This is a genomic window from Castellaniella sp. FW104-7C03 (genome assembly GCF_040276085.1).
In the GTDB taxonomy this organism is placed as follows: Bacteria; Pseudomonadota; Gammaproteobacteria; order Burkholderiales; family Burkholderiaceae_B; genus Castellaniella.
The window spans coordinates 229,195-286,313 of record NZ_JBELOK010000001.1 but is presented as its reverse complement, the minus strand read 5'-3'; the positions used below and the strand labels follow the sequence as shown (position 1 = coordinate 286,313).

The window sequence follows — 57,119 nt, the reverse complement described above, 5'->3', positions numbered from 1 at the left end:
TGAACAGTTCGCCATCGGGCGCCTGTTCCACGATGTCTCCGGTCCTCAGATAGCCATCGTCGGTCATAGCCGCGGCTGATTGTTTGGGCTTGCCATAATACCCAAGCATGACGTTGGGTCCTTTCACCATAAGCTCGCCCGTGGCCGGAATCGTCTGGTGGCCGTCATCGCCCTCAATTCGGACCTCGACTCCGGGGATGGGAAATCCGATGCCGGTCTTGCCATCGCCGCGTCGATTGCGGGTGCGGCTGATGGTGGGCGAGGTTTCGGTGAGCCCATAGCCGTTTTGCAAGACGGTGTCGAAAAGGGTTTCCACGTCATTTCGCAGGGTCAGGCTCAGCGGCGCCGTACCGGTGTAGACATACCGCAGGCGGTTGGGGCTCAGGGAAATGCCGGCCGTCGATGCGTAATGCACCATCTTGGAAAGCATGGCGGGCACCGCGAAGAAAATCGTCAGGACTCCCGCCTGGATCAGCTCCGTTGATTCCTTCAAAGAGAAGCGTGGCCTGACGTGGATGTGGGCGCCCGCGCACAGCAGGCTTTGCATCAGCGTGAGGCCGTACGAATGGGACATGGGCAGCACGCAGAGCACGACGTCTTCGGGCCGGTGCGGATTGCTCCTGACCTGGGGCGAGGCCACGTAGCCCAGGTTCTGGTGGCTGAGCATGACGCCCTTGGGGTGGCCGGTGGAGCCGGTGGTGTAGATGACGACCGCGACTTGCCTGGCGGGGTCCTCGTACACGGCCTCGGCCTGGGCCTGGGGGTTGGCGCCCGAGACCTTGATGGGGCCAATGCTGGAGAACTCGTAGAGCGCCGCCTGGGCCCTCTCGGCGTGCGCATCGGCTTGCGTGGACACGCGATGGACGTAGAGCGTCCTGCCAGGTTGGCAATCGTGGTGGATCTGGTCCAGCTCTCGTTCCCCGAGCCTGGCGTTGGCAAGCACGGCCCAGGCATCAAGCGCGCTCAGTGCATATAGCAGCACGATGGCGGCAATCGAGTTTTCGCAGACCAGCAGGACCTTGTCCCCAGCGCCGATACCCAGCGCCTTCAACCGGGGAGCGGTGGTTTGCACGGCCTGTATCAGCTCGGCATAGGTCCAGGTCCGGCCGTTTTCATCGGTGATTGCGGGGCGGTCGGGACCGTGCCGTGCGCCCTCGTCCAGAATCCTGTGTATTCTTCTTGGAATGCCAGACAGCGAATTCATGAAGCAGCCTCAGCGGGTGGGAAAGGGGATGAACGTTTGTCGTGTTTGCATGACGTGCCTTGGTGCATTCATCCCTTCACCGCGCCGGAAGACAGCCCGGCAATGAAGTAGCGGTAGCAGAAGGCAAGGATGACGAACAGGGGTAGGGCGATGAGAGAGGCGCCCGCCAATATGGGTCCCCAGCGCAGGTCTTGTGCCGCCAGCATCGAGGCCAGCGCAACCGGCAGCGTTTTATTGGCGTCGCTCGTAATCAATATCAGCGCGAACACGTAGTCCGACCACGACAGCAGGAAGGAAAATATTCCCACGGTGATCAGACCAGGCGCGGTGAGCGGCAAAATGATGCGGGTGAAGGCGCCAAATTGCGAGCAGCCGTCCACCATGGCGGCTTCTTCCAGATCGAAGGGCATGGATCGGAAAAAGCCCCAAAGCAGCCACACGCCCAGCGGCAGCACCATGCCCAGGTGGGCGCACAAAAGGCCCCACAGGCTGTCGGACAGCCCGATGGATTGAAAGAACACCGACATGGGAATGGCCAGCATGAGCGGCGGAAACATGTACGCGAACAGCATGGAGGCAATCAGCGTCGTCTTTCCACGGAATCGCAGCCGCGTGGCGCCGTAGGCGATGAATACGGACAGCAGCATGGAGATTGCGATCGTCGCCACGGCCACGATCACACTATTCAGGAAATTGACGGGGTAATCCGTGACTTCCAGCAGGTTCTGGTACGAATGCAGGTCGGGCGGCCAGAAGACGAGCGAAGCACTCCTGAACAGATCCGTTCCCGATCGGAGGCTGGAGAGGATCATCCAGTAGATGGGAAAGAAAGAGTAGATGACGACGAGGGCCACGAGCAGATAGAGAAAATATCTTCTGGGCGGCGTCTTGCTGACGTAGGAAGCCATCTCTATCCCCTTGGGTTCGTTGCGAATCTGGCGTGTGGTGCGAAAAGCATCTGGATGTCCTGCTCCGAGGTGAGTGTGCTGGTGGCCTTGCTAGACGGGATTCTTGGCATCGTCGATGGGAAACAGCTTCAGGTACAGCAGGACGACGACGGCAAGCAGGAGGAAGGACACGGTGGCCACGGTTGCGCCGCTGCCAAGATTGAATTCCACGAAGGCGCGCCGATACGCCAAGATGGGCAGCGTCTCCGTCTGGTCCAGCGGCCCGCCCTTGGTCAGCAGCCAGATGACGTCAAACTTGTTGAACATCCATATGCTGCGCAGCAAGATGACGATGATCAGGATGGACTTGAGGCCCGGAAACGTGATGTGCCAGAACTGTTGCCACGCGGTGGCGCCGTCGACGCGCGCGGCCTCGTACAGGTGCTCGGGAATGTTTTGCAGTGCGGCCAGCACGCAGGTGGTGACGAACGGGGTCCAGAGCCATAGGCTCACCAGCACGATCATGCCCTTGGCGGACCAGGCGTCGGCCCCCCAGTCGAACATGCGCAGCCCCACGGCGCTGGTCGCGTATTTGATCAGCCCATAGTTCGGGTCGAAGATCCATTTACCCACCAGGACGGCGACCACGGGCGGGAGGAAATACGGCAGCACGGCCAGGGCGCGCACCACGCCCTGGCCATGAAATTTCTGGTTCAGGACCAGGGCAATGGCCACGCCAATCACGGTTTGCAGCAGAATCGCGCTCAGCGAAATCTCCAGTCCGTTGACCAGAGCGGCCCAGAATGCGGGGTCTTGCACCAGCTGCACGTAGTTGGCCAGGCCCACCCACTTGGGGGTTTCGTTGAATGCCTGCGATGCGTAAAAGCTGAGCTTGATGGAATAGACGAGACCACCCCCGGTGATGGCAACGATCACCAGGATGCTGGCGATGAATAGTGCGATGATTCTTCCATCTTGCCTCATGGTGGTGGCCCCTTTTCTCTTTTTCGTTGGCGCGTCAGCTCGGTTTTCGCAGTCAGCTCAGCTTTCTCATCTTGTCCGCGGCGGTGCTCACGCATTCCGCGGAGCTCTTCTGCTTCAGCACCTTGTCTTGCAGCATTTCGGGCATGACGTTGGCCAGGAACACTTTGCAAGGCGGCAATCCCAGCGTGGGCCCGCTGGTATCCACGGAGGTGATCAGCGTCTTGTTATCGGGTTCGATGTAGGACTTCATCTGCGCCATGATGTCCCAGTATTTCTTGATGGGCGGGAAGTCTTTCCAGCGCTTGTCCTCGTAGATGTCCAGGCGCACGGGCTGGAAATTCATCCAGGCGGAATGCAGCCAATCAATGTAATAGTTGTCGATGAACCATTTCAGGAACTTGGTGGCTTCCTCGCTTTGCTTGGTCTTGAACACCAGGAAACCGTCGGCGGAATAGGGCAGCGCCTGCCGCTCGCCCTTGATGTCGGGCAGCGCAAAGATGCCGAATCGGCCCGCCAAAGAGGGGTTGTTGCGCTCGATGGATTCCACCAGACGCCCCGAGTAGACCGAGTGGGCCGTCCGCTCGGTGACGAACAGGTTCATCAGCTCGCCGTAGCCCGCGGTATTCATGCCCGCCGGCATGACCTTGAACAGTTCCGCGTACAGGTCCAGGAACGCCGCGGCGCTCTTGCCATCGTCGCCCTGGTCCAGCGTGACTTCCCACTTGTCGTTGTAGAACTTGGGCACTTGTGCCAGCAGGCAGCCCAGGCTGGCCCAGTTGGTCACCGTGTCGCTTTGCAGGGGGAGGACGCAGCCGCCACGGTCGATTTGACCGTCTTTGTAGGTCGCCAGGGTCTTGCAGTTCTCGAGCAGCTGGTTCCAGGTGTTGGGCACACTCAAATGGTGCTGCTCGTACAGGTCCTTGCGGTAATACATGGTGACCAGGTTGTAGTCGTAGGGGTAGAACCAGTTTTCCCCCTTGTATTGCCAGGGGCCGAATCGGCCCCAGCTGTGGGTCTTGATCATGTCCGTCAGGGGAACCAGCATGCCGGCATCGACGTAGGACAGCAGGTCCGCCACGTAGCTCTGCGTCGAGATGTCGTACATATTTCCCGATTTGGCGGCGGCCAGCACCTTCGGGTAGGCCGAGCTGATGGAAGCCGAATCTATGGTTGTTTTTATTCCGAACTTCTTTTCATATTCCGCCGAGGCTTCTTTCCAGACCTTTTGGCTGGCGGCCGAGGTCTCGTTATTCAATATGCGCAAAGTGGTCTTGGACTTGGCGCTGACGAAGGGGGCGGCCAGCGATCCCGAGGCGCCCAGTAGAATGCTGGTGGTCGAGGCTTTGAGGAATCCGCGCCGGCTCGTTCCCGACTGCGGTTTGTTGGCGTGCTGTGCTGACATGGCTCAGTCTCCTGAAAAATGGATCAATTGATTTTTCGTTCTGTGCGTTTCAACGTCTTGCCCGTCTTGCCCGAGAAGAGGTGGATCTTGTGGCCGGGGATCTCTATGCGGACCTTGTCGCCTGGCCTGATCGTGTCGTCTCGGGGAAATACCGCCCGTATTCGAGCGTTGTGCAGGTCTCCTAAGAGGTAGGTTTGCGAGCCCAGTTGTTCTACTAAAGAAACGGCCAATTCCGCGGCGTCGGGCCGCTCGGAGCGGACGATGTGCTCGGGGCGTATGCCCAGAGTCGCTTCCGGTTCGATGTGCGCGAATGAATCCGCCGGGACCTCGATGGACAGCGCACCGCCTTGCGCGGTCAGCCTGCCGTCCTTTTCCGAGAGCGTGCAGGGGATCAAATTCATCTCGGGTGACCCGATGAAGGTGGCCACGAACAGGCTGGCGGGTTCGTCGTACAGGGTCAGGGGCTTGCCGATTTGCTGCACGATGCCGCCCCTCATGACGACGATTCTGTCGCCCAGGGTCATGGCCTCGACCTGGTCGTGGGTGACATAGATCATGGTGGCCTTGAGGCGGGCATGCAGGGCGCTGATTTCCTCGCGCATCTTGACGCGCAGCTTGGCGTCCAGGTTCGACAAGGGTTCGTCGAGCAGGAAGCACGCCGGATTGCGGATCAGCGCGCGCCCCAGCGCCACGCGTTGCCGCTGGCCGCCCGATAGCTGGCGCGGGCGCCGCTTCAGCAGTTCCTGTAGATCCAGGCTTTTGGCGACTTCCAGCACCCGCTTTTCTATCTCCGCCGCCTTCTCGCCCCGGATGTAGAGACCGAAGGCCAGGTTTTCATAAACGGTTTTTTGCGGGTAGAGCGCGTAGTTTTGAAAGACCATGGCAATGTTGCGGTCCTTGGGCGGCAGGTGCGTGACGTCCTGGTCGCCAATGGTGATCGTGCCGGAGGTCACGCTTTCCAGGCCCGCCAGCATCCTCAGGCTGGTGGATTTGCCGCAGCCCGAGGGCCCGACGAGCACGATCAATTCGCCGTCTTGGATCTCTATCGAAAAATCCTGCACGGCGGAGGCGGCGCTGCCCGACCCGTCGTAAGACTTGCAGAGTTTGTCGACGGTTACTTTTGCCATGTCTGTCCTCGAATGCTCGAAGGGGATGGAAGTTTGCCGTGGAGGACCGACGGGCTGCCGGCCACCGAAGCGTGTTCATGCTGCGCGTGCGTTGAGCAGCGGAACGCCTGCCCGAATCATGCTACCAAATTGGATCTACCAAAATGGTACTACAATTGTTCGGGGGTATTTTGAGCGACTGGATTTGCGCTGTCAATACTAGGGTCTTCCTGTACGGCGCCGGCGGCGGCCGTCTCCGGGAATGGGGGAAATGACGGGGGATGTGATGGGAGCGATGGCGCGGGGCGGCGGGCGCCGCGCGTCATGCGGGAAACGGCGAGGTGTTCCCCTGGTTCAGGCCGCGTCGGCCTGGGCCTCGGGCTGTGCCGCCTGGAAGGCGGGCAGCGTGTTGCAGTGGTCGGCAATGCGCTGGATGCGCGGGAAGGGGGCCATGTCCACCGCCAGGCGGTGGGCGTTGTACACCTGGGGGATGAGGCAGCAATCGGCCAGGCCGGGCGTGTCGCCGTGGCAGCACAGGCCCGTGGCGGGAGACTGCAGCTGGGCTTCCAGCGCCTCGAAACCCAGGATCACCCAGTGTCGGTACCAGGCGTCGCGGGCGGTTTGATCGACCTGCAGCTGGTGCGCCAGCCAGCGCAACACGCGCAGATTGTTCAGCGGGTGGATGTCACAGGCCACCTGCAGGGCGATCGAGCGCACGCGGGCGCGCTCGACAGGCGCGCTGGGCAGCAGGATGGCCGGCGCGTAGACCTCGTCCAGGTACTCCATGATGGCCAGCGACTGGCTGAGTATGGCGCCCTGGTCCACCAGGGTGGGTACGAGCTGCGTGGGATTCAGGTGGCGGTAGGCGGGCAGGTGCTGCTCGCCGCCGTGCTTGAGCAGGTGCACGGGCATGAGGGCGTAGTCCAGGCCCTTGAGGCCCAGGGCAATGCGCACGCGGTAGGCGGCGGAGCTGCGAAAATAGGAATAGAGCTCAAGCATGGTCAGGCTTCCTGGCAGAGGCAAGGTGAAGAGGCGCGTGGGTCCGGCGGCTTGCGGTCATGAGTCATTGTCCTCCAAATCCCGGCGGTCTTGCACGGATGGGCGCGGGGGTGCGCCGTAGCCTTGGCTGCCGTGCGTTCTATCGCGCGCGTGGCCGGCGCCGTGCGCAAGCGGCCGGGCGCGCCCGGAATCCGGCCTGTGCATCCCATGCGGCCCGGCTTCGTATACAGTGGGAGTGTGGTCTTTTGGATAGGCGTGGCCTAGGAGGGTTTGCCATGACGGTGCTCGATGGACGGAAAGAGTCGGGGGCGGCCAGTTCTGCGCCGGCGCCCGCGCGTGCCAAGTCCACGCGCCGGGGTGCGCAGTCCCCTCCTGGCGCTGCGCGTGCCAGGGCCGCCACTGGCGCGTTCCTGCTGGGGCTGGCCGTGCACGGCTTTGGCCTGTTTCCGCTGGCGCGCTGGATCGTGCTGGGCTTCGATGGCGGGCTCACCGCCAATCCGCAGGAATTTCTGACCTGGTCTTCAGGCACCTGGGCGCTGGTGATGTTGTGGGCGGTGCTGCTGGTGACCCCCATTCGCCGCCTCAGCGGCTGGGGCGGCCTGCTGCGCCACCGCCGCAAGCTGGGCCTGTATGCCTTTTTCTATACCGTGCTGCACGTGATTGCCTGGGGCCTCTGGGATCGCGGCGGCGTGTGGTCCTCGATGTGGCACGATCTCTGGCAGCGCGACTTCATCGGCATCGGCGCCCTGGCCGTCGTGTGCCTGGTGCCGCTGGCCGTGACCTCGACCCATGGCTGGATGCGCCGGCTGGGGCGCTGGTGGACGCGCCTGCATTGGCTGGTCTATCCCGCGGCGATTCTGTCGGTCTGGCATTTCGACTGGATGCGGGCGGGGAAGAACAACTTCTTCGAGCCGCATCTCTATGCCTGGGTGCTGGCCCTGCTGCTGGGGGTGCGCCTGCTGTGGGTCTTGAAAGCCCGCTACGTCCGCCCCCGCTCAGGCTAGCCGCCGGGGCTAGCTGCGAAACCAGCCCTTGCGAATGGGGCCGGCAAACAGCGCACGGTACAACGGCTCGAGGGTGCGGCGCACCTCCGGCACGACGTGGTGGCGCAGCGGCAGGCTGATCAGCCCGGCGGCGATGGCCGTGATGGCCGCGGCAACCATGTCCAGCGGAAAGTGCACGCCCATGTAGATGCGCGCCCAGGCCACGGGCAGGCCGATCAGCGCCAGAATCAGCGCCGTGCGCCGGCGCACGCGGTGCAGGGCCAGGCCCATGCAGAGCGCCCAGATGAAGCTCAGGTGGTTGCTGGGCAGCGAGGCCGTGGGCTTGTGGCTCAGGTAGGTGTGGCCGATGCCCACGACGAAGGGCCGGGGGTGAAACCAGACCTTCGAGATGGCCCAGGACAGGATGAGCGCGATGATGGCGGCCGCCACGGCTTGCAGCAGGGCGTTGCGCCCGTCTTCGTCGGCCCGCAGCCAGCTCAGGACCAGGTAGAGGGGAAACAGGTAGACCAGCGCGTTGGCGCACAGCCGGCCGATCCACAGCGCGCCGGCCGTCGGGTGGCTGGCGTTGATCCAGAGAAACAGGGCGTCGTTCAGATGTTCCATGGCGGGCGAATTCGCTCTCGAACAGGGCGAACGCAGCATAGCACCTTGGACGCCGCGCCGGGCGCCGGCCCGGCCCGCCGACTCAGGCGGTGACGCCCGTCGACGTCGCCTCCAGGGTGATGAGGCCGGGCTGCTCGTGGGCTTCGAGGATGCGGCGCACCCGGTCTTGCCAGAGCTGGGTGAATTCCTGGCGCTGGGCCGTGCTGGCCCGCCCCGAGAGCACCATTTGCAGCAGCGGCATCGTCTTGACCGACGAGGCGATGGCGCGCGCGCTATAGGTCAGCGTGACGCCGGCCCCCGTGTCGGCGCGCTGGAAGCCCACTTCCCCGCTCATGTCGCAGTTGAAGTGCATCAGGTTGCGGCGGTCGTATTCGCCGGCCAGTCCCTTGAAGCCGGTATCGGCCGTCGCACCGGTCACCAGGCTGAACACGTTGGCCATGACGCCGGTGACGCCTTGGTCGGCCGCCTCGGGAAACGAGACGTGAATGGCGCCGCGTTCGGGGTGGCGATCGGGGTAGAGCGCACGCAGCGCGTGCACGGCCATGAGCCAGGCGCCCGCCACGGTCGGGCAGGAGTGCCCGGCCAGGCGCACGGCGTCTTCGTAGCCATATTCGAGCAGGCCATCGTCCGAGGCGCCAAGCAGTTCCGCCAGCGGGTCGTACATCACGATCCGGGGCGCTTGTAGAAAGAATGCGGGAAATGCCATGATGAGTATCCGTCACAGGGAGACAGCTCAGTGTAGGGGGCCGGCGCGCGCAAACCGGCCTTAACCCTATGCCGCGTCCGGTCGTTGCCGACCTGGCACGGCGGGGCGCCGCACCCGCCTCGGGCGCCGGACGACCCCCTTGCCGGGACGGGTAAGCCTGCAGCAGAGGGGCGCTTTGCGTGTAATATTGGCTCAATGGCGTCCGCGGACGCCCGTGTCTTGTCCACTCCGCCTCCGGCGCGGGGCATGCGATGAGCACGCAGCACGAATTTCTCGGAGGCTTGCAATGGATCATCCCAATAGTTTTGGCGCGCGCGCGAATCTGGATGTGGGAGGGAAGTCCTACCGCATCTATCGGCTGGACGCTTTGAAGAAGCAGGGCCTGGACCCCAGCCGTTTGCCGTATGGCCTGAAGGTGCTGCTCGAGAACCTGCTGCGTACCGAGGGCAGCGGCTCGGTGAGCGCCGATGACGTGCGCGCGCTGGCTTCCTGGGACCCCAATGCCCAACCCAGCCGGGAAATTGCGTTCACGCCGGCACGGGTGGTGCTGCAAGACTTCACGGGCGTGCCTGCCCTGGTGGACCTGGCCGCCATGCGCGATGCCATGAAGGCGCTGGGCGGCGAGCCTGAACGCATCAACCCGCAAGCCCCCGTGGAACTGGTGATCGACCACTCGGTCATCGTGGAGGATTTTGGCCACAACGCCTCGTTCAAGCGCAATCAGGAAATCGAATATCGCCGCAACCTCGAGCGCTACAAGTTCCTGCGCTGGGGCCAGACCGCGTTCGACAACTTCCGCGTCGTGCCCCCCGACACCGGCATCGTGCACCAGGTCAACCTCGAGCATCTGGCGCGGGGCGTGTTCACGCGTACGGTCGACGGGGTGACCGAGGCCTATCCGGACACCTGTGTGGGCACCGATTCCCACACCCCCATGGTCAATGGCCTGGGCGTGGTGGCCTGGGGGGTGGGCGGCATCGAGGCCGAGGCCGCCATGCTGGGCCAGCCTATCTCCATGCTGATTCCCCGCGTCGTGGGCTTCAAGCTGAAAGGCAGCCTGCCCGAAGGCACGACGGCCACCGACCTGGTACTGACCATCACCGAGATGCTGCGCAAGCATGGAGTGGTGGGCAAGTTCGTGGAATTCTACGGCCCTGGCGTGGCGGCCGTGCCCCTGGCCAATCGCGCCACCATCGGCAACATGAGCCCCGAATATGGCTCCACCATTTCCATTTTCCCGGTGGATGAGGAAACGCTCAGCTACATGCGCCTGACCGGGCGCCCGGAAGAGCAGGTCCGGCTGGTCGAGACGTATGCCAAGGCGCAGGGCCTGTGGCATGACCCCCAGCATGAGCCGCAGTATTCAGAGCGCCTGGAGCTGGACCTGGGTACGGTCGAGCCCTCGATTGCCGGGCCCAAGCGCCCCCAGGACCGGATTGCGCTGTCCGCCGCCAAGCCGGCGTTTGCCAAGTCGCTGGCCGCGCTGCCGGGTTCGCCCAAGTCCAACCCGGCCAAGGTGCGCCTGGCCGATGGCACCGAGTGCACGCTCGATCATGGGGCCGTGGTCATCGCGGCCATCACGTCTTGCACCAACACGTCCAACCCGGCGGTGATGATTGCCGCCGGCCTGCTGGCCAAGAAGGCGGTCGAGCGGGGCTTGCGCAGCAAGCCCTGGGTGAAGACCAGCCTGGCTCCGGGATCGCGCGTGGTCACCGATTACTACGCCAAGGCCGGCCTGAACCCCTACATGGACCAGCTGGGCTTCAACCTGGTGGGGTATGGCTGTACCACGTGCATCGGCAACTCGGGCCCGCTCATTCCTGAAGTCAGCGCGGCCGTGCGGGCCAACGACCTGGCGGTGGCGTCCGTGCTCTCGGGCAACCGCAACTTCGAGGGCCGCATTCACGCCGAAGTGAAGATGAATTACCTCATGTCGCCGCCGCTGGTGGTGGCGTATGCGCTGGCCGGCTCCATGGACCTTGACCTGCTGCACACGCCGCTGGGGCAAGACCCGCAGGGCAAGGACGTGTTCCTGCACGACATCTGGCCCAGCTCGGCCGAGGTCCAGGCCGTCATCCAGTCCTCGATCTCGCCCGACATGTTCAAGAAGGGCTATTCGAACGTGTTCGACGGCGGCGCCAACTGGAAAAACCTGCCCACGCCGGAAGGCAGCCTCTACGGCTGGGAAGAGGCTTCCACCTACGTGCGCAACCCGCCGTACTTCGACGGCATGCGCCGCGATCCGGACCCGGTCAAGGACATCCACGGCGCCCGCGTGCTGGCCTTGCTGGGCGATTCCGTGACCACGGACCACATCAGTCCGGCGGGCACGATCGCCAAGGGCTCGCCGGCGGCGCTGTACCTCGATGCCAAGGGCGTCGAGCCGCGCGATTACAACTCTTATGGGTCGCGCCGCGGCAACCACGAGGTCATGATCCGGGGGACCTTTGCCAATGTGCGGCTGCGCAACCAGATTGCCCCGGGAACGGAGGGCGGCTGGACGCGCGACTTCACGCGCGATGGCGCGCCCGTCGAGACCATGTTTGCCGCCTCCGAGAACTACCTGAAGGCGGGCACGCCGCTGGTGATTCTGGCCGGCAAGGAATACGGTTCAGGCTCGTCCCGGGACTGGGCGGCCAAGGGCACGATCTTGCTGGGGGTGCAGGCGGTGATTGCGCAATCCTACGAACGCATCCACCGCTCGAACCTGATCGGCATGGGGGTGTTGCCGCTGCAGTTTCCGCAGGGGCAAAACGCCGAAACCCTGGGCTTTCGCGGCAAGGAGACCTTCGAGATCACGGGGGTGGAAGCCCTGAATCAGGGCCGCATTCCCAAGACCGTGCACGTCAAGGCCGGCGCGGTGGAGTTCGACGCGGTGGTGCGCATTGATACCGACACCGAAGCCGACTACTACCGCCATGGCGGCATTTTGCAGTACGCCATCCGCAACTTGCTGGGCTAGGGGGCCGGGCCTCACCCCGTGATCATGTTGAACGTATCGGGGTTGGGGCCCAGACGCCCGTCGGCACGGTCCAGCTGGGCGATTTTCTCCATGGCTTCGTCGTCCAGGAACACGTTCCATACATTGAAGTTTTCCTCGATCCGGGCGGTGTGCGCCGATTTTGGAATGACCATGTGGCCCATTTGAATGTGCCAGCGCAAGACGACCTGGGCCGGCGTGGCCTGATGGGTGTGGGCAATTTCGCGGATGACGGGGTCCTGCAGCGCCTGGCCGCGTCCCAGCGGGCTCCAGGCTTCGGTCTGGATGCCGTGCAAGGCGTGGTAGGCGCGCAGCTCGGCCTGCTGGAAGTGGGGATGCAGCTCGATCTGGTTGACCGTGGGCAGCACGCCCGTGGCATCCAGCAGGCGCTGCAGGTGGCGAGTCTGGAAGTTGCATACGCCGATTGACTTGGCGCGGCCCTCGTCGTGCAGCTGGATGAGGGCTTCCCAGGCCTCGACGTAGCGTTGCTGCTTGGGGGTGGGCCAGTGGATCAGGTACAGGTCAACGTAGTCGAGCCGCAGGCGATCCAGGCTTTCCTCGCAGGCGGCCTTGGTGAGGTCGTGCCCGTGGCGGTTGTTCCAGACCTTGGTGGCGACGAATAGCTCTTCACGGGCAATACCGCTTTTGGCAATGCCCAGGCCCACTTCAACCTCGTTGCCGTAGGCCGCCGCCGTGTCGATGGAGCGATAGCCCGCGGCGATGGCCGCCTCCACGGCGGGCGCGGCCTCGGCGCGGCTGAGCTGCCAGGTGCCAAAGCCCAGCTGCGGGGTGCGCCGTCCATCGTGCAGGCTGAGGTAGGGTTGAGTGCTGACCATTGCGGACTCCTGTTCTTTTCTCAAGCTGCCATTATGGCGGCTCTTGTCCCGAATGGTTGTCCGGATGGGCGCGGCAAAGCCGTTGGTAGACGCAACAAGAAGTATCATCGGTATGGCTTGGAACACGGAACTCTCATGGAAATTCGACAGCTGGAAGCGTTGAACGCGGTGGTGACCAGTGGCAGCGTGACGGCGGCGGGGCGCTTGTTGCGCCGCTCGCAGCCCGTGGTCAGCCGCCAGATCAGCGATCTGGAAGAGGAGCTGGGCTTCGTGTTGTTCGAACGCACCCGTCCGGCCATTACCCTGACGCAGCAGGGGGCGACTTTTTATCAGGATGCCCGCGTCATTCTGGCCGAGCTGCAGCAGCTCGAAGCACGGGTCAGCGACATGCATGGCGGCCAGCTGCGCCCGCTGAGAATCCTGGCTGCCGCCGATCTGGCGCAGGGGCTGCTGCCTGAGGCCCTAGCTGAAATCGACCGCATCACGCCGGTGTTCCATCGCCGTTTCATCGTGGAAGAGGTCGTGCACGAGGCCACGGCCGCTGCCATCGTAGAAAGCCAGGCCGACTTTGCCCTGCTCAACCTGCCCATAGACGACGAGGCCTTTCACGTCCACTGGTGCGGGCGGGCCACCTGCCAGCTGGCCTTGCCGGTGACGCACCCCCTGGTCGCCCAGGAGGCCGTGGCTCTGGCGGACCTGGGGGATACCGACATCGTTACCTTGCTGGGGCGCTATCGCATGCGCTATCACCTCACGCACAGCTTGTCGCGCTCGGCCGATGACCCGGCCCGCCGCCACATCGAGGTGGGCAGCCAGCGCACGGCGCTGGCCATGGTGCGGGCGGGCCTGGGGGTGGCCCTGCTCGATTCCTTCTCGCTGCGCGGGGCGGTGCTCGACGGCATTGCGCTGCGCCCGCTGCTGGTCGACATCCCGTATCGCATTGGCGTAGTCTCGCCCATTGCCCACGACCCTCCCGAGGGGGCCTTGCGCCTCATTCGGGAGCTGCATCGCTATGTGCGCGAGCACGTGCCCGACTACCAGGACACCGACCCCAGCGGGCTGCCGCTGGTGGAGCCGCGCCGGCGCCGGGGCGGCACGGTCTAGGCCGGGATTCGCGGCAAACGCCCGCTTGCCGGGCCGTCGGGGTCGCGGGCGGCGCAGCGGATCGGGCCGCGCAGGTGTTATCGTGGCGGCAGATACACGGCCCTCGGGTTTGTCCGGTCCCGTTCCTCACCAGGCTTCGCATGCTTGCTCTCTTCACGCCTCCCGCCCGGAAGGGACCGGTTCCACGCCTGAAAGTCTTTGCCATCATCAGCGTGGCCCTGCTCATGATGTCGATCGACTCGACCATCGTCGCCACCGTGCTGCATGCCCTGCAAAGCGGCCTGGACACGTCGATCAACTGGGCGGGCTGGACCTTGACGGCCTACTCCTTTGGTTTCGTCCTGATGCTGCCGGTCACCGGCAAGCTCAGCGAACGCTACGGGCACCGGCGCGTCTTCCTGGTGGCCGTGTGCGTCTTCACCACGACCTCGCTGCTGTGCGCCCTGGCGCAGAACATCTATGTGCTGATCGTCTTGCGCGCCCTGCAGGCAGCGGGCGGCGCGGGGCTGACGCCCTCGGCCACGGGCATCGTGGTCAACCACTTTGGCAGCTCCCGCGACCGCGCCGTCAGCCTCTTTGGCAGCATCTTTCCGGTTGGCGCCATGATCGGCCCCATTTTTGGCGGCCTTTTCGTGAAGTACTGGACCTGGCGCGGGGTCTTTTTCGTCAACGTGCCTCTGGGGCTTCTGGTGCTGCTGTTTGCGTTTCACCACATTCCCTTCGATCGCGATGGGGCCGCCACCCGGCACGTGCACATGGATGTGCTGGGCATGGTGCTGATGGGCGTGGGCCTGCTGGCCGGCATGCTGACCGCCAGCAGCCTGGGCGAGGACGGCGTGCCCGTCTTCTCGGTGCAGGTGTGGCTGCCGCTGCTGGTTTGCCTGGCCTCCCTGGTCGGGTTCGTCCGCCATGTGGGGCGCGTGGCGGTGCCCTTCATCGCGCCCAAGCTCATCTACGGCGAGGGGTTTGGCGCCGTGAACCTGGCCAACAGCCTGTTCGGCGGCATTTCGATCGGTATTGTGGCGCTGATCCCCCTCTATGCGACCAATCGCTACGGCATCGACGCCTTGTCCTCGGGCACCTTGCTCGTGGCGCAGGGCGCCGCGGCCATCTTGTTTTCCGTACTGGCCGCGTTTGCGCTGCGCCGCACGGGGTTCCGGCGGCCGATCCGTTTCGGCAGCGTGGTCATTGCCCTGGGCATGGGCATGCTGGCGCTGCCGCCTCCCTGGAGCCTGTCGCCGTATTTCTGGCTTGCGCTTTCCGCCTTCCTGGTGGGCGCGGGCGGGGGCATCATCAACCCGGCCAGCCGCAATGCCGGCCTGCAGCTGGCCACCGAGCACTCGGCAACGCTGGCGGCCCTGCGCTCGGCCTCGCTGCAAACCGGCTCCATCTTGACGATTTCCGTGGCAACGGCCCTGCTGTCGGCAGCCGCCAATCCGGGATACGTGCAGGCCGTGTTTTGCGCCGCCTCGGGGCTCGTGCTGCTGCTTTCCCTGCCCCTGATCAACCACGTGCCGGAACACCATGGGGTCTGGTGACCGGGCCGCCTTGGCCACGGGGGCGTGCGCGCTTGGGCGGCCCGGTGCGGCCGGCCCTGGTTTCAATTGGCTACAGCTGACAGGAACCTTTGGGGGCGGGCGCAGTCACAACAACCGTGATTTCGCCGCCTTGCGAGTCGTGGCAGGCCATGAGGCCGAGGCGCTCTGAGCGAAACCGCGCTGGGTAAAGAATGAATAAGGGGATTGTCATGAGGCCTTGCACGATGGCTGCGCTCGTTCTCTCGAGCGCATTGGGAGTTTCGGCAGTGAGCGTGCCGCTGGTGGCCAGCGCCCAGATCAGCCTGGGCGTGAATATTTCCATAGGAACGCCGCCGCCGCCCTTGCCCGTCTACGATCAGCCGGCGGCCCCAGGGCCGGACTACCTGTGGACGCCGGGGTATTGGAGCTGGTCACCGCAGGCGTTTTTCTACTGGGTGCCGGGCGCCTGGGTGCTGCCGCCCGCCGTGGGGATGTTGTGGACGCCGGGCTACTGGGGCTGGGAAGCAAACCAGTATCACTGGCACCCCGGCTACTGGGGCCATGATGTCGGCTTCTATGGCGGCATCAACTACGGCTATGGCTACTTTGGCACGGGCTATAGCGGCGGGCGCTGGCGCGACAACCACTTCTACTACAACACGGCCGTCACCCGCGTGAACACGGGCAGCGTGCACAACGTGTACGTGGACAAGACGGTGATACACAACAGCAATAACCGCGTGAGCTACAACGGCGGCACGGGCGGCGTGGCCATGCGCCAGACCGCCGCGCAGCAGCGCGCCTTTGCTTCGCAGCAGCACATGGCGGCCACGCAAGTGCAGCGCAACGCGCAAGACGCGGCTCAGCGTGACCCCGCGCGCCGCTACGATGCCGGCCATCCGACGGCGGGGCCCGCCGCAGGCAGCCACGCGCCCGCCGAGAATCGCACGCCGGTCAGCAACCGTACGCCGACGCAGAGCCGTGCACCGGACCTGGGCCGCACGCCTGCTGTCGTCGGATAATAAAGTTGGTAACTTGAGAATAAAGTTGGTAATTTACGAATAAAGTTGGTAAATTCCAGGCATGACTTTGATACGAGAATGACGCTGACCATGGCCGGTTCCAACCTTGATGCCCGTACCGAGAAATGGATTAAGCAAGGGCGAGGCGCGGGTGTTGGCAAAGATTATCGGCCGTGGCTGACGGTGAGGGATCTGCCTTCTTCGGGAAGATCCCACCGCGTGTGGGGATTTCAGGCGCAGCGAACGCACCATCTGCTTTCAGACCTGGAGTTGGCGGCTTTTTTTCTGTTCGACTGGCACCCCGCCGTAACCGACATTCGAGAACAGTACCCGCTCAGGATGACCGATACGGTTGAGCTTGCCGCCAAGGCGGGTATCCGTCACCCGGAGGTGGGTGGCAAGCTTCGGGTCATGTCGACGGACTTCCTCGTGGATACCAGCATGCCGAGCCTGCCTAGAATGGCGGTTCAAGTTAAGCCCTCGTCAGACCTTCTCAAGCATAGAGTCGTTGAAAAGCTGGAGATCGAGCGTCGCTATTGGGAGATGAAAGGCGTGCCGTGGTATTTACTCACGGAAAAACAGATACCCAAGGCGGTGGCCAAGAATATCGAATGGCTGTACCCCGCTCAAACGCCGTTGGGGGACATCGAAGGCCTCCTTGATGTGGCACCCCTGTATCTGAACTATTTTTCGCAGAATCCGGCACTACGGTTATCCGAGGCCGCAATGAGGCTGGATCAGGCCTATTCGCTGGAATTGGGCGAGTCGCTGCAAAAGACCCGCACGCTTCTGGCAATGAGAATGGTGCTCTTTGATATCAGAAGGCCCTGGGCGGATCTTGTGGTGGGTGACCTGCATGCCTCGTCGGATATTCACGCGTTGAGGGATCGCTGTGCTGCGAATCAATGATGTGGTGGCGCATGGAAAAGCCCGATATCGTGTTCTCCTGATCTCCGAGGGCAGGTATACGTGGATCGATATCGACTCGGGCAGCACCCTGCCTGAGCGCATACCCGTCTCGCAAGTCGAGGCGGAGATTCTCTCAGAAACCCTGAGAAAGGTCGATGATCCGTTTGCTGACTTGGCGTCGCAATTGCCCGTGCAGGGCTCGGTTTCTCAGCAGATTCGAGACCAGCGCTTCGCAGTGATTGAAGCCCTGATCAAGCATCCCGACATCGTGCGTCGACGAGGCCGGGGTGCATTGATCAAGGAGGCTGCGGACAGATCAGGCGCGGCACCGAAAACGATTTATGCTCTTTTACGCCAATACTGGCAGCGTGGCGGCACACCAAACGCGCTGTTGCCAGACTACAAGCATTGCGGCGCCAAAGGGAAAAAGCGTAAGAGTTCCAGAAAGAAGCTGGGCCGCCCCAGAAGCGTGTCGCCGGGCACGGGCGCCACGATCAACGCCGATATTGAACGGATGTTCCGGATTGTGCTCGACCGCCACTATCTGACGGATAAGGGTCGCTCTTTGCCCTATACCCACCGCCGTTTTGAGGACATGTACGAGGCGTCTTACCCCGACGTTGAGAAAACGGACTTTCCGACCGTGGCGCAGCTTCGCTTTTTTTATGAACGCGAGTACCTTCGCGCCGAGCGCATCCGGTTGAAAGCCAACAAAATTGAGTATCAGAAGGACATCCGGCCGATACATGGCACGGCCACTGCAGGCGCTCATGGACCGGGTGCCCGCTATGAGATTGATGCGACAATCGCCGACATATACCTGTTGTCCGCTGACAGGCGGAAAATCATCGGACGCCCGACACTGTATGTCGTGGTGGATGTCTACAGCAGGTTGATCGCCGGGTTTTATGTGGGGCTTGAAAACCCGTCCTACGCGACCGCCGTGTTGGCTTTGGCCAATGCCATGACCGACAAGGCGCAGTTGTGCCGCGCGTATGGGTACGAGATAGCCTCCGAGGACTGGCCCTCGGTCGGGCTGCCCGATGCGATTCTTGCCGATCGTGGCGAGCTGCTGGGCCACCAGATCGAATATCTGGAGCAAGCCTTTGGCGTCAGGATCGAAAATACGCCACCCTATCGGGGCGACGCCAAAGGCATTGTGGAGCGCCACTTTCATACGATCCAGGCAGACTTCAAGCCGTTTGCGCCGGGCGTCGTCACGGGCACCATCGTCAAAAAGCGAGGCGGCAAGGATTATCGGCTGGATGCCACCCTGACATTGAATGACTTTACGCAAATCATACTGGGATCAATTCTGCATCGAAATTTGCATGCCGTGTTGGTCAAATATGACCGCGAGCCGGATATGCCCGATACGCTTTCTAGTGTTCCCATCAACCTCTGGCGCTGGGGCATTGCGCACCGAAGCGGACGCTTGAGAACGGTTGCCGACGAGGCGTTGAAATTAGCGCTGTTGCCTCGCGTCAAGGTGACGGTATCGGACTATGGTATCCGGTGTTTTGGCGCCTTTTACTCGTGCAGGGAACTGATGGTCTCTGGCTGGCTGCACAGAACAAGACAAGAGCGGCCCAACACGATGATGGCCGCCTATGATCCGGCAAGTGCGAATACGATCTATGTTTACCCTGACTCAGCTCAGTCGGACTACTGGCGTTGCACCTTGACGGATCGCTCCAGACAGTACCGTGATCAATCCATGTGGGAGCTATGGGCAAGTCAGAAGGCACAACGGAGAACAACCGCATCGGCCCAGTTGCAGGAGCGGGAAAGCAAAAGAAATCTGGATCGCCGCATTCAGGCGACCATCGATCAGGCACAGAGGCTTCGCCCCGCGAGCTTGGGCGACTCAAAGGCGCAGGCCCTGGCGGGCATGAGCAAGAATCGGGAGCGGGCTCGTGAGATGGAGCGTAAGCATCATCGATCATCGGCGCAACCTGAGGGCGGCAAAGAGAGCAAGCCCACATCGCAGGTCATCTATTTGCAGCCCGAGCCCGAAGATGGGGCCTTTCCCGATTTCCTGGATGTTTTGTTTGAGGACGACACGTGACGCTGCCCCAAGGCATGGTTCAGGCCATGTATAGCGATACCGGCGTGAGCCAATATCAGGGAAACCCCCTGATCGAGGCCTTGCCGCCCATACTGGATAAGCGCCAGCTGCGCGACGGGCTATCGGGCCAGATTGCTTTTCGCCCCACCGATGCCTATCTGGATGGCCAGACGAGAATCCACGTCATCGCCCAGTTGCTGGATCGCTTTTTTCAGCCGTTATCGCGCCACATCGAACTGGAGTCAAAGCTTTCCATCCTGCTCAGGCAGGGCTATGTGGGCAGAAACCTGGCCACCGGAGCGCTCAACGCCCACATCCAGAATGGCTATGAGCGCATCATGCTGGGCGATCTGGGTGTTTTTCGGTTTGAACACGTGCAATCGACTGCCAAGAGCCTGGCCTTTATTGGCTGCTCGGGCTCGGGCAAGACCAGTTCGATCAACCGCATATTGGCGACCTACCCGCAGCTCATCTACCACAAGCAGCACAACTTCACCCAGATTGTATTTCTTAAAATTGACTGCCCCCATGACGGTTCGCTGAAAAGTCTATGCCACAATTTTTTCCGGGAAATTGATGCGGTGCTGGCCACGAACTACGTGCGTCGTTATGTCGAGAAGCGCCATAGCGTGGAAACGCTGATCGCCGTGATGGCGCATATTGCCAACACGCACGCCATAGGCCTGTTGGTGATCGATGAGATTCAGCATCTGAGCGTGCGAAACTCGGGCGGCGCTGAACGTATGCTCAACTTTTTCGTCACCTTGGTCAATGAGATTTCGGTGCCCGTGGTGATGGTGGGTACGCCCAAAGCCAGGCCGATCTTTGAGCTGGATCTGCGCTCGGCGCGTCGCGGCGCCGGGTTTGGCTCGATATTGTGGGAGCCAATCAGCAAGCCCGCCGCCGATGAGGATGCCTTGCGTACCGAGTGGGGCGCGTTCACTGGCCGGTTGTGGAGGTATCAATGGCTCACCAAAGCGGCCCCCGAGATGCCCGATGACATCCGCGATGTCTGGTATGACCTCTCTCAAGGCATCATGGATGTGGTCATCAAGCTGTTTGTCCTGTCTCAAATCAGAGCGGTCGTCACAGGCATTGAACGCATTACGCCGGCCCTGATGGAAAAAGTCTATCAGGATGAGCTAAAGCCGATTCATCCCATGATCGATGCGATCCGCTCGGGTGATGTGATGCGGATTGCCCGCTACTCGGATTTGACGATTCCCGATGTGGACAAGAAGATTCTGGAGTTGGGTAGTCTGTTGCACAGCAAGCAGGAGCGTCTGGATGCCACCGCCTTGTACCCGGGCAATGAGCAGGCGATTCGTTTGCACAACTTGCTGGTTGATTTGGGGTGCGCGTCGAGCTTGCTCGAACCGCTGATCAATCGGGTGTTTGAGCGTTTTCCCGGGCTGGCCATGAAGGACATGATGCCCTTGATCCTTAACTGGTATCAGGATGCTGAAAAATCCAAGCCCGCGCGGTTGGCAGCCAAACCACCGCGGGTGAAACAGACGGCTTGGCATACGCTCGCATCGAATGACTTGCGCTTTGTGCACTCCCAGTCCACTGATGAGAATGCGTTTCTGGAAGGGGTCGGTCGTGAAGAGTGCCTATTCGATACGCAAGGCTGGACGGATGCCTTCGCGTAGCAACGCTTGCTCAATTTCCCGGTTCCGTACCCAGACGAATTGCTCTACAGCGTGGTGGCAAGAGCAGGGGTGCGCCATGGACTGATCAGCCCCAAGCAGTTGCTGGGCGAGGTCTTTGGAAGTCGTGGTGTTATCGCAACGCTAGACCTGCCCAATCAGCTGTCTGCGCTATTGCGATGGTTGCCCGACGGATTCACCCTGGAGAAATTGATCTACGAGCATACGTTGTTTCCGATTTATGCCCCGTTTGTCCCCGAGGATCGGCGCAAACGCTGCATGATGCAAATGGCTGGCCGTGCACACGGCGCGGTGCATCTGGCGTTAGGGGTGGCGGCCTCTCGCATCAAGATACCGTCTTACATCCGCTATTGCCCTGGATGCCTGGCTGGCCAGCAGGCCCAACGAGGAGAATACTTTTGGCAAAGAGCGTGGCAGGTGGCTGGAGTGGATATGTGCCCGGACCACGGGATGCTGGTTGAAGCGCACATTGCCAGACCCGCCGTGCAGCGCCACCGGTTCATCGCGGCATCACCCGACTATTGTCCGGCGGTCGAGCAACCAGCGGGTGAATCCGCCTCGCTCTGGGTCGAGCGCCAAGTGCGCCAACTGCTTCGCCTGCCTGCTCGACCGTCCCCCTCACCGGATCAATGGACGGCCTACTACCGACACCTTGCTGGCCAGCTTGGCCTCTGTCGGGGCCAATCGCAAATCGATCATCGGCAGGTGAGAGCGCGGGTGATGCAGATTTGGCCGGTGGCATGGTTGGCGCGATTTCATTTTATTGGTGAGGCGTCAATAGGAAGCGAATCCGATTGGCTGGTAGCCTTATTTTGTAAGCACCGAAAGAGCTTTAGCTACCTGCAGCATATCGTCGTCAATCATGCGCTTCTTGACGGTAGCTGGCAGATCCGCGAGGTCATTGAGCGTGCGCGCCGGTATCCGGCCAACAGCGTTTCGCGGCATACCCCAAGTTGCGCCGATGACCGACAGGAAATCGATGGCGATCAGTCGCGCTGGATAAGCCTGCTCACGCAAAGCACTCCCAAACAGGCCAGGAGGCTTGATCCTGCATTGTACGCAAGGTTGTATCGAAAGCGCCATGGCTGGCTGCTTGAGGTGAATCGCCAGTATGTCGGCGCACCGCCCGCTCGGCGCACCCCGCGGGTGGATTGGCATCAGCGCGATACGCAATATTGTCTTGCACTGCAACACCTTGCCGCTGCGCTCCAGGCTGATAACCATGGGCCGCGCCGCTCCAAGTCCTACTATCTGAAGCAGCTTGGAGGTCGATCTACGATCGAGAAAAACCTGTATAAAATGCCCCTTCTGGCCACCTTCTTGTCCGACCGTGCGGAAAGCATCGCGCAGTACCAGCTCAGGCGACTGCACACTACCTATGAAGCGCTACGGAAGGAATTTTTGACACCACCCCGATGGCGACTGCTTCGTGGCGCGGGGCTTAACGAGCAGCGGCTGAAAGAACCCGCCCGGGGTTACCTGGAAAAACTGTCCATCGCGCATGAAATTCAAAGGCATTGAAAATAACAGTACTGTCAAAGAAATAGGCGCTTTGTTTCGCCGACTCGATAGCGCGGATTGGCGGATCAACGTCAAGCTGATGCCCAGCCAGGAAAGACAGTACCTCGGCATCTCGCAACTGCCTGCTCTGGCAAGGCGCCGGGTATTAAACCCTACCGCTGAGGCGCGCCCCGCAGGGTTTGAGCTGAAAGTGAGTATCGAAAGTACAAGGCAGTGGCGCGTGGCGCCCATCAAAAGTTGTCCTATCGCTGCGGTCGCCAGACAGGGCGATGCTCAAGCGCTTTGCTTCGTATTTGAGCAGCATGGCATCACCCATTATCTGCCCCAACTGGAATTGGCACGGGTGTTATTTTTTCCTCACGCTTATCTTGCCCGGCTCGCTCTGATTCATCAGGGGCTTGCCCAGGAGTTTGGCATCCAGTGGATCCAGACCGAAGAGCGCGCCAGTATCGATATCCTGCCCAATTGTACGTTGCCTCTTTTTGTTAGAAGGGAGCATGCGCTGCGGCGTGTGCTGGGCTGGATATTGCTCGACGCTGATGCCCGCCGCTCATTTGAGAGCATTGCCGTCCATCAGCTGCAAAATGGCCATGACGCCAATGGCTATCGTGTGTGGCGCTTCCAGTTTGATCCGCCCTTGTTGGAAGGTGTGAGGCTGACCTGTCGTGGCCATTTCGATCAAAAGGAAAAAGCGTTCTTTGTCTATGAAGTGCACGGCATCACCAATCTCACCTGTCACTGTCCGGCGCAGGTGGATTTTCTTGATCCGAAGTACGTCACCGCTCAAGCAGGCACAGGCCCTGTGGCACCGTCCGCATCCGCACCAGAGTCGGAGATTGAGATCGATGATGAGCAAGTGCCTGATGCGGATCGCGCTGAGGTTCGGCTCGACCCCAAAGCCGTTTCATTGATGTTTGCGAACCCGTTTCAAACGACCCGCATCGGCAAGGGGAAAGGTGCGCGAGGACACAAAGGTGAAGGCGAGAAAGCCAAGTCGCCGGAACTTGGTGGTTTGGTGGTCGTTAGTACCGATGAGGCGAGCGTTCAGGGCGTGATCCCTTCGGCAGACTATGCCGGGTTGGACGACGAGAGCGACGATGCCCACTTATACGCCGAAAGGTTTACCCTTTTTGACACCATGGTCAGGCATTTGGTGAGCATGCCGGGATGCCGCCACTTGCACCGAATGATGTATAAACTGCCCGCCGTAAAAGGCCACTCCAAGCACCTGCTGGCTGACGGTAACCCCCGTTGTATTGTCTGCCACGTTGCCCGCAAAGATTCGACGGCCTTTGTCTTGCTCGAAGTGGATACGTCGGATAGCGCCAAGGCGCTCTCCACATTGCTCCTCACACAGCATGAGCCGTTTGCTACCTGGGAGCATCTTTCGGAAGTCCAAACACAACTGATCAAGGGGTCATTGGCCTGGCCCACATCGTTTCTGGACAGTGTGTTTGAAGGTCGTTATCGACGCATTTCCCATCCTAGCGTTTCTTCGATGACAAGCGAAACGCCAGGTCATGGATATGGACGCCACTGGGCGCAGCGGGTGTATGCGAGCATCCTTGTGCAGTAGCAGTGATACCGGCGGTGAATGTCGAGTCGGCCCGGGGAGGCTCCCCGGGCCGACTCGACACAGGGCGGCCGACGAATGTGGGTATCAGCTGTGCCAGGGAGCGCCCATGTACGCTTAGGGAAACAACTGGTCGGCCAGCGCCTGCACAGTCATCCGGTTGCGGATCGCCCGCGTGGCCGTCTGGATCAGTTCGCCTGCTTCTGGGGCCACATTACAGGTCCCTGTTGACCTTTCCATTGTGAAAAGGTTTAAAGTAACAAAGTTGAGGTTAAGCTGGTTTGCCTGCAAGAACCCGGCCCCAAAGGGCTTGCCCACATGCTCATGAGAACAAGTCGTACGAAACGCCTCCTTATTGCCCTTGCGGCAATGCTGAGCCTGCTGTTCATGCAGCTGGCTTCGGCGGCGTACGGGTGTTCGCCGACGTTCATGGGTGACGCTGGGTCAACGACCAGTGTGCAGACGGCGTACGCGGACTGCACACAGATCGATGCAGCACTGCCAACCCTGTGCGCAGTACAGGTGAGCGCCAGCAGCAACGTGCCGCTTGTTCACAAACTCAAGGCCTTCCCGCACGCCGCAGGCTTGCGGAGCATTGGCCTTCTTCCTGCCTCTTCTGGCGCCTTCGCTGCAACGCTATCCGTTCAGCCTCCCCCCGGCCTGCTCAGAGCCATCTCGCCGCCGCTGTCTATCCGCGACTGTCGTTTTCTGATCTGACAATCCGCCGCAACACCTAATCGGCAAGCGGTCACCCATAGTCTGCCCCCTGCTGCACGCGTGCCGGCCTAACTGGCTGCGCCCGTCCATGCGTGGGCCGCAACCAGGGAATAGATCCCGAGGGCCTGTTTCAGCTGGCACTCCCGGACATCCAGATCACAAGAGGAACACATGATGAAAACATCTTCGACAACTATCTTCGGCACACCACAACGGTTTGCTCTCAATCACTGGGCAGTTCGCCAAAAATTCTGGCTGGGTGCCGCATCTGGCGCATTTGTCGCAGTGGGCCTGACGGCTGGCTGGGACCGGCTGGCAACCCTTGGAGCGCTCTCCACACTTCTCGCGGTGTTGCCCTGCGCACTCATGATGGGCCTGTGCATGAAGATGATGAAGCACACGGACTCGAACGGCGCATCCTGCTCTGGCGTGCCAGCACAGCGGACAGCTGAGCCTGCCAGCCCTGATCAAGCCGCTCTCCAGGCACCGCAAATAGGACTTTCGGTCCCCCTTATTTTGGAGAAGGACCATGCGTAAGCCAACGAAAGCTCCAGCTGCCCTGGATGAACCCGGAGCGAATCGATGATGGGAAGCAGCGTGACGTGCGGCGGCATGATGGGGTTCATGGGTATCGGCGGGTTACTGGTGCTCGTCCTCCTCGTCCTGTTGATCGCGGTACTCATCAAATATCTGTTCAAGAAATAGAGGGGTGCGGACGGCTGGCATACCCAGATTCTCTGCATCGTTTGATAGCAATAGGCATTGATATAGAGGTCATCATGACAACACATCACTTCATCACCCGCCGCACCTTCCTGGGCTATGCCGGCACGAGCGCTGCAGCGCTTCTCGCTGGCGTGCCATCGGCCGGAGCAGCCGCTACAGCAAACGAAGGGGGCAATGCCTTTGAACCCGATGTCGCCCTGGAACTCACCGCCAAACCGCAAGACGTTGTACTGCGTCCAGGACCCGCAACGCCGGTGTGGACCTACCAGGCTCGCGTGGTGAAAGGCGACCCGGCGAGCGTGCACGCATCCCCCGGTGGGTACCTCGGGCCCACCCTGCGCGTGCGCCGCGGCCAGAAGCTGCGCGTTGACTTCATGAACCACACCGACCAGCCCAGCATCGTCAACTGGCATGGCTTGCATGTGCCGGCCGACATGATGGGGCTGCCGCGCTACGAGGTGGGGCCTGGCGAGCACTACCGCTACGAATTCGAGGTGCGTGACCGCGCTGGCACTTACTGGTATCACGCAATGGCCGTCGGCCACACGCCCGAGCAGGTGTACTTCGGGCTTGCCGGGCTCCTGCTCGTGAGCGACGATGAAGAACAGGCTCTGGCATTGCCCCGTGGCGACTACGATGTGCCGCTCGTCATCCAGGACCGGACCTTCGGAGACAACAACCACCTGCACTACCTGCCCGGCACCGGCCCCGAGGCTGCGCCCGCGCGCGACTCCTCACCCCAAGCGCCCGGAATGGGGGGCGGCATGATGGGCGGCCAGGGCATGATGTCCGGTGGGATGAGCGCCATGATGACCCGCATGATGGGTTTTTTTGGGGACACTATCCTGGTGAACGGCCAGCCCGATGCCCAGCTCAAAGTCGCCACGCACGCCTACCGCCTGCGCGTGCTCAACGCCTCGAACGCCCGTACCTACAAACTTGGCTGGGAAGATGGTCGGCCGCTTACGGTGATAGCAACCGGCGGTGGCCTGCTGGAGCGCCCCGTACAAAAAGATTACGTGATGCTCACCCCCGGCCAGCGCATTGAGCTGTGGGCGGACTTCGGCAAGGACGCAGTGGGCACGCAACTCACGCTCATGAGCCTCGCCTTTGACGGCATGGCGGGCATGATGGAAAGCACGATGGGCGAGGACATGATGGGTGGCGGCATGATGGGTGGCGGCATGATGGGGAACATGATGAGCCGCATGATGAGTGGTTCATCCCTGGCCGACGGCGCACGCTTTCCGATTCTCAAAGTGGCCGTGACACAAAAAGCAGGCGAAGTACTTGAGCTGCCGCAGCACCTTTCCACGCTCACGCGGTTGCGGGCCGAAGATGCCGTGAATCGCGACAACCCCCGGACCTTCCGGGTCACCATGGGGCACATGCAGTGGGGCTTCAATGGCCGCAGCTTCCAGATGAACGAGGTCGCGCCCGACGAAATCGTGAAGCTCGGCACGACCGAAGTCTGGGAGTTCGTCAACAACATGATGATGGCGCACGCCATTCACCTGCACGGCCTGCAGTTCCAGGTGCTGGAACGGCGCAATAGTCCGCAGGGTGCGGGCGTGGTCGAGGGCTGTGTCGACGACGGCTGGGAAGATACCGTGCTCCTGATGCCCAACGAGCGCGTGAGGCTCCTCATGCGTTTTGCAGACTTCACCGGAAGCTATGCCTACCAGTGCCACATGCTGGAGCACGCGGCGATGGGCCTTATGCGTGATTACGAGGTCCAGCCAGCGCAAACGCCAGCGTGAGGCTCCGAAATGTCTTCCTGGCTATTCACCCAGATTCTGCTTGCCGCAGGCGCAGGGCTGCTTTTGAATCTAACGCCCTGCGTGCTACCCGCCGTCCCGCTCAAGGTTCGCGCGGTGCTGAACGCCACAGGCGACCACCTGAAGGTGCGCATCGCATCCGCCGCGCTTTTCACAGCAGGGTCGGTGCTGTTCTTTGCCGCACTGGGCACCGCCACCGCCCTGTTGCAGTGGCAATGGGGGGTGCTGTTTCAATCGCAGGCCGTACTGATTGTTCTTGGTACCGTGTTGACGGCGTTTGCTGCGATGAACTTTCTTGGACGCGGCCTACCTGTCCCAAACGCCGTCGCCACTTTACGCGGGGGAAAATTCCTTGAACCTTTTTTCTCCGGCCTCATTTCGGCGCTACTTTCGACGCCCTGCACGGGTCCCCTCTTGGGCGGCGTCCTGGTATTTGCGCTTGCTCAACCAACGGCCAATATCGTCGCCCTCTTCGTGTCGATCGGCCTCGGGCTTGCACTCCCCTATGTCGTGCTGCTCCTTCGCCCCGGCCTTCTGAAACGCCTGCCGCGTGCGGGAGCCTGGACAGAAGTCATCCGCCAGAGCTTCGGGTGGCTGCTGCTTGCTGCAGCCCTTTTCTACCTTCAAAGCGTCCTCCCGGCTTCGTGGGTGGCACCTCTCTGGACCGCCTTGTTCGCAGGGGTGCTCGCCTGGGCGGCATACCGCTTCTGGCGCGCGGCAGATCGCGGCTCACGCGCGGTGGCGCTATTCGTGAGCGTCATTGCCCTGGCCTCCGCCTACGCCGGGGCAGGCCCGGAGCGGTCCCCCGGCCACACGATCGCCTGGCAACCGCTACGGGCGGCCGATGTTTCCGCACTGCCCACGCTCGGGCGTCCCGCCATCGTGGAATTTACGGCGCAATGGTGCATCAATTGCAAGGTGCTCGAGAAAACCACCTACGAGGACAGCACCGTGGTTCAGGCCGTTGCCCGTTCAGGTGTCGTTGCATTCCAGGCAGACCTGACGCACCCCGACCTGGTGCTCGAGCACCTGCTCGCTTCCTATGGCGGCGTGGGCCTGCCATTTCTCGCTGTTCTTGATCGTGAGGGGCACAAAGTGCAGGATTTTTCCGGCCTGTTCACGAGCGCAAGCCTGGTGAAGGCATTGAAAACGGTAGGACCTCAGGAGAATACGGAATGAAACGCAGCAGCAAACGCAGGGCGGCAACTCTGGGGGTGCTCCTCATCCTTGCAACAGTGGCTGTCCTCTTCGGTTGGCGTCAGTTCTTTGCACCACCTCTCGGGTCTGCTGCTGACAATGCAATAGCAGCCAGCAGCGGTTTGATGGATTCATCGACGCATGTGACCGCCTCTCTCGCCAGGACTGGAGAAGATGGCACCGTCACCCTGCATATCGGCAAGGACTGGCACGTCAACGCCAACCCCGCCTCGCTTGAGAACCTGATCGCCTCGACGGTCATGATCGAACATAACGGCTCGCAACGTGCGGCGCAGGCAACCTACCCGCCCGGAAAGAGCAGCGGCATCACGATCGATGGTACGGATATCCTGGTCTACGAAGACGGCACGGTTATCCCCACAAAAAACCTGGGCAGTGCGCCAGGCGATCGTGTGCTGGTGCGCGTCCAGGCCTGCAACACGCAAGGCATCTGCCTCGCGCCTGCGACGATTGCCGTTTCAGGCGATCAAATTTGAAGCGCCTGGGCCACCCGATCCAACCGCAACGGGGGTTGTTCCCATGACACGCCCCTCTTTGCATCTTTACAACAACCTCTCTACAGGAGCATCACCATGCGTCACTTCAAAACATTGGCTCTCGCACTCGCCCTGGGCTTCCCGCTCTCAGCAGTGGCTGCCGGCATTCCAGTCAAAATGTACAAAAGTCCCAATTGTGGTTGCTGTGACCGATGGGCCCAACATCTTGAAGCCAACGGTTTTACGGTGGAGACCATCAATACGCCAGCCCTTGCCTCAATCAAGGAGAAGTACCACATACCGACCAACCTGGCGGGTTGTCACACCGCGCTGGTAGAGGGCTACGTGGTAGAAGGTCTCGTACCCGCCACGTACATCAAGCAGATACTGGCTGATCACCTCCCCGTAAAGGGTCTCTCCATACCGGGAATGCCTGTGGGCGCCCCTGGCATGGCGGGCACCGCTGCCGGGCCGCTGAATGTCTACGTTCTGGGCACCGGCTCGGCACCCAAGGTCTTTGCTACCTTTTGAAATCGGCGGGCAATGTACACAAACGAGTTATCGTGCAGACTGCACACACTCAGTGGAGTCACCATGAACCCCAAAAAATATGCAGCCGTCGCGTCACTTGGTCTCGCTATCACGCATTGCTGAGCATTGGCATGTCTGATGGCGTGACCATTAACCGCATTGCTGGACTGGTCGGCGAAGCCCTGATTATGACGGGCGTAGGGCTTGCCGTCGCAATTCCGGCGGTGCTGGCCTACAAGGGGTCGTCTCAGAAAATGGAAAATAAAGCACGCTAAGGCTTAGCCGAACCCGTCAGGTTTGCTCCGCCCTGTAGCGACGCGACCAGCGGACAGGAAACATTCCCCTGCCGCGCGTGGCAGGCGCATACCAGATCAGACAGTACGGCCTCCATGCGCGCCAAGTCGACCATCTTCTCGCGCACGTCCTTGAGCTTGTGCTCGGCCAGACTGCTGGCTTCCTCGCAGTGGGTGCCATCGTCGAGCCGCAGCAAATCGGCGATTTCATCCAGGCTGAAGCCCAGCCGCTGGGCCGATTTCACGAATCGCACTCGCGTCACATCCGCTGCGCCATAGCGGCGAATGCTGCCGTATGGCTTATCCGGTTCCGGCAACAGACCCTTGCGCTGATAGAACCGGATGGTCTCCACGTTGACCCCGGCCGCCTTGGCAAAGACGCCAATGGTCAGGTTCTCCAAATTGTTTTCCATATCGCTTGACTCCGTACATGAGTACGGAAGTAAGGTTACGCTATCCAATTCAAATTCGAAAGGACAAGCGCATGTCTGAACCACAAACCGGGCGCGGCGCGCTCTTCGCTGGCGGGCTGGCCGCCATCCTCGCCTCGACCTGCTGCCTCGGGCCGCTTGTCCTGGTCGCCTTGGGATTCAGCGGGGCATGGATCGGCAACCTGACCGTGCTGGAGCCGTATCGCCCGCTTTTCATCGGCGCAGCGCTTGTGGCGTTGTTCTTCGCCTGGCGGCACATCTACCGCCCTGCGCAAGCCTGTAGGCCGGGTGAGGTCTGCGCGATTCCCCAAGTGCGAGCGACCTACAAGCTCATTTTCTGGGTCGTGGCCGTGCTGGTTCTGGTCGCGCTCGGATTTCCCTATGTCATACCATTTTTCTACTGATCGGAGTTCACCATGAAGAAGCTGTTTGCCTCCTTCGCCCTCGCCGCCGTTGTTGCACCTGTGTGGGCCGCTACCCAGACCGTCACGCTGTCCGTACCGGGCATGACGTGCTCGGCATGCCCAATCACCGTCAAGAAGGCGATTTCCAAGGTCAATGGCGTCAGTAAAGTTGCCGTGACCTTCGAGACCCGCGAAGCGGTTGTCACCTTCGATGATGCCAAGACCAGCGTGCAGAAGCTGACCAAGGCAACCGGGGACGCGGGCTATCCCTCCAGCGTCAAGTAGTGAGCCACTGAACCCGACCCTGGGGCGATCATGGGACTGATCACACGCATTGCCGACAAGGCTGGCGCGCTCGGCAGCGTTGTTTCCGCGATGGGCTGCGCCGCCTGTTTTCCGGCCATCGCCAGCTTGGGCACAGCCATCGGCCTCGGCTTTTTACAGGAATACGAAGGCTTGTTCATTTCCACGCTGCTGCCGCTGTTCGCCGTCGTGGCTTTGCTGGCGAATGCACTGGGCTGGCTCAGTCATCGGCAATGGCACCGCAGCCTGCTCGGCATGATCGGGCCAGCCATCGTGTTCGCCGGGACTGTCTGGTTGCTTGGCAACTGGTGGACAGCGCGCCTCATATACACCGGCCTGGCCCTGATGATCGGCGTGTCGATCTGGGACTTGGTTTCGCCGGCAAATCGCCGCTGCGGCTCGGGCGGCTGCGAACTCCCAGCAAAACATAGCTGACGGCGTGAGCCAGCGGCCAACACAGAAAAGGAACGATGAATGATCACCCTCAAAATCACCGGCATGACTTGCGACTCGTGCGCAGTGCATGTCAAGGAAGCCCTGGAGAAAGTGCCAGGCGTGCAGTCGGCGGATGTCTCCTATACCAAGGGCAGCGCCAAGCTCGCCGTCGAGGCCGGCACATCGTCTGACGCGTGGACTACCGCCGTGGCCGGACTCGGTTATCGGGCCACGCTCGCCGACGCGCCCGTGCCTCCGGTGGGCGGCGGCTTGCTCGTCAAGATGCGCGAATGGCTAGGTAGCGGCGACAAGGCTGGTGGTGACGGTGGCGGATTGCATATTGCCGTTATCGGCAGCGGCGGCGCGGCGATGGCGGCGGCGCTGAAGGCCGTCGAGCAAGGCGTGCACGTCACCCTGATCGAGCGCGGCACTATTGGCGGCACCTGCGTCAATATCGGCTGCGTGCCGTCCAAGATCATGATCCGCGCTGCACACATCGCCCACTTGCGCCGAGAAAGCCCGTTCGATGGTGGCATGCCGCCCACACCGCCGACAATCTTGCGCGAGCGGCTGCTGGCCCAGCAGCAGGCGCGCGTCGACGAACTGCGCCACGCCAAATACGAAGGCATCCTGAATGACAATCCCGCCATCTCCGTGCTGCATGGCGAAGCCCGTTTCAAGGACGCACACAGCCTGACCGTGCAACTCAACGGTGGTGGCGAGCGCGTGGTGACTTTCGACCGTTGCCTGATTGCCACCGGCGCGAGTCCGGCCGTTCCGCCGATCCCCGGCCTGAAAGATACACCCTACTGGACTTCCACCGAGGCGCTGGTCAGCGACACCATTCCTGAGCGGCTGGCCGTGATTGGTTCGTCGGTGGTAGCGCTGGAACTGGCGCAGGCGTTCGCCCGACTGGGCAGCAAAGTAACGATCCTTGCACGCAACACCCTGTTCTTCCGGGAAGACCCGGCCATCGGTGAGGCAATCACGGCGGCGTTTCGCGCCGAAGGGATCGAGGTGCTGGAGCACACCCAGGCCAGCCAGGTCGCGCACGAGGGCGGCGAATTCGTGCTCACCACGGCGCACGGCGAGCTGCGTGCCGACAAACTGCTGGTCGCCACCGGTCGCTCGCCCAACACGCGCAGCCTGGCGCTGGACGCGGCAGGCGTCGCGCTCAACCCGCAAGGCGCTATCGTCATCGACGCCGGCATGCGGACCAGCACGCCGGACATCTACGCGGCCGGCGACTGCACGGACCAGCCTCAGTTCGTCTATGTGGCGGCGGCGGCCGGCACCCGTGCGGCGATCAACATGACGGGCGGTGACGCGGCGCTTAACCTTACCGCCATGCCTGCCGTGGTGTTCACCGATCCGCAAGTCGCCACCGTGGGCTACAGCGAGGCAGAGGCTCATCACGACGGGATCGAGACCGACAGTCGCACTTTGACCTTGGACAACGTGCCGCGTGCGCTCGCCAGCTTTGACACACGCGGCTTCATCAAGCTGGTCATCGAGGAAGGTAGCGGACGGCTCATCGGCGTACAGGCGGTGGCCCCGGAAGCGGGCGAACTGATCCAGACGGCGGTACTCGCCATCCGCAACCGGATGACCGTGCAGGAACTGGCCGACCAGTTGTTCCCCTATCTGACGATGGTCGAAGGCTTGAAGCTCGCGGCGCAGACCTTCAACAAGGATGTGAAGCAACTATCCTGCTGCGCCGGGTAAGGAAAAGGAGGTGTTCGATGAACTCCTACACGGTATCCCGGCTGGCTCTTGAGGCCGGGGGGAGCGTGCATATCGTGCGCGACTACCTGCTGCGCGGGTTGCTGCGGCTGGCATGGTCACAGAGGATGGAGTCTGAAATGGCTTTCGGAAGTTCTGACTCAAAAGGTCCGAACACCGCGATGTCCGAGCTTCAGCCTGATGTGCAGGCGTAAAGCGCCTGGGCTTTGCGAGCCAACCCTGGGGAAGATTTGCCGTCGTAGGATCCCCCTCAGAGTAGACATCAGCCAGTAGAATTTCGGAGCCTCCTTTCCATCGGAGACTCCCTTGAAGAAAAGCAGATTTACCGAAAGCCAGATTGTTGCGGTGCTCAAAGAAGGCGAAGCCGGCATCCCGGTCGTCGAGTTGTGCCGCAAGCACGGCATCAGCAGCGCCACGTACTACCAGTGGAAGAGCAAGTACTCGGGCGTGCAGGTGTCCGAGTTGCAGCGCCTGCGTGAACTTGAGGCGGAGAACGCCAAGCTCAAACGCATGTACGCGGATCTGGCCCTGGAGAACTCAGCCATCAAGGATGTGCTGAACCGAAAATCCTGACGCCGTCAGCCAGGCGCGAGGTCGTCGAGCAGTTGGTGCAATCGAAGCTCTCGATCACACGTGCCTGTCAGATTGCTGGCCTATCGCGGGCGGCGTATTACAAGAGGCCAATTCCGGCAGAGCAGCGCGATGCCGAGGTCATTGATGCGCTCAATGCCATCGTGACCCGGCATGGGCGCTGGGGATTCTGGAAGTGCTTCACACGGCTGCGGCTCGATGGCCATTGCTGGAACAAAAAGCGGGTTCACCGGGTGTACTGCGAGATGGGATTGAATTTGCCTCGACGCTGCAAGAAACGGCTGACTGACCGGCACCGTCAGCCGCTGGACCATTCCCTGGAGCCAAATCGCTGCTGGGCATTGGACTTCATGCACGATGCCTTGTATTGCGGCCGACGCTTCCGGACGTTGAACGTGATCGACGAGGCCAACCGGGAGTGCCTAGCCATCGAGGTTGGCACATCCATCCCTTCAGCGCGCCTGATCCGCGTGCTCAATCGCCTGATCAATTGCTATGGGGCTCCTGAGGCCATACGGCTGGACAACGGGCCGGAGATGGTCTCGCTGGCGTTCACCGAATGGGCTGCTGCCCGGGGCATCGCCGTGCGTTATATCCAGCCCGGAAAACCGAATCAGAATGCGTTCATCGAGCGCTTCAACAAGACGTATCGCACGGAGGTGCTCGACGCTCACCTGTTTGCCAATCTGCAGCAGGTGCAGGCCATCACCGAACAATGGCTAATCGATTACAACGAATACCGCCCACATGAATCACTGGGCGACATCCCGCCGGTGCAGTTTATGCCCCGGCTACCCCTTGCTCCGAATCTCTACCAGCCGTCGTCTACTTGACGGGGGACCCTACGCCGTTGCCTGCACCACGCCAAAAATTACCAACTTTATTTGCACGAAATCATGCCTGTTCCAGACAGACACTTCGAAAATTTACCAACTTTATTAATTCCAGACTTTTCAGTCGTAACGTATTTGCTAGGGTTCGAGACGTAAAATTTACTAACTTTATTTAGATACCACAGGGGGCAGCGCTTTTGGGCTGATGTCAGGCCGAGCCTGGCTTGAAATCCCCCCGATACCGCCACAGCAGTACCAGGCACACACCTGCCGGCACCATCAGGGTGGCATAGGCAAAGCCATAGCTGCCCGATAACGAAGCAATCCAGCCAAAGATGGGTGGCCCCACCACCACGCCCAGGAAAGTCATGGCCAAGGTGCCGCCGGTGGCCATGCTGGCCATGCCGTCGGGCGCCTGACGGGCAACCTCGGCCAGATAAATGCCGTTCCAGCCAATGGCGCTGCCGCCAAACAGACATAGCACCAGGATCAGCACCCAGCGGGTATCGAGCAGATGCAGGAACGGGGTGGCCAGCGCACACAGGGCAACCAGGGCTGCCAGCCCGGCCAGGGTACTGACAGGGCCCAGGTAGTGGTCAGAGACATAGCCCCATAGCAGGCGGCCACCTACGCCGGCTGCCTGGGACACTGCCAGAATCACGCCGGCGGCCACCAGATCCATGGCCAGATCATGGTGTAGGAACGTGACCATGTAAGAGGTGAGTGACAGCTGGGTGATGGAAAACAAAAAGGACACCCCCGCCAGCACTGCCAGGCTGCGTTGGCTGAACACCAAGCGAAGTGGCCCTGCCAGGCCCTGTCCTGCCGACAGCTTCTGCTTGGGGTTTTGATCGGCATCCAGGGATTTTCTCAGGGGCTGAACCGCCAGTGCGCAGGCAGCATTGGCCGCGGCCACCACCCCAAATGCCGCTTGCCATCCCAGCCACTGCGCCAGACCGGGCACAATCAGACCTGCCAGCACGCCCCCCAAGGGGACACCGGTTTGCTTGATTGAAAACACAAAGGACATGCGATCGGGCGGAGTAGTGCGGGCCAGCAGATGCGAGCTGGCCGGTGTGATGGGGCCATATCCCAAGCCGATCAATATGGCGCCCAGTGCCATCAGGGGCACGGAGGCCAGCGTGGAGAGCAGCAGCCCAAGTGCACACAGGATCAGCCCAGCCTGGCTGGCCCGGATCGCTCCATAGCGGCGAGTGGCTGATCCGGACAGCAAGCTGGCTGCCATGGCGCCCATATAGGCCAGTGCCACATACACCCCGACATAAGCAGTTGGTACATCCAGTACGGCTGCAATGGCAGGGGCGATGGCGGGCAATGTCAGCAGGCTCATCGCCACCAGTGACTGAATCGTCACGGTGGCGGTAAGGGTAATGGCAGAAGAGGCTGTGTTGACTGGGCTGGGCTGCAAGGAAGACGACATCAGTGGTGGTTGAAAGAAGAGTCAGTTGGCCCTGGCCGGTGCCGAAGCGGGTTCTTTGCGCATACAAAAATTGCCTACCCGAGGCGCGTCGGCCAAATGCCAAACCCGCTCGATCAGGGTATCGATTTCGGTGTCGGTGGATGCCTGATGATAGTGGCCCAAACGCCGAACCTTGTCTTCGATCTCGGCCCGGCTGAGGGTATTGTCGGGGTCTCCCTTTGGGGTGTCCACGCGGCCGTGCAAGGTTTGGCCCTGCTGGGTGGTAACCGTGACCTTGCCAATCCAGCGCTGCGGATAGGCCGTGTTGACTTCGTCGTCCAGCTGCATGCTGACCTTGGGCAAGAAGGCGGCGATGTCTGCATCGTTGGATGCATCGTCAAATTCTTGCAAGCCCGCTTTCTGGTGCTTGGCAATCAAACCCAGCACCGTGCCCATTGAAAACTTGGATTGGTGAACCGTGGTGGGTTTGACCACTGGCCCCAGCACGTCGATCGCCCCCTGGTGCACATGTGCCGTGACGTGGGCAATGTCGTGGATGCTCAGGTGATGCGTTTGTACCAGCGACAGCAAGGCATCGGCGGCGGGGTGGGTGTGGCGGCACGAGGCGTGGTACTTGAACGAGGTTTCAAGCAAGGCCCAGCGGGTGCCCAGGCCGTCGGTCAGGCGTGAGGGATCTGCGTCGCTGGACATGCCGGCCGCCATTCCTTGCCGGCCCTCGAGGATCTGGCTGGCGCCCGTAAACCCCTGGCCAGCCAGCCAGGCAGCCATCAGGCCATTGGCCGCTGCGCGCGCCGTGTGCAATTGTTTGGAGTCTGCGCCGTCGCGCAGAAACTCCCACAGGCCTGCCGCCTGCGTGCCCGCAGAGCCCAGTGCGTGCAGCATGCGGGGCGCATCCAGTTGCAGCAGCTTTCCGGCTGCCATGGCTGAGGCCAGGGCGCCGGCGGTGCCCGTGGTATGAAAAATCGTGTAGTGGCTGCGGCCCAGAAACTCGCCAATACGGATGCCGGCTTCGTAGCCGGCCACAATGGCGGTAAGCAGGGCCTGGCCGTTGAGCCCATGTGCCTGGGCCAATGCCATGGCAGGCGGCATCACCACGGCGGCGGGGTGAAACACCGAGCCGTTGTGCACGTCATCCTGCTCGACCATATGGGCGGCAGCCGCGTTGCTCATGGCGGCAAATACCGGGCTGGTGCCCCCGCGAGTGACAATGTTTTCGGCCGGACCGTTTTGCGGCCCCATCACCAGGCCGTACTGGGTAATGGCCTGAACCGTGCGCCCGCTGGCGCCGGCCAGCATCGATCCGATGCAGTCGAGCAAAAGGTCTTCGGCACGTCGCAGGACGGGGGCCGGGATATCCTGGAATTTGAGCCCGGCCAGAAACCGGGTGAGCTCAGCGCTGGGATGTGACATGACGTTCCTGAAATAAGCAGTAATGATGGATGTTTTGTTGTGTGTGACCACGCACAGCGTGGCATTTATCCGAAAGACTTTGCGGGACAGGGAAATTTTTGCCTATTATTGTTTGCTTAAGACGGACTTCAGTAAACATTAAGGGCTCTTGTACGATGGCGACACGCTTCGACCTCACCGATATGCAGCTTTTGGTCAATGTGGCCGGTGCCCAAAGCCTGACCAAAGGAGCAGAGCGCACATTTTTATCCTTGCCGGCAGCCAGCAACCGGGTCAAAAGCCTCGAAGACGCCCTGGGCACCGACCTTCTGTACCGGGGTAGTCAGGGCGTTACGCTGACACCGGCGGGTGAGGTGTTTATCAGGCATGCCCGTGTGGTCTTGCGCCAGATCGAGCACCTGCGTGGGGATATCCAGGAGTACGCGCATGGCATCAAGGGGCAGGTGCGGCTGTATGCCAACACCACTGCCACCAACGAGTTCATCCCTGCCGTGCTGGGGAAATACCTGATCAGCCATCCCGACGTCAACATCGAGTTGCGCGAGCGCCTCAGCTATCAGGTGGTGAAGGCGGTTTCTGATGGCGTGGCTGATATCGGCATTACGGCACAAGGCAGTGGTGGCTCCGGGCTCAAGTATCTGCCTTATCGCACCGATAGACTCGTGCTGGTGACCTATCCGGATCATCCCTTGGCACAGGCCGGGCAGTGCCGGTTTGAGCAGACGCTGGGTGACAACTTCATCAGTTTGTTCGAGTCTAGTGCCATTCATTCCTTTTTGCTCAAGGCGGCCGAAGACATCGGCCAGTTGCTCAAGTTTCGTGTCGAGGTCGGTAATTTCGAGGCTGTTTGCCGCCTGATTGCAGCGCGGGTAGGGATCGGCGTCATCCCGCAGTCGGCTGCGTTGCGCTATGCACAGTTGATGCCCATCCGTATCGTGGCGTTAATCGATGCGTGGTCTTGGCGAAATCTGCATATTTGCTGGCGGGAGGCCGGAGAGTTGCCGGTTTTTGCCCAGGAGCTGGTGGATCTGCTGGTGCGTGACGCTCAGGACAGTGCTGGCTCAGGGTAGACCCTCCGTTGCCTTCTGCAAAAGCCTGGCTTTGGCAAAACAAAATTGATTGCCTTGCCGGATTGCTTCATGCTGCCTGTTCTCCTTCACTTCGAGACAGACTATGTTTGACGCTGCCGGCGACCATCAGGATATTCGGGACGCAATCCGCGATCTTTGCGCGCAATTTGGTGATGAGTACTTTCGCAAGATCGACGAAGCACGCGGCTATCCGGCAGAGTTTGTCGATGCACTGACGCATGCGGGCTGGCTGGCCGCCCTGATCCCCGAAGAATACGGTGGCTCTGGTCTGGGTCTCACCGAGGCCTCCGTCATCATGGAAGAAATCAACCGGGCAGGCGGCAATTCGGGCGCTTGCCACGGGCAGATGTACAACATGGGCACCGTGTTGCGGCATGGTTCTGCCGCCCAAAAACAGCAGTGGTTACCGCAAATTGCCAGTGGTCGGTTGCGCCTGCAGTCGATGGCGGTTACTGAGCCCACCACAGGTACGGATACCACCAAGATCAAAACCACTGCAGTAAAAAAAGATGGCCGCTATGTGGTCAATGGGCAAAAGGTCTGGATCTCCCGCGTGCAGCATTCTGATCTGATGGTGCTGTTGGCGCGCACCACCCCGCTGGAGCAGGTACGCAAAAAATCCGAAGGCATGTCCATTTTTATGGTGGATCTGAAATCCGCCATTGGCAATGGCCTGAGCGTGCGGCCTATCCTTAATATGGTCAATCACGAAACCAACGAGCTTTTCTTCGAGGATCTTGAAATCCCCGAAGAAAATCTCATCGGCGAAGAAGGCAAGGGATTCAAGTACATCCTGGATGGCCTCAACGCCGAGCGCACCCTGATTGCCGCAGAGTGCATCGGCGATGGTTACTGGTTTGTGGATCGCGCCAAAAAGTACGTGTCCGAACGTGAAGTCTTTGGCCGGCCAATTGGCCAGAACCAGGGTGTGCAGTTTCCCATCGCGCGGGCGTTTGTCAATGTCGAGGCAGCCAGCCTGATGCGTTACCAGGCCTGCAGCCTGTTTGACGCTCACAAGGATTGCGGCGCGCAGGCCAATATGGCCAAATTGCTGGCGGCCGATGCCTCCTGGGAGGCCGCCAATGCCTGTCTGCAGGCGCATGGCGGATTTGGCTTTGCCTGCGAATACGACATCGAGCGCAAGTTCCGCGAAACCCGGCTCTATCAGGTGGCGCCTATTTCCACCAACCTGATCCTGTCTTATGTTGGCCAGCACGTGCTGGGCATGCCGCGGTCATTTTAAAGAGTTCTTACCATGCTGCCTTTGCAGGACATTACCGTTATTACGCTGGAACACGCCATCGCTGCGCCTTTTTGCACGCGACAACTGGCGGATCTCGGTGCCCGTGTCATCAAGATCGAGCGTCCGGGAGTGGGTGACTTTGCCCGCGGCTACGACGAACGCGTGCGCGGACTGTCGTCCCATTTTGTGTGGGTCAATCGCTCCAAAGAGAGCCTGGCACTGGACATCAAAAGCCCGCAATCTGCAGAGGTCATGGATCGCCTGCTGGCCAAGGCGGATGTATTGGTGCAAAACCTGGCTCCGGGCGCTGCTGCGCGTCTTGGCCTGTCCTTCGAGGCCTTGCACGAGCGCTTTCCGGGCCTTGTCGTCTGCGATATATCCGGCTACGGCAATGATGGCCCCTATCGCGACAAAAAAGCCTACGACCTTCTCATTCAAAGTGAATCCGGATTTCTCTCGGTAACCGGCGGTCCCGACGAGCCCGCCAAAGCAGGTTGCTCCATCGCCGATATCGCGGCAGGCATGTATGCCTATACCAACATCCTGGCAGCCCTGCTGCAGCGCCAGAAAACGGGGCAGGGGCGTCACATCGACGTCTCCATGCTTGAAAGCATGGCCGAATGGATGTCTTACCCGATGTATTACAGTTTCGAGGGGGCACAGCCGCCTGCCCGCAGCGGGGCTTCGCATGCCACTATTTATCCCTATGGGCCCTTTGCGGCGGGTGATGGCAAAACGGTGATGCTGGGCCTGCAAAACGAGCGTGAATGGCAAGTATTTTGCGAAAAAGTACTGTTGCAGCCCGATCTGGTCAGTGACCCCCGGTTTTCCAGCAATTCGAAACGATCCGCGGCACGGACCGAACTACGCGATCTTATTCTTCAGGTGTTTTCAACGCTGACGGTTCAGGATGTCATCGCGCGCCTGGATGAGGCCCGTATTGCCAACGCCCAGATGAATACGATGGCCGACCTCTGGCAGCACCCGCAGCTCAAGGCTCGCGGCCGCTGGACATCCGTAGACAGCCCGGCAGGCCAGCTGCCAGCACTGCTGCCCCCTGGCGTGGCTTCAAAAGAGGACGCACAAATGGCAGCCATTCCGGCTTTGGGCCAGCACACTGACGCTATCTTGCAAGAGTTGGGCATCACAAAGCTGGTATAAAGCTAGTGCTGATTCAAAAAGGCCTTTTCAGAGCCTTTGCACAGGGTTTGGGTGTCTTGCTGAGGCAAGAACCGCCCAGGCCATAACAACCTTTCAGGAGACCATATATGCAATCCCGTACACTTACCCGCCTGGCACTGGCCTTGGGCATCAGCCTGTCTACCGGCCTGATGGCCTCGGCAGCTCAGGCAGCACCCATGATCATCAAGTTCAGTCACGTGGTGGCGGCCACTGCACCTAAGGGTCAGGGGGCCCTGAAGTTTAAAGAGCTCGCCGAGGCAGCGCTGCCTGGCAAGGTCGAAGTTCAAGTGTTTCCCAACTCGCAGTTGTTTGGCGATGGCAAAGAAATGGAGGCTCTGTTGTTGGGCGACGTGCAAATGATTGCACCGTCCCTGTCCAAATTCGACCGCTACACCAAAAAACTGCAGGTATTTGATCTGCCTTTCCTGTTCGACGACATGGATGCTGTCGACCGCTTCCAGGCCAGCGAAGTTGGCCAGGGCCTGCTGGATTCGATGAAATCCAAGGGCATCAAGGGCCTGGCCTATTGGCACAACGGCATGAAACAGCTGTCCACCAATAAAGACAAGCTCACCCGCCCCGAAGACATCAAGGGCCTGAAGTTCCGTATCCAGTCCTCTGACGTGCTTGAAGCACAGTTCCGTCAGTTGGGTGCCAATCCGCAAAAGCTGGCCTTCTCCGAGGTCTACCAAGCACTGCAAACCGGCGTGGTGGATGGTCAGGAAAACACCTGGTCCAACATCTACACACAAAAACTGCACGAGGTGCAAAAAACCATCGCCATCACCAACCATGGTGATATCGATTACATGGTCATCACCAACGCTGGCTGGTGGGATGGCTTGCCTGACGATATCCGGGCTGGCTTGAGCAAAGCCATGGCAGGGGCTACCGAGTACGCCAACAAACTGGCTGCTGATATCAACGAACGTGATCATCAGCGGATTGCCAAGGCTGGTGCTGCAAAGATCCAGACACTCAGCAAAGAAGACGTGGCTGCATGGCGTAAGGCGATGAAACCCGTCTGGGAAAAATTTGAAGGCCAGATCGGTAAAGACGTGATTGAGGCTGCCCAGGCTTCCAATAACAGCTGACCTACCGATGTGCCGGCTGCCCGCCGCATAAGGTCATGCAAATGGCTGTCGGGCAAGCCGGCCCTCATCAGGCCACGTATTCAATTCCGTGGTTCAGGGCCACAAATTCCCTTGGGTGTTGTTCCTGCCCTCGGGAGGTGGCCTGTTTCTTTTTAAAGAGGCTCTTATGACCGACTTTTCATCCTGGGTGGGACGCCGCGAAACCTGTCACGACAACCTCGATCCTGGCCATGTCCAGCGGGTTGCCCTCAGCCTCGAAGAACCCGTTGTACCAGATGCCTCGTTGCCGCCACTTTGGCATTGGGCGTTTTTTGTTCAGGGCGAACCCTATGCAAAGCTGGGGCGCGACGGGCATCCCCAGGAAGACGCCTTCTTGCCGCCGGCCGGCCAGCGCAATCGCATGTGGGCGGGCGGACGCATTCAGTTTATGGCGCCCTTGCGTGTCGGTGTGCCCGCCGAAAGAGTGTCCGAGATTACAAAGATCGTCGAAAAAACGGGCCGCAGTGGCCGCTTGCAATTCATGACCGTCTTGCACCGCTACATCCAGGACAACATTCTGTGTATATCTGAAGAGCAGGATATCGTCTATCGCGAGCCTTCCACACCGGTGCTTCAGGGCACCACGCCTGTGCCAGAGGCACAATGGCACGAAGACATCACCCCCGATCCGGTACGGCTGTTTCGCTATTCGGCGGTCACCTTCAATGGCCACCGGATTCACTACGATGACCGTTATGTGCGCGAGGTCGAAGGCTATCCCGGCCTGGTGGTGCACGGGCCCCTGATCGCCACCCTGATGGTGGGCGCATTTGTGCGGGCGCACCCAGAGTGCCGGGTGCAATCGCTGTCCTATCGTGGGCTGCGGCCCCTGATTGCTCCCCGGGCGTTTCAGATAGGGGGATGCGTGACACAAGCCGGTACGGCGCAGTTGTGGGCTGCACAGGCGGGCACGCTGGCGCACCAGGCCGAGATCCAGTTCACAGCAGCCTGATCATTTCCAGTCGGTTTGCCTGACGTGCTGGTGCAGATAGTTCACAAAGGCTTCGGCCGCCGGCGGCAGGCTGGCATGCAGGCGGCTGTACACAAAAAATTTGCGTCTGACTTCCGGTGTGTGGATCAGGCGCGCCTGCAAGCCATAGAGCTTGACCAAACTGAGTGCATAAGGCAGGCATGCCGTGATGCCCAGGCCAGCACTGGCCATGCTGAGTGCTGTGCTCATGAAAGCAACTTCGTGGGTGGGGTGCAGGCCGTGCACAGATGCCTGGTTGTTCAGATCCAGTGCCAGGCGCTCGGTAAATTGCCCCTGTAGGGCGATCAGCGGATATTGCATCAGGTCTGCCCAGCGGATGCGCTTTTTGTCTGCCAGCGGATGTGTGGCTGGAAAAACCGCCATAAAAGGCAAATCAAACAGCGGGTCTGCCGTCAGTTCTGTCAGGCCTTCGCGTTGCGGGCCAATCCCGATATCCACTTCACCCCGCAATACCTGACTGATGGCATTCTCGACTGCGCAATCCAGCAGCCGGATGTCGATATCCGGGTGGCTTGCATGGAATCCCGCAATCACCTCTGGAATCAGCGTGCTGGACATCAGTTGCGGCGCCGCAATCCGCACGACGCCCCGGCGCAGGCGCTTCAGGTTATTGATGTTGTCGACCGCGTTGTCCAGATCCCGCAACACCTGCGTGGTGACGGCATGAAATTCTCTGCCAATATCCGATAGCCGCATCCTTCGTGTGCTGCGGTCTACCAGGCGCACGCCCAGTTGGGTTTCCAACTCTTTGATCAGGCCACTGAGGGCCGACTGCGTGATGTGCAGGGACTCTGCTGCCCGGGTAAAGCTGCCGGTTCGGGCCAGGGCGGCAAATGCGCGTAGCTGTCGTAAGGTGACATCCATCAGGATTCCCTATGAATTGATGGGAAAAAACTGTTTGTATGATAGCCGGATTGCGTTTTTAATGGCATAAAACAAGGAGACAAGTCATGTACACCGTTGCCATTTTTCAGGCAGGCCTTTGCGGAGCGCCTTATGTTTGATCGACTGGCCCAGCGCATCACGCACGGATTCGAGATTCTCATTGTGGCCTGCCTGGCCATTATGGGCGTGCTGGTGTTTGGCAACGTTGTGCTGCGCTACGCATTCAACTCGGGCATTGCCATTTCCGAAGAGCTCTCACGGCTTTTGTTTGTCTGGCTGATTTTTCTGGGGGCCGTGCTGGCTTCTGCCAAGCGCATCCATATTGGCTTCGATACCGTATTGCGGCATCTGTCGCGTGGCCCACGGCGCGTGCTGCAAGTGGCAAACGGCCTGCTGATTTTAGCCGGGTGCGCCATCTTCATTGTGGGGGGCTGGCAGCAAACCAAAATCAACTTGGGCAATGTCTATCCCGTGATGGGAATCTCTTATGCCTGGCTGTACGGAGTTGCCCTGGTGTTTGGTATTGCACTGATTTTTCCGGTGAGCAACAACATCCGCCGGGCACTCACGGGGGCCGACGAAGACCTCACTGAAGACCTTGCCGGGCGCATTGAAGATCTTGCCGAGCGTATCGAAGAAGATCAGGCCACGCACACTCGCGCGGGCCGTCCGGGGGATCGCTCATGACTGCTGCTGTCTTTCTGGCCACCTTGCTGGGTCTGATCACATTTGGCCTGCCGATCGCATTCGCCCTGATGTTTTCCGGAGTGGCCCTGATGCTTCTGACTGGGCAGTTTGATCCCCAGACCGTGGTGCAGAACGCGATTTCCGGGGCAGATAACTTTGTACTGATGGCGGTGCCCTTCTTTATTTTGGCGGGCGAGTTCATGAACGCAGGTGGCCTGTCCAAACGCATTGTGGATATGGCGGGTGCGTTTGTGGGGCATTTGCGTGGCGGTCTGGGTTATGTGGCCATTTTTGCCGGCATCCTGCTTGCCAGCCTCTCTGGCTCTGCTGTGGCGGATACTGCCGCTCTGGCGGCCATCCTGGTGCCCATGATGCGGGCCGCCGGGTACGATCCGGCCCGGGCCTGCGGCCTGATGGCGGCTGGCGGCATCATTGCACCAGTCATCCCGCCATCCATCGGATTTCTGATTTTTGGTGTGGTGGCCAATGTGTCCATTACCCGTCTGTTTCTGGCCGGGATTGTGCCTGGCGTCATGATGGGGATGGTGCTGGTGGTGGCCTGGTGGATCGTGGCCCGTCGCCAGCAGGTGGCCGTGTCGCCGCGTGTGCCCTGGGGGCGTCGTCTGCTTCTGTTGGGCCAGGGGGGATGGGCCCTGATGCTGCCCGTCATCATCATTGGTGGCTTGCGCTTTGGTATCTTTACCCCCACCGAATCCGCTGTGGTGGCCGCCGCCTATGCCTTGTTTGTGGGCCTGGTGGTCTATCGCGAACTCACTGGCGCCAAGATCTACGAGTGCCTGCTGTCTACCGCCCGGACGACATCGGTGGTGCTGCTGTTGGCGGCACTGGCCATGGTGGCGTCCTACATGATCACCATCACGGATATTTCCGGGCAGGTGGGCAGCTGGCTGCAGGGCCTGTCAGATCATCCCACGGTCCTGATGGCCGCCATGATGGTCGTGGTGTTTTTTGCCGGGATGGTGCTGGATTTCATCCCCATCGTGCTGATTTTCACGCCTGTGTTCATGCCGATTGTGCTGGCAGCGGATATCGACCCCGTGTATTTCGGTGTGATTTTCATCATGAACTGCTCGGTCGGCATGATCACCCCGCCTGTGGGTGTGGTGCTCAATGTCATCAGCTCAGTGGGCAAGGTATCAATGAACGACGCCGTTCGCGGCATCCTGCCTTTTCTGCTGTCGCTGATGGTCTTGCTGGTCTTGCTGATCCTGTTTCCGGTGCTGGTGACAGCCCCGGCCCAATGGTGGCGTTAAACAGGCCCCTGCCTGATGCCACACGATTTCTACCCAAGGAGACATCCATGAAACTACGTACCTCGCTGTTGGTGGGCCTGCTGGCCACCGCGCTGTCTGGCTCTGCTTGGGCCACTGTCACGGCCAAGTTTGCCGTTACCCTGCCCGAGAAATCGCATCAGGGTCAGGGTGTGGCCAAATTCGTCGAACTGGTTAAAGCCAAAAGCCAGGGCGATATCGTGATCAAGCCGTACTACAGCGGCGCGCTGGGCGATGACGTCAAGGTGACCTCTGCCTTGCAAGGTGGCACGATTGAGTTCACCGTGCCGCAAACCACCACGCTGACAGGCATGGTGAAAGCCTACGAGATTCTGGATTTCCCCTTTTTGTTCAGCAACGATGCTGAAGCCGAAAAAGTGCTGGACGGCCCAGTGGGACAACGCCTGCTGGATACCTTGCCTGCTCATGGCCTGATTGGCCTGGCTTACTGGGAAAACGGTTTCTTTAATGCCACCAACAGCAAACATCCGATTACCAAGGTCGAAGATTTTAATGGCCTGAAATTCCGCTCCATCCAGGCGCGCATCACTCAGGAAACCATCAAGGCCCTGGGAGCCAATCCGGTGCCGCTGGCCGTACCAGAGCTCTATACCGCGCTTGAGACCCACACCATCGATGGCCAGGGTACGCCCAATGCAGTGATTGCCGCGCTGAAGCTGGATGAAGTGCAAAAATACCTGTCTGTGACGCGGCATAGCTATGGCGCGTTTATCCCCCTGGCGTCCAAAGCCTTCTGGGACAAACTCACCCCCGAGCAGCAAAAGATCATCAAGGACTCGGCCGTGGAAGCCCGCACCTATCAGCGCCAGGTCGCTCGTACGCAATCCGAATCCGCCAAGAAAAAAATGATCGAGCACGGCATGCAGGTCAACGAGGTGTCGGATGCCGAGCGCGCCCGCATGAAAGAGCGTGTCCAGCCGGTCTGGAAAATGTTCATCCCCGATGTGGGCCAGGATCTCTTCGATCAGGTTCAGGCCGAGCTGAAGTGATGTTGCGGGCCCCGTGGGGGCCCGTCTTTGCAGAAGTCTTATAACGAGTTACTCATGAAACTTGCCACCCTGAAAAATCAGACCCGAGATGGTCAACTGGTTGTTGTGTCCAAAGATCTGTCCCTGTGTATTGCGGTGCCGCAAATTGCGTCTACCCTGCAGGCGGCGCTGGATCATTGGGAGGTCTGCCAGCACGCCCTGCAGGATGTCTATGGGCAGCTGAATGCCGGCACACTGGCGCAGCAGGCTATGCCTTTTGACCCAGCGGCATGTCATTCGCCCCTGCCACGGGCCTTTCAGTGGGCCGATGGATCGGCCTACCTCAACCATGTCGAGCTGGTGCGCAAGGCCAGAAACAGTCAGGTTCCCGAGTCATTCTTTTCCGATCCGTTGATGTATCAGGGTGGGTCAGACTCGTTTGTCGGGCCTCGGGATCCCATTGTGGCCGATGATGAGTCCTGGGGCATTGACCTCGAAGCCGAGATCGCGGTGATTACCGGTGATGTGGCCATGGGGACGTCACCGGCGCAGGCCCTGGGCGCCATCCGCTTGCTGATGCTGGTCAACGATGTGTCTTTGCGTGGGCTGATCCCGGGCGAGTTGGCCAAGGGGTTTGGCTTTTTTCAATCCAAGCCGGCCAGCGCGTTTTCTCCAGTGGCGATTACCCCCGATGAGCTCGGTACTTCATGGGCTGATGGCAAAGTGCATCTGCCTTTGCGTGTCGCGCTGAATGACGAGCCCTTTGGGTGCCCCAACGCCGGCCAGGACATGACGTTCAGTTTTCCGCAACTGGTGGCTCATGCCGCCCGCACCCGCGAGCTTGAGGCCGGCACTATCATCGGATCGGGCACGGTGTCCAACAAACAGGGGGGCTTGCACGGCTCCAGCATCCGTTATGGCGGTGTTGGCTATTGCTGCATCGCCGAAGTCCGCATGTATGAAACCATCGAGACAGGTGCACCACAAACAGGCTTTATGCGTTTTGGCGACCACGTGCGGATCCACATGGAAGACGCTGAGGGTCATGATCTTTTTGGCAGCATTGAACAAACCGTGCTGCGCCGTCTGCCGGACTGAGACACATGCGTACCCTGTATTCTTATTTTCGTAGTTCGGCAGCCTATCGTGTGCGGATTGCGCTGGGCCTTAAAGGGCTGGATTACCACATTGCACCGGTCCATCTGCTGAAAGATGGCGGTGAACAACACAGTCAGGCATACCGTCAGATCAACCCCGAGGGCCTGGTGCCGGCGCTGGATGATGGGGGTGTCTTGCTGACACAGTCGCTGGCCATCATAGAGTACCTCGACGAGGTATACGAAGGCCCGCGCCTGCTGCCCCCCGAGCCACTGGCCCGGGCGCGGGTGCGCGCATTGGCTCAACTGGTGGCGTGTGATATTCATCCACTGAATAATCTGCGGGTGCTGCGCTGGATGGCCCATGATATGGGGCTTGAGAAGCCGGTCCGCGATGATTGGTATCGCCATTGGATAAACACGGGTTTCAAGGCCCTGGAGGCGCGGCTGCAGGGCTCGCACACGGGTCTGTTTTGTGAGGGCGATGTGCCGAGCCTGGCGGATTGCTGTCTGGTGCCTCAGGTGTACAACGCGCGCCGCTACGAAATCGACCTTCATGCTTACCCGGTGATTGCCCGCATTGCAGACCACTGTGATAATTTGTCGGCGTTTCAGGCGGCGCACCCCGAGGTGCAACCCGACGCAGCGTAGTCAGTGTTTCAGGGAGCCAAACCCCGTGCCCGCTGCAAAGACCGAGGGCTTGTGCGGGGTGCCGCGCTTAAGGTGATTGAACAGCAGGTTCAGGCTGATGGCCATGATGGCGGCCGAGCTGATGCCCGAGTGGAAAATGGTGGCTACCCAGGATGGGAACTGGCTGTAGAACTCGGGTGCTGCGATGGGGATCATCCCGAACCCCACCGAGGTGGCCACGATGATCAGGTTCATATTGTCTTCGTAGTCCACTTTGGCCAGGGTGCGAATGCCACTGGCTGCCACAGTGCCAAACAGCACCAGCCCGGCACCGCCCAAGACGGCGGGCGGTACGGTGGCAATCGCGCGGCCCATCACGGGCAGCAAGCCCAGCACCAGCAAAATGACACCGCTGGCCGCCACCACAAAGCGGCTTTTGACGCCGGTGACGGCCACCAGCCCTACGTTTTGTGCAAAGGCACTCTGGGTAAATGAACCAAATACGGGTGCAATGATGCTGGAGGCCATGTCTGCGCGCAGACCATCGCCCAATCGGCGGGAAGTGATAGGTGTTTTGATGATGTCGCCCACTGCCAGAATATCGGCTGAGGTTTCTACCAGCACAACCAGAATCACGATAAACATCGATAACACGGCGGCGGGGTTGAACTCTGGCAGGCCAAAATGAAACAGCGTGGGCAATGCAAAGGCGGGGCCCGAGGCAACGCGTGAAAAGTCTGTCATGCCTGCCGCCCAGGCAATCAGGGTGCCCAGCACCATGGCCAGCAGGATCGACAGGCGCGAGACCGTGGCATTACCCAGCTTGCTGAGCAACAGCACAATCACCATGGTGGCGGCTGCCAGGCCAATATTGCCCATGCTGCCAAAATCAGCAGCCTTGGCGTTCCCCCCCATCGACCAATGGGCAGCAACGGGCATCAGCGACAGCCCGATGGTCGTGATGACCGAGCCTGTGACCAGCGGCGGGAAAAACCGGATGATCCTGGAGAAAACCGGTGTGATCAAAAGCCCCATCAACGCGGCGGCCATGACGGCGCCAAACACTGACGGCAAATTGCCACCAGAGCTCAAGATGGCCAGAATCGTCGCCACACTGGCAAACGACACGCCTTGCACCAGCGGTAGTTGGCAACCAAAAAATGGGATGCCCAGAGTTTGAACCAGCGTGGCCAATCCACCCATGAACAGACATGAGGCGATGAGAATGCCAATTTCGGCAGACCCCAGGCCAGCAGCCTGGCCCACGATCAAGGGCACAGCAATAATCCCTCCGTACATGGTTAGGACATGTTGAAACCCATATAGTACGTTGGCGGACAAGCCCAGGCGCTCGTCTTCCGGGCGCTGCGTTGGAGTGAGGGTCGGGGTGGTCAAAGCAGTCTCCATCTGATTGTCGTCATGGGATGGCTCTGGCCTTTGAGGTCGGGCGTCTTTCCCATGTTGTATGCCTCTGATATGCCTGAGGCAAGCAAGCCGGCGTACCGACTCAGGGTGTCATTGTGAACCCGGATTTTGCGGTTGAGGTACAGGCAACAGCATATTGTCTATATCCGTGTTTTTATATCGTAAAAAGTCCATACGTACTAACACTAAATCGGCTTTTTGGCTGTCAGGTTGTTTGCTGGTCTGACATTAGGTGGCAAACTGCCACTATTTGATTCGGAACTTCAGACATGAATACGCAGGCGCCCCCTGATTCACAGCCCTGCAATGAGCCCGGCACCCAGCTGCCGGATTTATTTCAGGCCTCCCCCATGGCTTTCTGGCTTGAAGACTACAGCGCGCTGTACGACAAGTTTCAGCAATTGCGTGATGCTGGCGTCAAGGATCTGCGGGCCTGGCTGCAACATGATCGTGACAATCTCGCTGAGTGCGCAGGGTTGATGCGGGTATTGCACGTCAATCAGCAAACGCTCGATCTCTATCAGGCTGAGTCTCAAGAGATTCTGATGGCGCGCCTGCCAGATGTGCTACGCGACGACATGCTGGATGGCTTCCTCGAAGAACTCGACCAGCTCTGGCAGGGTAAAAACCAGTTTCATGGCCTTACCGTCAACTACACACTCACCGGAAAACGGCTGGATCTTTCTCTCAAGGGGGTTGTACTGGCCGATGTGGCACACCCCTGGGATCGTGTTCTGGTCACCATGGAAGATGTCACCGAGCTGCAGAATCTGAAACGCCAGGCACAAAACAGCGCCCGGGATGCTCGTGAGTTTTTTCAGCAGGCCCCTGTCTCTTTGTGGGTCGAAGATTTCAGCGCCATCCGGTGCCTGTTTGCCGAGCTTCGCAAAATAGGGGTTACTGATTTTCGTACTTTCCTGGATGTGCATCCCGAGTTCGTCTATCGCTGCATGCAGGAAATCCGGGTGCTGGACGTCAACGATTACACGCTCAAGATGTACAAAGCCTCGTCACATGCCGAGCTCTTGTCGCGGTTAAGCGATATTTTCAGCGATGAGGCGCATGTCTCGTTTGCCGAACAGTTGCTCGACCTCTGGGATGGCCGGCTGTTCCATCAGCGCGAGGTGCAAAACCGTACGGTGCAGGGGGATGTCATGTATATCCATCTGCAATTGTCGGTGTTTCAGGGGTGCGAGGAGACCTGGTCGAAGGTACTGGTATCCCTTACCGACATCACGGCACGCAAAAAGGCCGAAGCCTACCTCGAATACCTGGGCCAGCACGATGTACTGACACAGCTGAAAAACCGTTCTTATTTTGTGGATGAGCTAAGCCGCCTGGCCCGCAAACACACGGCGCCGGTAGCCATGATTGCGCTGGACCTCAATAACCTCAAGCGTACCAACGACGAGTCTGGCCACAGTGCGGGTGACGATCTCCTGCGCAGGATGGGCGAAGTGCTTAACAAGGTGGTGGATCGTCCCGGGCATGCGGCACGCATTGGGGGCGACGAATTCATGGTGATCCTGCCCGGCACGGAAGAACCCGCCGCGCAAGCGGTTCTGGATAACATCCGCTCGCTGATCGAGCTGAACAATCAGTATTACAGTGGGGCGCCCCTGACTGTTTCAGTAGGGATGGCAGTGTGTCGCGATCCCAGTCGGCTGGAAGCCGCCATGAAGCAGGCCGACGAGGCCATGTATGCCGACAAGCTGGCGTATTACCAGCAGCACGGCCGCCGTCAGGATGAGGCGGCCGAGGCCGACCCGCCGCGTGAAGCGGCAGGGGGGGCTTGAAGATCAATCAGGCGTGGGCAGCTGACTTTACCCAGCTCAGCGAGACCAGGCCGGGCTGATCGTGTGCCTCAAGGATACGGCGTACGCGGTCTTGCCAGAGTGCGCCAAATTCTTGCTGCTGGGCAGCGTCGGCTTGTCCGGACAGTATCCGTTGCAGCAGGGGCATGGCGGCCGGCGAGCCCGGCACCCCTTGGGCACTATATGAAACCTCGACGCTGGTGCCGGTGTCGCGGCGGGTAAAGCGGATCTCGCCCGCCATGGATTGGTCGAATTTCAGCAGATAGCGGCGGTCGTGCTGGCCGGCCAGCCCTTTGAAGCCGGTATCGGTGGTTGCGCCGGTAATCAGGCACACCACATTGGCAATGACGCCAGTGACCCCATTGGTGGCTTCGTCAGCAAACTCGACAAGAATGTCGCCGCGCTGGGGCAGTGAATCCGGATATAGGGCTTGCAGTGCCTTGACCGTCATCAGCCAGGCGCCGGCAACGGTAGGGCAGGAGTGACCGGCCAGCCGCACGGCGTCTTCGTAGCCGTATTCGATTTGCCCATCATCCGACGCTCCCAGCATCTGGGCAAGTGGATCGTGCAGGACAATCCGGGGGGCTTCATGAAAGAATGCGGGAAACGCCATGGCGTGGACTCCGAGAATTCGCAAAATCCCAGTGTAGGCATCCTGCGGGGCACAATGGCTGTTTGACCCTGTCGTGTGTCGGGTTTGTCCAGCGGGTATCCTTGATAAGAATCAATTTTTACGGACAATTGTGCCGTGGGTGCTATGGTCACTTGCCGCCTTCCTATAGCCCTTTTTTTGGCAGGGCAGGGATGGAGACCCTGTACCGATGCGTGTAAGATGGTTTTTATCAGGCCAGCCGCGCTTTCGCAGTGCAGGCTGGCTACAGTGTATTTGATCGGAGGACTTGCAATGGCTCACCCAAATAGTTTTGGCGCACGCTCTACCCTGGATGTGGGGGGTAAGCCCTATCATATCTACCGGCTTGGGGCCCTGAAAGACCACGGGCTCGACACGTCACGCCTGCCCTATGGCCTGAAAATCCTGCTCGAAAATCTTTTGCGCACCGAAGACGGCGGTGATGTCACTGCCGACGACATCCGTGCCCTGGCGTCCTGGGATCCCAAAGCACAACCCAACCGTGAAATCTCCTTTACGCCTGCCCGCGTCATCCTGCAGGATTTCACTGGTGTGCCCGCCGTGGTGGATCTGGCCGCGATGCGCGAAGCCATGCAAGCCCTGGGGGGAGACCCCGAGCGTATCAATCCCCTGGCACCGGTAGAACTGGTCATCGACCACTCCGTCATCGTGGATGATTTCGGACACAACGACTCCTACCGTCGCAACGTCGAGATCGAATACCAGCGCAACGTCGAGCGCTACAAGTTTCTGCGCTGGGGGCAAACCGCCTTCGACGGCTTCCGTGTTGTGCCTCCCAGTACCGGTATCGTGCACCAGGTCAACCTCGAGCACCTGGCCCGTGGCGTGTTTACCCGTCAGGTGGATGGTGGCACCGAAGCCTATCCGGACACCTGTGTCGGCACCGATTCGCACACGCCAATGGTCAATGGCCTGGGCGTGGTTGCCTGGGGGGTTGGTGGCATCGAGGCCGAAGCCGCCATGCTGGGCCAACCAATTTCCATGCTGATTCCCCGTGTGGTGGGCTTCAAGCTGTCGGGCGCACTGCCCGAAGGCACCACGGCCACCGACCTCGTCCTTACAATCACCGATATGCTGCGCAAGCACGGTGTGGTGGGCAAGTTTGTCGAGTTCTTTGGCCCGGGTGTGGCCGCGGTACCGCTGGCCAATCGTGCCACCATCGGCAACATGAGCCCCGAATACGGCTCCACCATCTCGATCTTCCCGATTGACGATGAAACCCTCAATTACATGCGTTTCACTGGTCGCTCAGACGAGCAGGTGGCTTTGGTCGAGGCCTATGCCAAAGCCCAGGGTCTCTGGCACGACCCCAACCACGAGCCCGTGTATTCCGAGCAGCTCGAGCTCGACCTGGCTACTGTGGTGCCGTCCATTGCCGGCCCCAAGCGTCCCCAGGATCGCATCCTGCTGACCGAATCCAAGCCTTCGTTCCAAAAATCCCTGGCCGCCTTGCCAGGTTCGCCCAAGTCCAATCCGGCCAGCGTGCATATGGGCGACGGCGTCGATTTTCAGATCGATCACGGCGCAGTGGCCATTGCTGCCATTACCTCCTGTACCAATACGTCCAATCCGGCAGTCATGATGGCTGCGGGCCTGTTGGCCAAAAAAGCGGTCGAGCGTGGCCTCAAGCGCAAACCCTGGGTCAAGACATCCCTTGCCCCCGGATCCCGCGTGGTCACCGATTACTTCGAGAAGTCCGGCCTGACGCCTTACCTCGAGCAACTAGGCTTCAATCTGGTGGGTTACGGCTGCACCACCTGCATCGGTAACTCCGGCCCGCTCATCCCCGAAGTCTCCGAAGCCGTGCAGGCCAACGATCTCGCTGTTACGTCGGTCTTGTCGGGCAACCGCAACTTCGAGGGCCGGATTCACTCTGAAGTGAAGATGAACTACCTGATGTCACCCCCTCTGGTGGTGGCTTACGCCTTGGCCGGGTCGATGGATTTCGATCTCTATAAAACGCCGCTGGGCAAGGATACCGATGGCAAGGATGTGTTCTTGCGGGATCTCTGGCCCACCAGCCAGGAAATCCAGGAAATCATTCAGTCATCCATCACCGCCGACATGTACAAAAAGGGTTACTCGGATGTGTTCGCGGGCAATGATGCCTGGCGCGGCCTGCCTACGCCCGAGGGCGGGCTGTATGGCTGGGATGACCAATCCACCTATGTGCGTAATCCGCCTTACTTCGAGGGCATGCAGCAGGCCCCGGACCCCGTCCACGATATCCGGGGCGCCCGCGTGCTGGCCAAACTGGGCGATTCCGTCACTACCGATCACATCAGCCCGGCGGGTTCCATTGCCAAAGATTCTCCGGCAGCCAAATACCTGCAGGCCAAAGGGGTCGCACCCAAGGATTTCAACTCGTATGGCTCCCGTCGGGGCAACCACGAGGTGATGATCCGTGGCACGTTTGCCAACGTGCGGCTGCGCAACCAGATCGCGCCCGACACAGAGGGCGGCTGGACACGCGACTTCACCCAGGATGGCGCGCCGGTGTCCACGATCTTTGACGCTTCGCAAAACTACCAAAAGGCGGGTATCCCGCTGGTGATTCTGGCAGGCAAAGAGTATGGCTCGGGCTCTTCCCGAGACTGGGCTGCCAAAGGCACCGTTCTGCTGGGTGTTCGTGCGGTCGTTGCCGAATCCTACGAGCGTATCCACCGCTCGAACCTGATCGGCATGGGTGTGTTGCCGCTACAGTTCCCAGAGGGCCAAAACGCCGATACGCTGGGCCTGCGGGGCAAAGAAACCTTCGAGATCACCGGTATCGAGGCTTTCAACGACGGCAAGACGCCCAAAACCGTGCACGTCAAAGCGGGTGATGTCGAATTCGACGCGCTGGTGCGTATCGATACGCCCAGCGAAGCCGCCTACTACCGCCACGGTGGGATCTTGCAGTACGCCATCCGGCAGCTGTTGCATTAATCGGGCGCCAGCAGGGCAAACAGGGGATGGCCTCTGTTTGCTGCGGGTATAAGGCAACAGGCTGCAAGGCCTGTTGCCTGTTTTTTTAGCCTTTCATCACATGAAACCGATCGGGATCGGGGCCGATCCGGCCGGTCTCATTATCCAGGCCGGCAATGCGTTGCATGGTGGCGTCATCCAGAAGCAGGCTCCAGATATTGAAGTTTTCCCGGATGCGTTCGGGGTGCGCTGATTTGGGGATCGCGATATGCCTTTTTTGCATATGCCAGCGCAAGACCACTTGTGCGGGCGATGCCTGAGCCTGATGCGCAATTTCGAGAATCACCGGGTCTTGCAGTATCTGACCCTGCCCCAGAGGGCTCCAGGCCTGGGTGAGGATGCCGTGATCGTCGTGGTAAGCGCTAAGTGCGGTTTGTTGCAGGTAGGGATGCAGTTCGATCTGGTTAACGACAGGCAGCACGCCCGTTTTGTCCAGCAACTGCTGCAGGTGTTCCATCTGAAAATTGCACACGCCGATTGATTTTGCCCGCCCATCATCGTGCAACTGGATCAAGGCTTCCCAGGCGTCGAGGTAGTGGTTTTCTTTGGGTACCGGCCAATGGATCATGAACAGATCGACATAATCCAGTTGCAGTCGGTCGAGGCTTTCTTGCAGTGCCTGCTTGGCATCTTCCCGGTGGTGGCGGTTGTTCCAAAGCTTGGTGGTGATAAACAGTTCTTCACGGGGCACCCCGCACTGGGCGATGCCCTGGCCCACCTCGGTTTCGTTGCCGTAGATGTAGGCAGTATCGATGGCACGATAGCCGGTTTCGACTGCTGCCTTGATGGCGGGAACAGTGGCCTCGCCCGTGAGTTTCCAGGTGCCCAGACCCAATTGCGGGATGCGGCGCCCATCGTGAAAGGTCAGGTACGGCTGATTGCTTGCCATGGTAGTCTCCATGAATCTTTATCCGGAGTAGATCAATGAGTGTACATAGTAGGGGGCAACGCGTCACGGTGCCTCAGTTGATGGCTTACAAAGGCTCACGCAAAATTGCCGCGCTCACGGCATACATCGCGCCCATCGCGCGCTTGCTGGATGAGGTCGTCGACATGATTCTGGTGGGCGACTCCACCGCAATGGTGGGGTACGCATTACCCGATACGCTGTCTATCACCGCCGACACCCTGGCCGCGCATGCGGCTGCCGTGGTGCGCGCCACCGAGAAAGCCTGCGTGATTGTGGACATGCCCTTTGGCAGTTATCAACAATCCCCGCAGCAGGCTTTTGCCCAGGCGGCTTCCATGATCGCCGCCAGCGGGGTGTCGGGGGTCAAGCTCGAAGGTGGACAGGTGCTTGCAGACACCACAAGATTTCTGGTCGAACGGGGGATTCCCGTGCTGGCGCATGTGGGGTTGATGCCCCAGTATATGAACACCATGGGTGGTTTCAAGGCGCAGGGGATGGACGCTGCCGCAGCGCAGCGCATTCTTGCGGACGCCCGGGCCCACGCACAGGCCGGTGCCTTTGGGGTGGTGCTCGAGGGTATCAGCGAGCCTCTGGCCCGTGAGATCACAGCAGCGCTTGAGATTCCCACTATCGGCATTGGCGCTTCGCCTGCCTGTGATGGGCAGATCCTGGTTACCGAAGATATCCTGGGCCTCAGTGGTGAACA

Annotated in this window: 52 protein-coding genes and 2 pseudogenes (2 of these 54 only partly in view); 38 read left to right on the top strand and 16 right to left on the bottom strand. The window is 60.4% G+C overall.

All coding sequences use genetic code 11. The annotated features are described in order from the left end of the window. The 6 genes from ABS758_RS01275 to maiA (ABS758_RS01250) all read right to left on the bottom strand — a co-directional run. A protein-coding gene (locus ABS758_RS01275; protein WP_350379941.1) for a class I adenylate-forming enzyme family protein crosses the window boundary here: on the bottom strand, positions 1-1,204 show its 5' portion. The gene continues 317 nt to the left of window position 1, outside the view; only the first 1,204 of its 1,521 coding nucleotides appear in the window; it begins with the start codon at positions 1,202-1,204; its stop codon lies off the left edge, out of view. A 68-nt stretch (positions 1,205-1,272) separates the two neighbouring features. After that, entirely contained in the window at positions 1,273-2,112 is an 840-nt protein-coding gene (locus tag ABS758_RS01270) for a carbohydrate ABC transporter permease (RefSeq protein ID WP_350379939.1), read from the bottom strand. A 90-nt stretch (positions 2,113-2,202) separates the two neighbouring features. After that, positions 2,203-3,075, bottom strand: coding sequence for a carbohydrate ABC transporter permease (locus ABS758_RS01265; protein WP_350379936.1), 873 nt, complete (start codon positions 3,073-3,075; stop codon positions 2,203-2,205). 52 nt (positions 3,076-3,127) lie between these two features. Then, positions 3,128-4,477, bottom strand: a complete 1,350-nt coding sequence (locus ABS758_RS01260) for an ABC transporter substrate-binding protein (RefSeq protein WP_350379933.1) — start codon at positions 4,475-4,477, stop codon at positions 3,128-3,130. 23 nt (positions 4,478-4,500) lie between these two features. Continuing rightward, on the bottom strand, positions 4,501-5,604 hold the full coding sequence (locus tag ABS758_RS01255; protein ID WP_350379931.1) for an ABC transporter ATP-binding protein: 1,104 nt from the start codon (positions 5,602-5,604) through the stop codon (positions 4,501-4,503). 333 nt (positions 5,605-5,937) lie between these two features. After that, entirely contained in the window at positions 5,938-6,582 is a 645-nt protein-coding gene (gene maiA, locus ABS758_RS01250) for a maleylacetoacetate isomerase (protein ID WP_350380228.1), read from the bottom strand. Positions 6,583-6,827: 245 nt separating this feature from the next. Between maiA (ABS758_RS01250) and msrQ the strand changes: the two genes are divergently transcribed. Further along, positions 6,828-7,586, top strand: a complete 759-nt coding sequence (gene msrQ / locus ABS758_RS01245) for a protein-methionine-sulfoxide reductase heme-binding subunit MsrQ (RefSeq protein WP_350379928.1) — start codon at positions 6,828-6,830, stop codon at positions 7,584-7,586. A 9-nt stretch (positions 7,587-7,595) separates the two neighbouring features. On the opposite strand, the gene ABS758_RS01240 is transcribed toward msrQ, so the two are convergent. Further along, complete coding sequence (locus tag ABS758_RS01240; protein WP_350379925.1) at positions 7,596-8,189, bottom strand: phosphatase PAP2 family protein; 594 nt, start codon at positions 8,187-8,189, stop codon at positions 7,596-7,598. 82 nt (positions 8,190-8,271) lie between these two features. Beyond that, on the bottom strand, positions 8,272-8,895 hold the full coding sequence (locus ABS758_RS01235; RefSeq protein ID WP_350379922.1) for an FmdE family protein: 624 nt from the start codon (positions 8,893-8,895) through the stop codon (positions 8,272-8,274). Positions 8,896-9,181: 286 nt separating this feature from the next. On the opposite strand from ABS758_RS01235, the gene acnA (ABS758_RS01230) reads away from it, so the two are divergent. Further along, entirely contained in the window at positions 9,182-11,857 is a 2,676-nt protein-coding gene (gene acnA / locus ABS758_RS01230) for an aconitate hydratase AcnA (RefSeq protein WP_350379920.1), read from the top strand. Between the two features lie 11 nt (positions 11,858-11,868). Here acnA (ABS758_RS01230) and ABS758_RS01225 read toward each other — a convergent pair whose 3' ends face one another. Beyond that, on the bottom strand, positions 11,869-12,711 hold the full coding sequence (locus ABS758_RS01225; protein ID WP_350379917.1) for an aldo/keto reductase: 843 nt from the start codon (positions 12,709-12,711) through the stop codon (positions 11,869-11,871). A 33-nt stretch (positions 12,712-12,744) separates the two neighbouring features. On the opposite strand from ABS758_RS01225, the gene ABS758_RS01220 reads away from it, so the two are divergent. The 17 genes and pseudogenes from ABS758_RS01220 to ABS758_RS01140 all read left to right on the top strand — a co-directional run. Next, positions 12,745-13,815 (top strand): LysR family transcriptional regulator, encoded by a 1,071-nt coding sequence (locus ABS758_RS01220; protein WP_350379915.1) that lies wholly within the window; start codon positions 12,745-12,747, stop codon positions 13,813-13,815. A gap of 140 nt (positions 13,816-13,955) precedes the next feature. Further along, entirely contained in the window at positions 13,956-15,353 is a 1,398-nt protein-coding gene (locus ABS758_RS01215) for an MFS transporter (RefSeq protein WP_350379913.1), read from the top strand. Further along, positions 15,340-15,522, top strand: a complete 183-nt coding sequence (locus tag ABS758_RS01210; RefSeq protein WP_350379911.1) for a hypothetical protein — start codon at positions 15,340-15,342, stop codon at positions 15,520-15,522. The genes ABS758_RS01215 and ABS758_RS01210 overlap by 14 nt, the downstream gene beginning before the upstream one ends. Before the next feature lie 55 nt (positions 15,523-15,577). Then, complete coding sequence (locus ABS758_RS01205; protein ID WP_350379908.1) at positions 15,578-16,354, top strand: YXWGXW repeat-containing protein; 777 nt, start codon at positions 15,578-15,580, stop codon at positions 16,352-16,354. A 78-nt stretch (positions 16,355-16,432) separates the two neighbouring features. After that, complete coding sequence (locus ABS758_RS01200; protein WP_298016070.1) at positions 16,433-17,263, top strand: TnsA endonuclease N-terminal domain-containing protein; 831 nt, start codon at positions 16,433-16,435, stop codon at positions 17,261-17,263. After that, entirely contained in the window at positions 17,247-19,331 is a 2,085-nt protein-coding gene (locus ABS758_RS01195) for a TnsB C-terminal domain-containing protein (RefSeq protein ID WP_298016068.1), read from the top strand. The genes ABS758_RS01200 and ABS758_RS01195 overlap by 17 nt, the downstream gene beginning before the upstream one ends. Beyond that, a complete protein-coding gene (locus ABS758_RS01190; RefSeq protein WP_350379905.1) occupies positions 19,328-20,983 on the top strand; it encodes an AAA family ATPase in 1,656 nt (551 codons plus the stop codon). Before ABS758_RS01195 ends, ABS758_RS01190 begins: the two co-directional genes overlap by 4 nt. Positions 20,984-20,989: 6 nt before the next feature. Continuing rightward, entirely contained in the window at positions 20,990-22,522 is a 1,533-nt protein-coding gene (locus tag ABS758_RS01185) for a TnsD family Tn7-like transposition protein (protein ID WP_350379902.1), read from the top strand. After that, complete coding sequence (locus ABS758_RS01180) at positions 22,503-24,098, top strand: Tn7-like element transposition protein TnsE (RefSeq protein WP_350379900.1); 1,596 nt, start codon at positions 22,503-22,505, stop codon at positions 24,096-24,098. Before ABS758_RS01185 ends, ABS758_RS01180 begins: the two co-directional genes overlap by 20 nt. Positions 24,099-24,464: 366 nt before the next feature. Next, a complete protein-coding gene (locus ABS758_RS01175; RefSeq protein ID WP_350379897.1) occupies positions 24,465-24,812 on the top strand; it encodes a hypothetical protein in 348 nt (115 codons plus the stop codon). Positions 24,813-24,983: 171 nt separating this feature from the next. Beyond that, positions 24,984-25,349 carry a hypothetical protein gene (locus ABS758_RS01170; protein WP_350379895.1) on the top strand — a complete coding sequence of 122 codons (366 nt, stop codon included), beginning with the start codon at positions 24,984-24,986 and terminating at the stop codon, positions 25,347-25,349. A gap of 45 nt (positions 25,350-25,394) precedes the next feature. Continuing rightward, positions 25,395-25,517, top strand: a complete 123-nt coding sequence (locus tag ABS758_RS01165) for an archaellin/type IV pilin N-terminal domain-containing protein (RefSeq protein WP_350379893.1) — start codon at positions 25,395-25,397, stop codon at positions 25,515-25,517. Positions 25,518-25,591: 74 nt separating this feature from the next. After that, the gene (locus ABS758_RS01160) at positions 25,592-27,298 is read left to right on the top strand and encodes a multicopper oxidase family protein (RefSeq protein WP_350379891.1); all 1,707 of its coding nucleotides are present in this window, start codon (positions 25,592-25,594) and stop codon (positions 27,296-27,298) included. 9 nt (positions 27,299-27,307) lie between these two features. Next, positions 27,308-28,495: a protein-disulfide reductase DsbD family protein gene (locus tag ABS758_RS01155; RefSeq protein ID WP_350379889.1), complete on the top strand. Its 1,188-nt coding sequence runs from the start codon at positions 27,308-27,310 to the stop codon at positions 28,493-28,495. Further along, positions 28,492-29,010 carry a protein-disulfide reductase DsbD domain-containing protein gene (locus ABS758_RS01150; RefSeq protein WP_350379886.1) on the top strand — a complete coding sequence of 173 codons (519 nt, stop codon included), beginning with the start codon at positions 28,492-28,494 and terminating at the stop codon, positions 29,008-29,010. Before ABS758_RS01155 ends, ABS758_RS01150 begins: the two co-directional genes overlap by 4 nt. 96 nt (positions 29,011-29,106) lie before the next feature. After that, the gene (locus ABS758_RS01145) at positions 29,107-29,541 is read left to right on the top strand and encodes a DUF411 domain-containing protein (protein ID WP_350379884.1); all 435 of its coding nucleotides are present in this window, start codon (positions 29,107-29,109) and stop codon (positions 29,539-29,541) included. A gap of 98 nt (positions 29,542-29,639) precedes the next feature. Then, positions 29,640-29,816, top strand: a pseudogene (locus ABS758_RS01140) (MotA/TolQ/ExbB proton channel family protein); the annotation flags it as partial. Here the strand turns inward: ABS758_RS01140 and merR are convergent. After that, on the bottom strand, positions 29,813-30,247 hold the full coding sequence (merR, locus tag ABS758_RS01135) for a mercury resistance transcriptional regulator MerR (protein WP_298016066.1): 435 nt from the start codon (positions 30,245-30,247) through the stop codon (positions 29,813-29,815). The pseudogene ABS758_RS01140 and the gene merR sit on opposite strands and share 4 nt — an antisense overlap. Positions 30,248-30,318: 71 nt before the next feature. Here merR and merT point away from each other — a divergent pair, with 71 nt between their 5' ends. The 6 genes and pseudogenes from merT to ABS758_RS01105 all read left to right on the top strand — a co-directional run bounded on the left by merT (position 30,319) and on the right by ABS758_RS01105 (position 34,574). Continuing rightward, positions 30,319-30,669 (top strand): mercuric ion transporter MerT, encoded by a 351-nt coding sequence (gene merT, locus ABS758_RS01130; RefSeq protein WP_298016063.1) that lies wholly within the window; start codon positions 30,319-30,321, stop codon positions 30,667-30,669. 12 nt (positions 30,670-30,681) lie between these two features. Next, positions 30,682-30,954, top strand: coding sequence for a mercury resistance system periplasmic binding protein MerP (gene merP, locus ABS758_RS01125; protein ID WP_298016061.1), 273 nt, complete (start codon positions 30,682-30,684; stop codon positions 30,952-30,954). 30 nt (positions 30,955-30,984) lie between these two features. Continuing rightward, entirely contained in the window at positions 30,985-31,407 is a 423-nt protein-coding gene (merC, locus tag ABS758_RS01120) for an organomercurial transporter MerC (RefSeq protein WP_298016059.1), read from the top strand. A gap of 39 nt (positions 31,408-31,446) precedes the next feature. Beyond that, positions 31,447-33,132, top strand: coding sequence for a mercury(II) reductase (merA, locus tag ABS758_RS01115; protein ID WP_298016057.1), 1,686 nt, complete (start codon positions 31,447-31,449; stop codon positions 33,130-33,132). Between the two features lie 17 nt (positions 33,133-33,149). Beyond that, a pseudogene (locus tag ABS758_RS01110) lies at positions 33,150-33,239 on the top strand (transcriptional regulator MerD); the annotation flags it as partial. 217 nt (positions 33,240-33,456) lie between these two features. Next, a protein-coding gene (locus ABS758_RS01105) for an IS3 family transposase (RefSeq protein ID WP_350379879.1) occupies positions 33,457-34,574 on the top strand; the annotation gives its coding sequence in 2 pieces (ribosomal slippage) (positions 33,457-33,718 and positions 33,718-34,574; 1,119 coding nt in all). Positions 34,575-34,782: 208 nt separating this feature from the next. On the opposite strand, the gene ABS758_RS01100 is transcribed toward ABS758_RS01105, so the two are convergent. Then, on the bottom strand, positions 34,783-36,015 hold the full coding sequence (locus ABS758_RS01100) for an MFS transporter (RefSeq protein WP_350379877.1): 1,233 nt from the start codon (positions 36,013-36,015) through the stop codon (positions 34,783-34,785). 21 nt (positions 36,016-36,036) lie between these two features. Then, the gene (locus ABS758_RS01095; protein ID WP_350379875.1) at positions 36,037-37,425 is read right to left on the bottom strand and encodes an MmgE/PrpD family protein; all 1,389 of its coding nucleotides are present in this window, start codon (positions 37,423-37,425) and stop codon (positions 36,037-36,039) included. Positions 37,426-37,580: 155 nt separating this feature from the next. Between ABS758_RS01095 and ABS758_RS01090 the strand changes: the two genes are divergently transcribed. From ABS758_RS01090 to ABS758_RS01070, 5 genes are all read left to right on the top strand, one after another. Next, the gene (locus ABS758_RS01090) at positions 37,581-38,495 is read left to right on the top strand and encodes a LysR family transcriptional regulator (RefSeq protein ID WP_350379873.1); all 915 of its coding nucleotides are present in this window, start codon (positions 37,581-37,583) and stop codon (positions 38,493-38,495) included. A gap of 103 nt (positions 38,496-38,598) precedes the next feature. After that, a complete protein-coding gene (locus ABS758_RS01085) occupies positions 38,599-39,759 on the top strand; it encodes an acyl-CoA dehydrogenase family protein (protein WP_350379870.1) in 1,161 nt (386 codons plus the stop codon). A gap of 12 nt (positions 39,760-39,771) precedes the next feature. After that, the gene (locus tag ABS758_RS01080) at positions 39,772-40,920 is read left to right on the top strand and encodes a CaiB/BaiF CoA transferase family protein (protein WP_350379867.1); all 1,149 of its coding nucleotides are present in this window, start codon (positions 39,772-39,774) and stop codon (positions 40,918-40,920) included. Between the two features lie 107 nt (positions 40,921-41,027). Next, positions 41,028-42,035 (top strand): TRAP transporter substrate-binding protein, encoded by a 1,008-nt coding sequence (locus ABS758_RS01075; protein ID WP_350379864.1) that lies wholly within the window; start codon positions 41,028-41,030, stop codon positions 42,033-42,035. Positions 42,036-42,201: 166 nt separating this feature from the next. Further along, complete coding sequence (locus ABS758_RS01070; RefSeq protein ID WP_350379862.1) at positions 42,202-43,026, top strand: HTD2 family dehydratase; 825 nt, start codon at positions 42,202-42,204, stop codon at positions 43,024-43,026. Here the strand turns inward: ABS758_RS01070 and ABS758_RS01065 are convergent, their stop codons facing one another. Beyond that, entirely contained in the window at positions 43,027-43,929 is a 903-nt protein-coding gene (locus tag ABS758_RS01065; protein WP_350379860.1) for a LysR family transcriptional regulator, read from the bottom strand. It lies immediately after the preceding gene. Between the two features lie 132 nt (positions 43,930-44,061). Between ABS758_RS01065 and ABS758_RS01060 the strand changes: the two genes are divergently transcribed. From ABS758_RS01060 to maiA (ABS758_RS01040), 5 genes are read left to right on the top strand one after another with little or no spacing between them, the layout of a single operon-like run. Further along, on the top strand, positions 44,062-44,637 hold the full coding sequence (locus tag ABS758_RS01060) for a TRAP transporter small permease (RefSeq protein WP_350379857.1): 576 nt from the start codon (positions 44,062-44,064) through the stop codon (positions 44,635-44,637). Beyond that, positions 44,634-45,911 carry a TRAP transporter large permease gene (locus ABS758_RS01055; RefSeq protein WP_350379855.1) on the top strand — a complete coding sequence of 426 codons (1,278 nt, stop codon included), beginning with the start codon at positions 44,634-44,636 and terminating at the stop codon, positions 45,909-45,911. Before ABS758_RS01060 ends, ABS758_RS01055 begins: the two co-directional genes overlap by 4 nt. A 47-nt stretch (positions 45,912-45,958) precedes the next feature. Next, on the top strand, positions 45,959-46,939 hold the full coding sequence (locus ABS758_RS01050) for a TRAP transporter substrate-binding protein (RefSeq protein ID WP_350379853.1): 981 nt from the start codon (positions 45,959-45,961) through the stop codon (positions 46,937-46,939). 54 nt (positions 46,940-46,993) lie between these two features. Further along, positions 46,994-48,016: a fumarylacetoacetate hydrolase family protein gene (locus ABS758_RS01045; RefSeq protein WP_350379850.1), complete on the top strand. Its 1,023-nt coding sequence runs from the start codon at positions 46,994-46,996 to the stop codon at positions 48,014-48,016. Between the two features lie 5 nt (positions 48,017-48,021). After that, positions 48,022-48,666: a maleylacetoacetate isomerase gene (gene maiA, locus ABS758_RS01040; protein WP_350379849.1), complete on the top strand. Its 645-nt coding sequence runs from the start codon at positions 48,022-48,024 to the stop codon at positions 48,664-48,666. On the opposite strand, the gene ABS758_RS01035 is transcribed toward maiA (ABS758_RS01040), so the two are convergent. Then, the gene (locus ABS758_RS01035; RefSeq protein WP_492304483.1) at positions 48,667-50,040 is read right to left on the bottom strand and encodes a nucleobase:cation symporter-2 family protein; all 1,374 of its coding nucleotides are present in this window, start codon (positions 50,038-50,040) and stop codon (positions 48,667-48,669) included. 299 nt (positions 50,041-50,339) lie between these two features. Between ABS758_RS01035 and ABS758_RS01030 the strand changes: the two genes are divergently transcribed. Continuing rightward, a complete protein-coding gene (locus ABS758_RS01030) occupies positions 50,340-51,866 on the top strand; it encodes a sensor domain-containing diguanylate cyclase (RefSeq protein WP_350379843.1) in 1,527 nt (508 codons plus the stop codon). 7 nt (positions 51,867-51,873) lie between these two features. Here the strand turns inward: ABS758_RS01030 and ABS758_RS01025 are convergent, their stop codons facing one another. Next, positions 51,874-52,497: an FmdE family protein gene (locus ABS758_RS01025; protein WP_350379841.1), complete on the bottom strand. Its 624-nt coding sequence runs from the start codon at positions 52,495-52,497 to the stop codon at positions 51,874-51,876. A 291-nt stretch (positions 52,498-52,788) separates the two neighbouring features. Between ABS758_RS01025 and acnA (ABS758_RS01020) the strand changes: the two genes are divergently transcribed. Further along, positions 52,789-55,464, top strand: a complete 2,676-nt coding sequence (gene acnA / locus ABS758_RS01020) for an aconitate hydratase AcnA (RefSeq protein ID WP_350379839.1) — start codon at positions 52,789-52,791, stop codon at positions 55,462-55,464. A gap of 85 nt (positions 55,465-55,549) precedes the next feature. On the opposite strand, the gene ABS758_RS01015 is transcribed toward acnA (ABS758_RS01020), so the two are convergent. Next, positions 55,550-56,392 (bottom strand): aldo/keto reductase, encoded by an 843-nt coding sequence (locus ABS758_RS01015; RefSeq protein WP_350379837.1) that lies wholly within the window; start codon positions 56,390-56,392, stop codon positions 55,550-55,552. Between the two features lie 35 nt (positions 56,393-56,427). On the opposite strand from ABS758_RS01015, the gene panB reads away from it, so the two are divergent. Beyond that, positions 56,428-57,119, top strand: partial view of a 3-methyl-2-oxobutanoate hydroxymethyltransferase gene (gene panB / locus ABS758_RS01010; protein ID WP_350379834.1) — the 5' portion only. It continues 136 nt past the right edge of the window; 692 of the gene's 828 nt are visible here — the first part of the coding sequence; it begins with the start codon at positions 56,428-56,430; the stop codon falls past the right edge of the window.

Coding starts and splice junctions, on each gene's coding strand:
- ABS758_RS01270 (WP_350379939.1), bottom strand. CDS start 2,112: ATGGCTTCCTACGTCAGCAAGACGCCGCCCAGAAGATATTTTCTCTAT.
- ABS758_RS01265 (WP_350379936.1), bottom strand. CDS start 3,075: ATGAGGCAAGATGGAAGAATCATCGCACTATTCATCGCCAGCATCCTG.
- ABS758_RS01260 (WP_350379933.1), bottom strand. CDS start 4,477: ATGTCAGCACAGCACGCCAACAAACCGCAGTCGGGAACGAGCCGGCGC.
- ABS758_RS01255 (WP_350379931.1), bottom strand. CDS start 5,604: ATGGCAAAAGTAACCGTCGACAAACTCTGCAAGTCTTACGACGGGTCG.
- maiA (WP_350380228.1), bottom strand. CDS start 6,582: ATGCTTGAGCTCTATTCCTATTTTCGCAGCTCCGCCGCCTACCGCGTG.
- ABS758_RS01240 (WP_350379925.1), bottom strand. CDS start 8,189: ATGGAACATCTGAACGACGCCCTGTTTCTCTGGATCAACGCCAGCCAC.
- ABS758_RS01235 (WP_350379922.1), bottom strand. CDS start 8,895: ATGGCATTTCCCGCATTCTTTCTACAAGCGCCCCGGATCGTGATGTAC.
- acnA (WP_350379920.1), top strand. CDS start 9,182: ATGGATCATCCCAATAGTTTTGGCGCGCGCGCGAATCTGGATGTGGGA.
- ABS758_RS01225 (WP_350379917.1), bottom strand. CDS start 12,711: ATGGTCAGCACTCAACCCTACCTCAGCCTGCACGATGGACGGCGCACC.
- ABS758_RS01220 (WP_350379915.1), top strand. CDS start 12,745: ATGGCGGCTCTTGTCCCGAATGGTTGTCCGGATGGGCGCGGCAAAGCC.
- ABS758_RS01215 (WP_350379913.1), top strand. CDS start 13,956: ATGCTTGCTCTCTTCACGCCTCCCGCCCGGAAGGGACCGGTTCCACGC.
- ABS758_RS01210 (WP_350379911.1), top strand. CDS start 15,340: ATGGGGTCTGGTGACCGGGCCGCCTTGGCCACGGGGGCGTGCGCGCTT.
- ABS758_RS01205 (WP_350379908.1), top strand. CDS start 15,578: ATGGCTGCGCTCGTTCTCTCGAGCGCATTGGGAGTTTCGGCAGTGAGC.
- ABS758_RS01200 (WP_298016070.1), top strand. CDS start 16,433: ATGACGCTGACCATGGCCGGTTCCAACCTTGATGCCCGTACCGAGAAA.
- ABS758_RS01180 (WP_350379900.1), top strand. CDS start 22,503: ATGAAATTCAAAGGCATTGAAAATAACAGTACTGTCAAAGAAATAGGC.
- ABS758_RS01175 (WP_350379897.1), top strand. CDS start 24,465: ATGCTGAGCCTGCTGTTCATGCAGCTGGCTTCGGCGGCGTACGGGTGT.
- ABS758_RS01170 (WP_350379895.1), top strand. CDS start 24,984: ATGATGAAAACATCTTCGACAACTATCTTCGGCACACCACAACGGTTT.
- ABS758_RS01165 (WP_350379893.1), top strand. CDS start 25,395: ATGATGGGAAGCAGCGTGACGTGCGGCGGCATGATGGGGTTCATGGGT.
- ABS758_RS01160 (WP_350379891.1), top strand. CDS start 25,592: ATGACAACACATCACTTCATCACCCGCCGCACCTTCCTGGGCTATGCC.
- ABS758_RS01155 (WP_350379889.1), top strand. CDS start 27,308: ATGTCTTCCTGGCTATTCACCCAGATTCTGCTTGCCGCAGGCGCAGGG.
- ABS758_RS01150 (WP_350379886.1), top strand. CDS start 28,492: ATGAAACGCAGCAGCAAACGCAGGGCGGCAACTCTGGGGGTGCTCCTC.
- ABS758_RS01145 (WP_350379884.1), top strand. CDS start 29,107: ATGCGTCACTTCAAAACATTGGCTCTCGCACTCGCCCTGGGCTTCCCG.
- merR (WP_298016066.1), bottom strand. CDS start 30,247: ATGGAAAACAATTTGGAGAACCTGACCATTGGCGTCTTTGCCAAGGCG.
- merT (WP_298016063.1), top strand. CDS start 30,319: ATGTCTGAACCACAAACCGGGCGCGGCGCGCTCTTCGCTGGCGGGCTG.
- merP (WP_298016061.1), top strand. CDS start 30,682: ATGAAGAAGCTGTTTGCCTCCTTCGCCCTCGCCGCCGTTGTTGCACCT.
- merC (WP_298016059.1), top strand. CDS start 30,985: ATGGGACTGATCACACGCATTGCCGACAAGGCTGGCGCGCTCGGCAGC.
- merA (WP_298016057.1), top strand. CDS start 31,447: ATGATCACCCTCAAAATCACCGGCATGACTTGCGACTCGTGCGCAGTG.
- ABS758_RS01100 (WP_350379877.1), bottom strand. CDS start 36,015: ATGTCGTCTTCCTTGCAGCCCAGCCCAGTCAACACAGCCTCTTCTGCC.
- ABS758_RS01095 (WP_350379875.1), bottom strand. CDS start 37,425: ATGTCACATCCCAGCGCTGAGCTCACCCGGTTTCTGGCCGGGCTCAAA.
- ABS758_RS01090 (WP_350379873.1), top strand. CDS start 37,581: ATGGCGACACGCTTCGACCTCACCGATATGCAGCTTTTGGTCAATGTG.
- ABS758_RS01085 (WP_350379870.1), top strand. CDS start 38,599: ATGTTTGACGCTGCCGGCGACCATCAGGATATTCGGGACGCAATCCGC.
- ABS758_RS01080 (WP_350379867.1), top strand. CDS start 39,772: ATGCTGCCTTTGCAGGACATTACCGTTATTACGCTGGAACACGCCATC.
- ABS758_RS01075 (WP_350379864.1), top strand. CDS start 41,028: ATGCAATCCCGTACACTTACCCGCCTGGCACTGGCCTTGGGCATCAGC.
- ABS758_RS01070 (WP_350379862.1), top strand. CDS start 42,202: ATGACCGACTTTTCATCCTGGGTGGGACGCCGCGAAACCTGTCACGAC.
- ABS758_RS01065 (WP_350379860.1), bottom strand. CDS start 43,929: ATGGATGTCACCTTACGACAGCTACGCGCATTTGCCGCCCTGGCCCGA.
- ABS758_RS01060 (WP_350379857.1), top strand. CDS start 44,062: ATGTTTGATCGACTGGCCCAGCGCATCACGCACGGATTCGAGATTCTC.
- ABS758_RS01055 (WP_350379855.1), top strand. CDS start 44,634: ATGACTGCTGCTGTCTTTCTGGCCACCTTGCTGGGTCTGATCACATTT.
- ABS758_RS01050 (WP_350379853.1), top strand. CDS start 45,959: ATGAAACTACGTACCTCGCTGTTGGTGGGCCTGCTGGCCACCGCGCTG.
- ABS758_RS01045 (WP_350379850.1), top strand. CDS start 46,994: ATGAAACTTGCCACCCTGAAAAATCAGACCCGAGATGGTCAACTGGTT.
- maiA (WP_350379849.1), top strand. CDS start 48,022: ATGCGTACCCTGTATTCTTATTTTCGTAGTTCGGCAGCCTATCGTGTG.
- ABS758_RS01030 (WP_350379843.1), top strand. CDS start 50,340: ATGAATACGCAGGCGCCCCCTGATTCACAGCCCTGCAATGAGCCCGGC.
- ABS758_RS01025 (WP_350379841.1), bottom strand. CDS start 52,497: ATGGCGTTTCCCGCATTCTTTCATGAAGCCCCCCGGATTGTCCTGCAC.
- acnA (WP_350379839.1), top strand. CDS start 52,789: ATGGCTCACCCAAATAGTTTTGGCGCACGCTCTACCCTGGATGTGGGG.
- ABS758_RS01015 (WP_350379837.1), bottom strand. CDS start 56,392: ATGGCAAGCAATCAGCCGTACCTGACCTTTCACGATGGGCGCCGCATC.